This is a genomic window from Variovorax sp. CAN15 (assembly GCF_030462475.1).
Classification (GTDB): Bacteria; Pseudomonadota; Gammaproteobacteria; order Burkholderiales; family Burkholderiaceae_C; genus Variovorax.
Window position 1 is genome coordinate 1 of record NZ_JASMRZ010000036.1, and the last position, 56,867, is coordinate 56,867.

Here is a 56,867-nt window from a genome sequence, read left to right on the forward strand (position 1 = left end):
GGCGGCGCCGCGCAGCACCTGGCGCAGCGTGGATTCGATCTTGTCGAAGAACTGGTGCATGCGCTGCTGGAGGCGCTCGTTCTCGTAGACCAGCGCGTCGCCCACCATGACGCGGGTCATGCCGGGGTTGCGCTCGGCGAATTGCACCAGCAGCGTGAGGATGCGCGCGGCCTGCTGCGCGCCGGTGGCGCCCTCGCGCTCGAGGATCTGGTTGACCAGCGTGAAGACGCTCTGCTCGATGAAGTCGATCAGGCCCTCGAACATCTGGGCCTTGCTCGCGAAATGGCGATACAGCGCGGCTTCACTCACTTCGAGCCGCGCGGCCAGCGCGGCAGTGGTGACCCGCTCGGCACCCGGGGCTGCTCGAGCATGGCTCCCAGGGCCTGCAGGGCCGGCGAGCCGGAACGCAAGGTGCGCGCGGCGCGGCGCAAGGACGGGATATGAGTGGACGACGCGACGTGGGGGAGATCGTCGCGGCTGGAGCGAAGGTGGGTGTGCAGGTCGCTTGACCGGCCAAGCCCGTTGCCAAGGGCTTCTTCCGGCCTAGCAGCGGCCGATGACCTTGCGGACGCCCTCGATGAAGCGGTCCGCGTCGGCCCTGCCCGTGGGATTGGACTTGAGGTAGCTGATGCGCAGCTTCACGAAGTTGTTGCGCACGACCGTCATGTACGTGTACGACACCAGTTGGGCACCGTCGAGCTCCATGTCGTAGCCCTTCCAGATGAACTGCGGGCCGCAGCCTGCAAGATGCGTGACCTGACCGGGCGTCGACGGGACGGTGACTTTGCTCGCGAGGCCCGGCGCCTCCATCTGCTTCACTTCACCGATCACCTGCGCGAAGTGCTTGCGCACGATGGCCGAATCGGTGCCTTCGGGAATGCTGCTCAGGCCGCCGGTGTACACGTAGACGGTGCCCTGGACGGGGCCGGCGTGCAGATAGCCGGTCGCGGCGCCCAGCGCCTTCTGCGAGAAGGTCTCACGGCGCCGGAACTGGAATCCGCTCACCTCGTCGGGGAAGGTCACGCCGATCGCATCCTCATAGGCCGCCGCCGATGCGAAAGGAGAAAGGCACAGCAGTGCCAGGAACAGGATCAGCGCACGCATGACGACGACGCCTCAGACGATCAACGCGATCGTGGCCTCGAGGTGCTCAGACGGCGCGCGGCGAAAGCCCGAGCGCGCGAAGCGCTGCAGCTGCCCCACCACGAGGGCCGTGAGCGCCGCGGCGCGCACCTGGGCGTCGACGCTGGGCGTGGCCGATCCATCGGCCGCGGCGGCGCCGCGCAGCACCTGGCGCAGCGTGGATTCGATCTTGTCGAAGAACTGGTTCATGCGCTGCTGGAGGCGCTCGTTCTCGTAGACCAGCGCGTCGCCCACCATGACGCGGGTCATGCCGGGGTTGCGCTCGGCGAATTGCACCAGCAGCGTGAGGATGCGCGCGGCCTGCTGCGCGCCGGTGGCGCCCTCGCGCTCGAGGATCTGGTTGACCAGCGTGAAGACGCTCTGCTCGATGAAGTCGATCAGGCCCTCGAACATCTGGGCCTTGCTCGCGAAATGGCGATACAGCGCGGCTTCACTCACTTCGAGCCGTGCGGCCAGCGCGGCAGTGGTGACCCGCTCGGCGCCAGGCTGCTCCAGCATGGAGGCGAGCGCCTGCAGGATCTGCACGCGCCGCTCGCCCGGCTTCGGGCGTTTGCGCGCCGGGGGAGCGGTCGTTTCCGCAGGAGTCTCTACGCCGGAAGCACTGGTCGTCTCTTCGTTCTGCATGGGAGCGCGTGCAAAGATGTAATCAATTGATTCTCGCACAGCGCAGTGAGCACGCGCCCACGCCGGGCTCAACGGGCGCGGATCATCGTCCCGTAAGCCTGGTCCGTCAGGATCTCCAGCAGCATCGCGTGCGGCACACGGCCGTCGATGATGTGCACCGCGTTCACGCCGCTCTTGGCCGCATCGAGCGCGCCTTCGATCTTGGGCAGCATGCCGCCCGAGATGGTGCCGTCGGCGAACAGGTCGTCGATTTCGCGGGCGCTGAGGTTGGTGAGCAGCTTGCCGTCCTTGTCGAGCACGCCGGGCGTGTTGGTCAGCAGCATGAGCTTCTCTGCCTTGAGCACGGTGGCGAGCTTGCCGGCGACGACGTCGGCGTTGATGTTGTAGCTCTCGTTCTCCTCGCCGAAGCCGATGGGGCTGACCACCGGGATGAAGGCGTCGTCCTGCAGCGCCTTCACCACGCTGGGGTCGATGGAGACGATGTCGCCGACCTGGCCGACGTCGTGGTGCACGTTGGGGTCGTTGCGGTCGGCCATCTTGAGCTTCTGCGCGCGGATCAGACCGCCGTCGCGCCCCGTGAGACCCACGGCCTTGCCGCCGGCCTGGTTGATCAGGCCCACGATGTCCTGCTGCACCTCGCCGGCCAGCACCCATTCGACGACTTCCATGGTCTCGGCGTCGGTCACGCGCATGCCCTGGATGAAGCTGCCCTTCTTGCCCAGGCGGTTGAGCGCCGCCTCGATCTGCGGGCCGCCGCCGTGCACCACCACCGGGTTCATGCCCACCAGCTTGAGCAGCACCACGTCTTCGGCGAAGTCGGCCTGCAGCGCCGGGTCGGTCATGGCGTTGCCGCCGTACTTGATGACGATGGTCTTGCCGTGGAACTTGCGGATGTACGGCAGCGCCTGGGCCAGGATCTCGGCCTTGTCGCGCGGGGGGATGTTGAGGACGGGGTCGGTCATGGGCGGTCAGGCTCCGAAGCGGTGGACGATCAGGTGAAGCTCAAATTCTCGCGCAATCCCGGTGACAGCCGACTGACTGCGCGGGAACACCGTGGAACCGGCTTTGCCGGGCCACCGGTGTTGCCCCCTGCAAGGGGGTTGGCGCAGCGACACGAAGTGCGCGAAGCCTGGGGGGTGCCTGTTCACGGCCGCAGCCAGCGCGGGACCTTGAAGCGCACGATCATCAGGTACGCGCCCACGTAGGTGGTGACGAACAGCAGGCAGAAGAACATCAGCACGATGGTGTTGTTCCAGAACAGCACCGCCGGCACCACCGACAGGGCCGCGAACATCCACAGGTAGGGCGAGGTGCGGTTGTTGCGCGCCAGGAGCTGCCGGGCCTCGTCATCAGCGAAGGCCACGCGCACGATGCGGCGGAAGATCAGCTGGTGGAAGTGCAGCGCATCGGCCGTGCCGGGCGACTGGCCGCGCGCCAGCTTGCGGTAGATGGAGAACAGCGTCTCCCACACCGGGTAGATCAGCAGCAGCATCGGAAACCAGGGCGATACCACGCGGTGGCGCTGCACCAGCGTCACGCAGGCCACGGCGATCACCATGCCCCAGACGTAGGCCCCGCCGTCGCCGGCGAAGATCTTGCCGCGCGGGTAGTTCCACACCAGGAAGCCGAAGGTGGCACCGACCAGGCAGATCACCATGGCCGCCAGTTGCCGGTCGCCAACCTGCAGCGCCACGTGAGAGATCGCCAGGCAGACCAGCACGGCGACCGTGCCCGCGAGCCCGTTGTAGCCGTCGATGATGTTGAAGGCATGCGGCAAGCCGCCGATGGCCAGGGCCGCGAATATCACGGTGGCAAAGGGAACCATCGCAAGCCAGCCGTCCACCGTCTCGAAGCCGGTGCGCGCCACGCCCAGCCGCAGCAGCCAGCACAGCAGCAGCGCCGAGCCGATGGTCAGCCCCAGCCGGTAGCGCACCTTCACGCGCTGGGTGACGTCCTCGACGATGCCGCCCAGCACCGCCGGCAGGATGCACACCAGCGTGAGCATCGAAGTCGTGACCGGCCAGGAGACGTTGAACGGATCGGTGCCGGTGATGCCGGCGGCCAGCCAGGCCGCCCCCATGCCCATCAGGATGCCCGCACCGCCCAGGCGCGGCACGTGGCCCTTGTGGAAGCGCTGGGGCATGTCGGTGCCGTAGATGCGGGCATGACGCCGCGCACGCCGCATGAACACCTGGACCGAGAAGGCGGCGACGAAGAAACTGATGACGATCAGAGCAATCATGTGTGGGGGTTGGGGAACCCTAGAATTCCCGGGCGAAATTAGACCATGCCCACGCCCCCCTCCCCCCGCCTTCCCGTCACCATTTCAATCGTGAGCCACGGCCAGCTCGCGCTGGTGCTGCCGCTGCTCGAGCAGCTGGACACGCACAGCCGCGCCGTCATCGACAAGGTTCTGCTCACATTGAACATTCCCGAGGCCGATCTGCTCGCCGGCCGCAGCTGGGGCTTCGAGGTGGAGCGGATCGAGAACGCGAGCCCCAAGGGCTTCGGCGCCAATCACAACCAGGCGTTCGGGCGCTGCGGCACCGAGTGGTTCCTGGTGCTGAACCCCGACATCCGCCTCGACGACGACGTGCTGTCGCCGCTGCTCGCGCAGGCCGCGGCAGACGCCGGCCTGCTCACGCCGCGCATCCTGGAGCCCGGCAAAACCGAGCCGGAACCCCATCGGGCGCTGCTCACGCCGCTGGAAATCGTAGGAAGAAAGAAGCCCGGCTATGTTCGCCCGGCGGTGCCGGCATGGATTCCGGGGCTTTTCATGCTGTTTCGCAGCAAGGCCTACCGGCAGGTCGGCGGCTTCGACGAGAAGTTCTTCATGTACGGCGAGGATTTCGACATCTGCGCCCGCACCCGGCTCGCGGGCTGGAAGCTGCAGGTGGGCGAGAACCTGCTCGCCCGGCACGACGCGCAACGCGAGAGCCACCGCAGCAGGAAGTACCTGTACTGGCACGTGACCAGCCTGCTGAAGGTGTGGCTGTCGGCCTCGTTCTGGCGATACCTGCGACTGCAGGGCCGCTAGCCGGCCCTTCGGCCGGGACGGTCAGCCGCGCTCGAAAACGTCCTGCACGATGGCCTGCTTGCCACGGCCGAAGCGTTCATAGCGGCCGCGCGCGGCCTCCAGGAGGATCGGAAGCACGCGCAGCGGACGCGCCGCCGGCAATCCGGCCCTGAACCGCTGGTGTGCAACCTTGGCGCGCTGCGCATCCAGGCAGCCCGGCCGTACCCGGTCGCCGAGCTGCTGCAGCCGCTGCAACAGCGCCTCGGCACGGCGCAGCCGAGCCACATGCTTGTCGCCGCGTTCCACGAAAGCCTTCGCCACCTTCTCGGACAACGTCAGCCGACGCGCGCCGATCTGGTTGTTGCCGTGCTGGCGATAGTCGATGGTCGGCTCGGGCAGCACGTCCATGCGGCCGGTGGCCGCGGCCACCGCCGCGAGCCACTCGTCGTGCACCCACTCGGGCGAGAACGGCAGCGCCGCATCGAGCAGGCTCCTGCGGAACATCGTCGTCGCACCGGTCACCAGATTGCGCCTCAGCAGCACGCCGAAGGCCTCGCCGCCCGCAATGGCCTGCAACTCGGCCGGCTGCACCTCGAGCGCATGGAAGAGCGTTGAGCCCAGCGGCTTCAGATCGCCGTCGACCAGGCGTGCGTCGGTGTGCAGCAGCAGCAGATCGGGCCGAGCCTCGAACTGCGCGACCATGCGCGCCAGCCGCCCCGGGTGCCAGACGTCGTCCTGGTCGCATAGCGCGATGAGCTCGTGGCTGCAGGCGCGCACCGCCTGCTCGAAATTGCGCGTGACGCCCAGCGGCGGCGAGTTGCTGAACACGCGCAGCGCGATGCGGTCGGCCATGCCGCACTGCGCGAGGGTGTCGCGCACCACGGCCAGCGTGTCGTCGGTGGATGCGTCGTCGGACAGCACGATTTCACGCGGCGGGGGCTCCTGCGCGCAGATGCTGCGCACCTGTTCGGGGAGGTAGCGCGCGCCGTTGCGGGTGCAGAGGGCGACGGAGACTTCGAGCGTCATCCGATCTCGATCAGACCGGAGCCAGGCGTGGGGGCCAGGCGTAGCTGAAGTCCTCGCGGGCCAGCATGAGGTTGGGGCTGTAGGCGGGGTCGTTCTGGATCAGGTCGCCCCAGCGCTGGTGCATGTAGGCGGCCTCTTCCTGGAACTGGGTCTGTTTCTGAGACGAAACATCCTTGGCGCGGGTGGCGGACTCGTGGTGGAACAGCTCTGCATAGGGCGTCCACACGTTGCGCAGGCCCGCTTCGCGCAGACGCAGGCAGAAGTCGATGTCGTTGAAGGACTCCTTCAGATGCACTTCGTCGAGCCCGCCGACCTCCAGGTAGTGGCTCTTGCGGATCACGAGGCAGGCCGCGGTGACCGCCGAGAGCGTCTGGATCAGCGCCGCGCGACCTGCATAGCCTTCGCGGCCCATCGGCATGCGGCGGTGCGAATGGGCGGCGATGCCGCCCACGCCGAGGATCACGCCCGCATGCTGCAGCGTCCTGTTCGGGAACCACAGCCGCGCGCCCACCGCTCCCACGCCCGGCTGCATCGCGAGGCTCACCATCTCGCTGAGCCAGTCTGGCGTGATGACTTCGATGTCGTTGTTGACCAGCGCCACGAGTTCGCCGTTGGCCACCGCCACCGCGCCGTTGTTCAGCGCCGCGTAGTTGAAGTCGCGGTCGTCGCGCAGCACGCGGACCTTCGGCGTCTCCGCGGCGATGCGCCTGAACCAGGCCAGGGTGTCTGCGTCGTCGGAGCCGTTGTCGACGATGATGATTTCGTAGTTCGGATAACTGGTCTTCTCCAGGATCGACTGGACGCACTGCCGCGTGAGCTGCAAGGCATTGCGCGTCGGGATGATCACGGAAACCAACGGTAAGACATCGGGCAAGTCGTAATGCACGCGGTAGCCGAAATCGAGGTGCTCGGCGGTGGCCCGCACTCCCGTGCGCTCGAAATGCTCGTTCAGCGCCCGCTCGCCCGCGATGGCGGCGTACGGCTTGGCGTTCATCGACTTGGCCGTGCTTTCGACGTGCACGCGCCAGTGGTACAGCACGCGCGGAATGTGGCGGATCTGGCTGGGCTCGACCCGCTCCATGCAGCGCAACACCAGGTCCCAGTCCTGCGAGCCCTCCATGCCCACGCGGAAGCCGCCAACCGAGCGCATGAGCTCGGTCGAGAGCACGCCCAGATGGCTGAACATGTTCTGCGAACGGAAGAGATCGACGTTCCAGTCGGACTTGAAGTACGGCCCAAAACGGTGGCCGCCCTCGTCGGCCTTGTCCTCGTCCGAATAGATCAGCTTCACGTCAGGATGGGCCGCGATGCAATCGGCCACCCAGAAGAGCGCATGGGCCGGGAGCAGGTCGTCGTGGTCCATGAGCGCGACCCAGGGGCCGGAGACCAGTTCGAGTGCGCTGTTGGAAGCAGCCGAGATGTGGCCGTTCTTCGGCCGGAACACGACCTTGATGCGCGGGTCGCTTTCGCTGTACGACTTGAGGATCTCGCGCACTTCCGCCGAGGGCGAAGCGTCGTCCGCGATGCAGAGCTCCCAGTTCGGGTAGATCTGGCCGCGCACCGACTCGATGGCTTCGCGCAGCCAGACCGGGTTGGGGTTGTAGGTGGGCATCACGACCGAGATCAGCGGCCGATCCTTCATGGCTGCCACCCGTTGAACGATCTTCTCGCGCAACTCGGGCGTCAGGGTGTCGTAGCGCTGCACCCACTTCGTGTAGTCGTTGTAGCCCCCGAAACGCCGCCCCAGCTCCCAGCGGATGCCCGGCCAGCCCGACTTCCTGAACATTCGCCATGCCCGCTGCACGCGCCCCATCATTCCGGGGCCTTGCCAGAGTCCGGCCAGGCCGAGGAAGAATCGATAGACAGATTTCATAGAGAGATTGGGCGCCCGAGGGGCGGGTGGGGCGGAGCCTTGAGAAATAGCTGAATCGGCCGAAGCGATGCCGGAACGCGGTGTCGCAAGCCTTGCGGGAGGGGATTATCTTCGCAACCAGCCGCAACAAAGCCCCCGAAGGCCGGCGTTTCGTCCAGCACGCCGCGCCACCTGAGGGCTCCCGTAAAATTGATCGGTTAAAAAGCTAAAGGAAAACGATGAGGCTACTCTCTGTGGTGCTTTCGGGAGGCGCCGGTTCCAGGCTCTGGCCTGCTTCGCGTCAAGCCTTTCCCAAACCGTTCATGAAGCTCGGTGACTCCACCCTGCTTCAGCAGGCTGTCGAGCGTGGACAGGCTTGCGGCACCGGCGACCTGATGGTTGTGACCAACAAGGAACACCTTTTCCTCACGAAGGACGTGCTCGGGCAGATGAGCGACCCGCCGACCACGACCTTTCTCCTCGAGCCCAAGGGACGCAATACTGGCCCGGCCATCGCGTTGGCAGCGCTTCAGTGCATCCGCCAGTTCAGCGGCGACACGGTGATGCTCGTCCTGTCCGCAGACCACCTCGTTCCGGACGTGGAAGCCTTCGTCGCCAGCGCTACCGAGGCCTTCCGCCTGGCGCAGGAAGGTAACCTCGTCGTGTTCGGCGTGAGCCCGACCAGTCCCGACACCGGCTTCGGCTACATCGAGGTCGAGCACGTCTCGCGCGAAAGCCAGTCGGTAAAGCGCTTCGTAGAGAAGCCCGACCTCGAGACCGCTCAGAAGTACCTCGCCACGGGCCGCTACTACTGGAACAGCGGCATGTTCGCCTTCACGGCGGACACCATCATTGCGGCGCTCGAAAAGCACGCCCCCGAGGTGATCCGTGCTGCAAGGCACGCATTGGAAACATCGAAGACTTCCGGCAATTCAATCAACTTCGACCTGCACGCCTTCGGCCTGCAGCCGGACATCAGCATCGACTATGCCGTGCTGGAACACGCGTCCAACGTGCATGTCGTTCCCGCCAAGTTCAGCTGGAGCGACGTGGGCTCCTGGCCCTCTGTGTCCAACGCGCTGACGCCCGATGCAAGCGGCAATACCCTTCCCGACGATGTCGTGGCCCTCGACACGACAGGCACGCACGTGCAGGTAGAGAGCTATGGCCCGAAGGTCGTTGCCACCGTGGGCGTTCATGACCTAGTGATCGTCGACACGCCCGATGCACTGCTGGTGCTTCACAAGGACAGCGCACAGAAGGTGAAGAAGGTCGTCGACGTGCTCAAGGCTCGCAAACACGAGACGGTGCACCTGCCACCGGTGGTCCATCGCCCCTGGGGGACCTACGCCTCGCTCAAGGAAGAGGAAGGCTACAAGGTCAAGCGCATCACGGTGCGTCCCGGCGAGGCCCTGTCGCTGCAATACCATCACCAGCGCGCCGAGCACTGGGTGGTGGTGCAAGGCCGCGGCATCGTGCAGATCGGAGAAACCGAGTACGAAACCCTCCCCGGCCAATATCGCTACATTCCACTGAAGGAAAAACATCGCCTGACCAACATCGGCGACGAGGAACTGGTGCTCATCGAAGTCCAATGCGGCGGGTACCTGGGCGAAGACGACATTGTCCGCCTCGCAGACACCTACGGCCGTACATGAGTCAAGTCCACTCCAATCTTCATCGAAGCGCCCTGTCCGACTGGTGGCAGGGCACCCGCCGCACAGACATCTGGTGGACCCTCGCCTGGTTCGACATCGTCCTGCGCTACCGCCGCTCCATGCTCGGGCCGATGTGGCTCACACTGAGCATGGGCGTGATGATCGCCGGCATGGGGCCGTTGTACAGCTCGCTGTTCGGCACCGAGCTCTCCCGCTTCTTCCCGCACCTGGCGCTGGGCATCATCTTCTGGGGCTTCTTCTCCAGCATCGTCACGGACGCCTGCAATGCTTTCATCGGCTCGTCCAACTACCTCAAGCAGGGCTACTTTCCGATCAGCCTGTTCGTCTGGCGCAGTCTGGCGCGCAACCTGATCCAGTTCGCGCACCAGATCGTGCTCTACATCCCGGTGGCAATCTGGGCCGGCGTCTCGCTATCCTGGTCGGTGCTGCTGGTGCTGCCAGCCTTTGCCATCCTGATCATCAATGCTCATGCGCTCGGCCTGCTGCTGGGGCTGATCTGTACGCGCTACCGCGACGTAACCCAGATCATCACCAGCGTGATGCAGATGCTGATGTTCCTCACACCCGTTTTCTGGCTCCCCGAGAACCTGCCCGGCCGCGCCAAGTACGTGCTGTGGAACCCCTTCGCGCAGATGCTCGATCTTCTTCGCACGCCGCTGATGGGCGGCACCGCGCACATCCACAGCTGGATCGGCATCCTGTTCTGGACAGCGGTTTGTCTGACCCTGGCCATCCTGATTTTCTCGAAGTACCGCCGCCGCGTCGTCTACTGGCTCTGATTCATGGCATTCATTTCTCTCAAGAACGTCGCAGTCAACTTCCCGATCTACGGCGCCGGCGCGAACTCGCTCAAAAAGACTCTTGCAGCCTCGGTTACCGGCGGTCGCTTCGGCAAGGAAACCGGCGTGACCGTTGTGCAGGCGCTCAGCGGCATCAACCTCGAACTGAAGAGCGGAGACCGGCTAGGCTTGATCGGCCACAACGGCGCGGGCAAGTCGACCCTGCTGCGTACGCTTGCCGGGGTCTATGAGCCGTCGTCGGGTGAATTCACACGACAGGGCACGGTGGCCAGCCTGATCGATCCTTCGCTGGGCATCGAGATGGATGCCACGGGCGTCGAGAACATCATGCTGCGCGGGCTCGTCATGGGCATGAGCAAGAGAGATATCGACCGCCTGACGCCCGACATCTGCGAATTCAGCGGCTTGGGCGAATACGTCAACATGCCTGTGCGCACCTATTCGACCGGCATGATGATGCGGCTCGCGTTCTCGATCTCGACGAGCGTCGAAGCTGACATCCTGTTGATGGACGAATGGCTTTCCGTGGGCGACGCGGCCTTCACCGAAAAGGCTGAAAAGCGGATGAAGGATGTGGTGGCCAAGTCCGGCATCCTGGTGCTCGCCTCGCACTCGCCGGACCTGATCGCTAAGGAGTGCAATCGCGTGATCCACCTCGAGCACGGGCGGATCGTCGAACGATAACGACCGGCTGGTGATTGCCGCTATGCGCGCGGCGCACGCCGCAGCAGCGCCCTGATTTCCTCGATACGACCGGCCATGCGACGACCCGCCGAGTGAAGCGACAGATCGGCTTCGGCGCTCTGCCTGCCGCGCGCCCCCATCTGCCGCGCCCATTGCGGGTCCTCGTACAGGCGGCGCATCAGCCGGGCGGCATCCTCCACCGAAGGCTCGGCCCATTCCATGTCGGCGCCGTACGGCGGGATGAGACGGCCGACCTTGACCCGCTCGTAAGGCACCAAAAGGCTGTTCTCGTCGTTCATGAAGTCCATGTTGCCCGAGAAGGCCGTCGCGATCACGGGCTTTCCCATGAGCATAGCTTCGGCCATGGTCAAGCCTAGTCCCTCGCAACGATGGAGCGACACGTACGCGTCGCACGCATTCATCAACGAAAGCACCTCGTCTGAACTGAGTACCTCGTCGATGATCCTGATCGCCGGCGAATCGGCCGCCGCGTCGCGCAGTTCCTGAAACTGTACGGGGTGCCGGTCTCCGAACGATGTCTTCAACACCAACGTAACGGACTCGTCATCCCGAAACGCCGTCTTGAATGCGCGAATGAGCCCGAGTGGATTCTTGCGTTCCATCACACTCACCATGTGAAAGGTGAAGAGGAAGGTGAATCGGTTCTTGTCCAGATTGAAGTGCGCACGGTCGCGTGCCTGGAAGGGCGCCAGAGTAACACCCGGGAACAACGTTCGCACCGGAACGGACAAACGCTCGCGCAGCCCCTTGGCGATGAACTCTGTGGCCGTCCACACCTCGTCCACTTGGTTGGCGTAGGCGCACCAAGCCTGCGGTATCGAATCAAACTCCCAATACCAATAGGCGATGCGATAGGTCCTCGGCATGCGCTGCGCCAAGTCCGCCCTGGTGTAAGCCCTTTCGAAGAAGGGCTCGGGCTGCACGTGGATGATCGTGATATCGCTGGACTCGAGACCGTCGAAGCACACGTGGCGTGGATCGTCCCGCACGTCCGTACGGACGTCCCGCAACGAGGTCCGGATACCAGCCAGCCCCAGCGCCTTGGTCATGGCTTCCACGGAAACACGCAATCCCGAGGGGTAGCAGAAATGGCCGATGAGGTTGACACCATCGTCGAGCAATTCGGGCGCCAGCGCTTCGACGTCGAGCGCGGCACACCACGAGCGGGCCTCCGACGCCAACGGCACATGCTCGCCGGAGGCAAGCCACTCGAGCAATGCCCGTGCGGCCGAGACATTGGAGAGTGCATCAGGATGCGCAAGCCGCCAAGCCGTGTGCGCCAGATACCCGGTACGCACTTGCAGCGCAGGTCGTGCGAAATGGTCGATCGCAATCAACCCCGTCGGAATTCGATCGACGCCATAGGCAGTTGCGACCCAGTCCGAGAAGCGGGACCAGCCGAAGACCGTCAGTGCATCGGGAAAGTCCTGCTGCCATTGCGCTGTAAACAAGAAGGCACGCACCAACTCGCCTTGCGGGTTCTCCTGCGCCTGCAGGAACAGCCACCAGACTTCTTCGAGCGCCAAGTCGCCAGCCTCCAGTCCGTGCTGCATGAACCACCGGAAAAGACCGCGCCGTCCCGACGGCAGCAGACCATGGGGCATAACCGCGCGAACATCTTCGCTCGCCAAGAAGAACTGCCTCGCCCGCTCGGCAAAGTCGGCGGAAAGAAGCGCAACCAGTTGCTCTGCGCCTTCCGGCGTCAACGCCAGATCTTCCTGCCCTTGCCGGCTGTGCAGCCACTCTGCAAGGCTGTTGTCGGCCGGGGGGGAAAACGCGCGGGGAAAGCGGTCGCGCAGATCCTTGCGCCGGCGCAAAGTGTCCACCCAGAAGCGCGCCGCGCTCGACTGGTCCGAGACCGAACGGGCGTCCGTTGGCGGCCAGAAAACCCGATCCTGAGGCAAGCCCGCAGCCTCGAGGACGTCGTCAGGGTCGCAAAGATCAAGTGTGGCAACCGATGCCGCGCTGCCAGCCCGCCGCGCGGCCTCTTGGCGCAAACGCTCGTCGTCGAGCAACAACTTCAGCGACCGTGCGCTGGCTTCGCGGGCCGCGCGCTCACGCAGGAACCGCATCCGCTCCGGCATGCGCCATGGCGTCATCAACCAGTAGGCTACTTTAGGAACTCTCCGCGCCGCTCTGCGCAGTAAATCAAGCCTTAGCATGGGGGCAAGGCACTTTCGCTAACAAACGTAACTTCATCATCGGGTCTTGTTCGAATGTGGCCATCATGCCAAGGATCCAATGATTCCGCCTCGTAAAATAGCGGAGATGCGCAAAAGCGTTCATTTCACTGGGAGAACCGTCGGCTCGGCCGCAAGTCGTAAATGACTCAAAAGAACAGCCCCAAGGCTTTCACTTCATACGCGCAGAATTTCGAGGACGTCATGCTCTGGCGAGCGCTGAAGCATGTGCCTGCCGGTGTCTACGTAGACATCGGAGCCCAGCATCCAGTGGTGGATTCCGTCAGCAAGGCGTTCTACGAGCAAGGGTGGCGCGGGGTACACGTCGAGCCTGTTCCGTACTATGCAGAACTTCTCAGGCAGGACAGACCTGACGAGGTCGTCCTGCAGCTCGCGCTTTCCCACACAGCAGGAATTCTTGACCTTCACGTGATCAAAGATACGGGCCTCAGCACGGGCGTGAAAGCCTATGCCGACGTCCATCAGGCCGAGCATGGTTTTGCGTACATGACAGTACCAACGCCTATGCTGCCGATGAAGACCGCCTTGGCATCGCTGGCCGGTCGCACCGTTCATTGGCTGAAAATCGACGTGGAAGGCTTGGAGGAAGAGGTTCTTCGGGGGTGGGACAGCAACATACTTCGTCCTTGGATCATCGTCGTCGAGGCTACCGTACCCATGTCGACCGAGTTGCGCCATGAAGGCGCCGAACGCATTCTCGTCGAGGCGGGTTACCGGTTCGCCTACTTCGACGGCCTCAATCGCTTCTACGTGGCAGAGGAACATGCCAATCTGCTGCCCGCGCTCAATGTTCCGCCTAACGTGTTCGACTACGCCGAACTCAGCGGACTCTCAGGAACGTGGTGCAACGGTCTCATCGCGCGCCATAGGGAAGAACTGCGCGCGTCCGCGGCGCAACTCGAGGCAGAGCGCGCCGAACGAGCCCAATTCGAACTGAGAGCCCGCGCCGAACTCCGCGACGCACGCACGGCCCTCGAAGATGCAAGGAATCGGGCTCACGAAGCTGCAATGCGCACCGTTCAGGCAGAAGCGCAGGCCACCATCGCCGAAGCGCGCGCCAGCTTTGCCAACGAGCGGGCCCGCGACGCCGAAGCGCGGGCATTGCAGTCGGCAGCAACGCCGCTGCGGCGGCTGGCTTCAGCGGCGATGGAAGGCCGCATCACCAGCGGCGTCAAGCGCCGCATAAAGACGGCCCTTCGCGTCGTTGCGATCACAATCGGCCGCCACCCTCAGCTTAAGCGCGCGGCCACCCTCACCTTGAGATGCGTCCCGCCGCTGAGGCATCGCCTGCAGGCCATGCTGGCACCGCCGCCCAATTCCGCGCCGCAGAGCGCGCCGGAAAGACCACTGCCCATGTCGCCCGACACCGCCCTGGTGTACAGGCAGCTGCATCAAAGACAGCAGCGATCGAGGCACGCCTGATGCGCATCGTCATCGACCTTCAAGGTGCGCAATCCACCGGAAATAGAAACCGCGGTATCGGACGCTACTCCTTGTGCTTGGCGCAGTCGATGGCCCGACACGCGGGAAAGCACGAGATTCTGCTGGCGTTGAACGGACGCTTCCCGGAAGCAGCGAACGATATCAAGACAGCCTTCCACGACCTAATCGATCCGGCGAACATCAAGGTCTGGTACCCGGCCGCGCAGTCGGGCGCTGGCGCCAGAACGCCGGGCGAAGTGCTCGCCGACGAGAAGCTCCAAGAAGCATTCTTGGCCAGCCTGAAGCCGGATGCGGTGCATGTATCGAGCCTGTTCGAAGGCCTTGGTGACGCTACCGTCACGAGTGTAGGCCGCTTCACAGGCACGCCCACGGCAGTCACGCTCTATGACCTCATCCCGCTGATCAACTCACACCCTTACCTCGACAACCCCGTCATGCGCGACTGGTATATGGGCAAGGTGGAGGCCATGCGCAGGGCGAGCCTGTGGCTCGCCATTTCGGAGTCGTCGAGACAGGAAGGCCTGTCCCACCTTGGTCTGGATGCGGCACGCTGCATCAACGTGTCCACCGCCGCAGGCGACCACTTCCGTAAGCTCAACGTCACGCCCGAGCGTGTACAGGCATTGCGTGCTCGATACCGCCTTGACAAGCCGTTCGTGATGTACACCGGCGGCATCGATCATCGCAAAAACATTGATGGCCTGATCAGGGGCTTTGCGCTGCTCCCCGCGGAAATGCGCGCCCAGCACCAGCTCGCCGTGGTGTGCTCGGCACGTCCCGAGGACCGAAAGGCATTGATGGCACTGGCTCGCGAGCAAGGGTTAGCCGAAGGCGACGTTGCGTTCACGGGGTTTGTGCCGGAAGAAGACCTGGTCGACCTCTACAACCTGTGCGCGCTGTTCGTTTTCCCGTCATGGCACGAAGGGTTCGGCCTGCCGGCGCTGGAGGCGATGTTGTGCGGTGCGCCCGTAATCGGCGCCAACACCTCCAGTCTGCCCGAAGTCATCGGGCGGGACGATGCGATGTTCGACCCGCGAGACGACAAGGCCATCGCTGCCAAGATGTCACAGGTGCTGGGCAACGACGCGTTCCGGCGCGAATTGATTGAGCACGGCGCCCTGCAGAGCAAGAAGTTCTCGTGGGACGAATCGGCGCGACGCGCCTTGCAGGCTTTCGAACAGCTGCACGAATCGCACACCGCCAAGGCCGGCTCCATGCACACGCGAGCCGATGCAGCGCGCCCCCGTTTGGCGTACGTGTCGCCGCTGCCGCCCGAACGCAGCGGCATCGCGAATTACAGCGCAGAACTGTTGCCCGAACTCGCGAAGTTCTACAACATCGAATTGGTGACCAATCTCAAGGCCGTCGACAAGCGCGAACTTAACGAGTCGTTTCCGCTGCGCAGCGTCGAATGGTTCCGCAACAATGCCTATGCCTTCGACCGGGTGCTTTACCACTTCGGGAATTCCGAGTTTCACCAGCACATGTTCTCGCTGCTGGAAGAGATTCCCGGGACTGTCGTTCTACATGATTTTTATCTGAGCGGCATCCAAGCACACAGAGAGAACGTCGCAGGCGAAGCGTTTGCCTGGACCCGAGCACTTTACGACTCCCACGGCTACGGGGCCGTCGCGGAGCGTGTGAAGGCAGCGGACACGGGAGACGTGATCTTCAAGTACCCCTGCAACTTCGGTGTACTGCGGCTCGCCTCGGGAGTCATCGTTCATTCGCCCTACTCGCTGGAGCTCGGGAGGCAATGGTTCGGCGGTAAGAGCACAGACGGCTGGACGGTGATCCCCCTGCTGCGGGCGATGCCTGAATCGATCGACGAGGCGAGGCTTCGCGCACGCGAGGAACTGGGCCTGGACGACGATCAGTTCCTCGTTTGCGCATTCGGCCTGCTCGGGCCGACCAAGCTGAATCACCGCCTGCTGGACGCGTGGCTGCAGTCATCGCTGGCTACCGATCCGCGATGCCGTCTCGTGTTCGTCGGAGAGAACGATAAGGGGCCCTACGGCGTTCAACTCGAACAGGTCGTTGACAGTTGCGATCGGACCGCCCAGGTGAGTATCACTGGTTGGGTCGACTCCGAGACATTCCAGCGCTACCTGAGCGCTACGGATGTCGCAGTGCAGTTGCGGACATTGTCGCGCGGAGAAACCTCGGCCGCAGTGCTGGATGCATTGGGCCGGGGCGTTGCCACAGTGGTCAACGCCAACGGATCGATGGCATACCTCCCGTCCGATGCGGTCGTGATGTTGCCCGAGGATTTCAGCGATGACTCTCTCATACAGGCGTTGGAAGACCTCCGCCAATCGCCAGCCACCGCGCGTGCATTCGGCGAGAAGGGCAAGGAACTGATCCGTAAAACCCACGCACCGGCCGATTGCGCCCGGCAGTATGCCCAGGCGATCGAGTTGTCTGCATCGCTCGCGCAGTATGCGCGGTCTGGATTGATTCGATCGATAGCAGAGGACATTTCGTTGTCCGACGAAAGCCTAATTGAAGCCGCGAAGGGCATCGCACGCGCCTTACCAATACCGGCCGCGAAACGCCAGCTCTTGGTCGACGTGTCGGAAATCGTGCAACGCGACTGGCAAAGCGGTATTCAACGGCTGGTGCGGTCGCTGCTGCGTTCGTTATTCGACAGCCCGCCTGAAGGTTATCGGATCGAGCCGGTCTATGCCCTGAAGGGCGAAGCAGGATACAACTACGCAAGGAAGTTCTCGCTGCGTTTTCTCGGCTGCCAGACCCCGGGCCTCGACGATGCGCCAATCGATGCGCGGGACGGCGACGTTTTTGTAGGCCTCGACCTCCAACCGCACATCGTTCCGGAGCAGGCCGACTTCTACAAAGCGCTGAGGCAACAGGGTGTGCGGGTCGAATTCGTCGTGTACGACCTGTTACCCGTCTTGCTGAGCCACCGCTTCTTCCACGACGCCAAATCGGTGCACGAGCGCTGGCTGAAGGTCGTTGCTCAAAACGATGGTGTTCTTGCGATCTCCAATGCCGTCGCGGACGAGTTCACGGCATGGGCTCTCGAGCACGCGCCCGAACGCATCGCGGCAGGCCTCAAGGTCAGATCTTTCCATCTCGGCGCAGATATTGCCAACTCATTGCCGACAACCGGCCTGCCACTGGCAGCCAGGTCGACACTGGCCCAGATCGCGGCAGCGCCAGCCTTCCTGATGGTCGGCACGGTCGAGCCACGCAAAGGGCATGCGCAAACGCTCGACGCGTTTGAGCAACTCTGGCACAACGGCATTGACGTCAATCTCGTGATTGTGGGCAAGAAGGGGTGGATGGTCGAAGAGATCGTCGAACGGCTGCACCAGCATGCGCAAAAAGGCCGGCGGCTGTTCTGGCTCGAAGGCGTCAGTGACGAGTACCTGGAACGCCTCTACAACGATAGCGCTTGCCTGATTTTGGCTTCTGAGGGCGAAGGCTTCGGGTTGCCGCTGATTGAAGCCGCAATGCACAGGCTCCCGATTCTCGCGAGAGATCTACCTGTCTTCAGGGAAGTCGCGGCAAGCCATGCGTTCTACTTCGACGGCACCAAGGGAGAAGACATCGCGGCCGCCGTCATGCGCTGGCTTGATCTGTTCAAGCAAGGGCAACATCCGCGGTCGGAGACAATGCCGTTCCTGACCTGGCAACAGAGTACAGAGCAATTCAAGGCGGCCCTTTTTGGCCCCTCCTGCCCCGGGACCGCACCGTCACGGCCCGATTGATTTCAACCCGGGTGTGCCGCGCATGCGCCACCCGTCATTCAGTGAGAAAAGGAAGATTCCGATGAAAAAGCGCGCTGTTGTAACAGGCATTACAGGCCAAGACGGTGCTTACTTGGCGGAGCTGCTGCTGGCCAAGGGCTACGTGGTCTATGGAACCTATCGCCGGACGAGTTCAGTCAATTTCTGGCGCATTGAAGAGCTGGGCATCCAGAACAACCCCGATCTTCACCTCGTGGAATACGACCTGACGGATCTGGGCAGTTCAATCGAGCTGATCAAGGAAGCGGATCCCAGCGAGGTCTACAACCTCGCCGCGCAGAGTTTCGTCGGCGTGAGCTTCAATCAGCCGGCGGCGACCGCGCAGATCACCGGCGTAGGCGCACTGCACCTGCTGGAAGCTATTCGCCTAGTCAATCCCAAGATCCGCTTTTACCAAGCATCGACCTCCGAGATGTTCGGCAAGGTGCAGGCCATTCCACAGATCGAGAGCACGCCGTTTTATCCGCGCAGCCCCTACGGTGTGGCAAAGCTCTACGCGCACTGGATGACAATCAACTATCGCGAGAGCTACGATATCTTCGGCGCCAGCGGCATCCTATTCAATCACGAGAGCCCGCTGCGTGGCCGCGAGTTCGTTACACGCAAGATCACCGACAGCGTTGCCAAGATCAAGCTCGGCAAGCTCGACGTGCTCGAACTCGGCAACCTCGATGCCAAGCGCGACTGGGGCTTTGCCAAGGAATATGTAGAAGGCATGTGGCGCATGCTGCAGGCCGACGAGCCCGACACCTTTGTCCTGGCCACCAACCGTACTGAGACCGTGCGCGACTTCGTCACGCTCGCATTCAAGGGCGCGGGCATCAACGTCGAGTTCAAGGGCACCGCGGAATCCGAGATCGCGATCGACACTGCCTCCGGCGCAACCGTGATGCGGGTGAATCCCAAGTTCTACCGGCCCGCTGAAGTTGAACTGCTCATCGGCGACCCTGCCAAGGCCAAGGCCAAGCTGGGCTGGGCGCCGGCCACCACGCTGGAACAACTGTGCCAGATGATGGTCGAGGCAGATCTGCGACGCAACGCCCAAGGCTTCTCATTTTGAAGATCCTGCTGACTGGGGCGGAAGGGTTCACCGGTCGCCTGTTCGCCGAGCATGCGACCGCGGCGGGCCACACCGTCGTCGCACTGCAGGCCAACCTGACGAACGCGGACGCTCTGCGCGGCGAGGTGCTGAGCACCGCGCCGGATGCGGTCGTGCATCTCGCCGCAATCAGTTTCGTAGGCCATGCCCACGACGAAGCGTTCTATGCCGTCAATGTGATCGGCACGACCAACCTGCTCAACACGCTGGTGCAGTTGCCGGTTCGCCCGCGCCGCGTGCTGCTGGCCAGCAGCGCTAACATTTACGGTAATACGGCCGAGTCGCCCATCGACGAGACGCATGCACCGGCACCCGTCAATCACTATGGCATGAGCAAGCTCGCCATGGAGTACATGGCTCGAACGTATGCTGACCGCTTGAATCTCGTGATCACGCGCCCGTTCAACTACACGGGTCCCGGCCAGGACGACCATTTCCTGATTCCCAAGCTTGCGATGCACTTCGCGGCCCGCGAGCCTTCCATCGCGCTGGGCAACCTGGACGTGGAGCGCGAGTTCAACGATGTGCGAATGGTCTGCGACGCGTACCTGCTGCTGCTTTCGCACGGCGAGCCCGGCGAAACCTACAACATCTGCTCCGGCCAGCCCTACGCACTGCGTTTCGTCATCGACACCTTTGCGCGTCTGACGGGATATTCGCCGCGCATCGAGGTGAACCCCGCGTTCGTACGGGCCAATGAGGTGCACCGGCTTTGCGGCAGTGCGACGAAGCTGCAGGCACTTTTTGCAACGCACGGCGTCACGCTGCTCAGTCCGCCGCTGGAGGAAACGCTGCAGCGAATGCTGCAGGCGGCCGGATCCGGCAAGGCTACTTGAATGTCAGCATCCGGTGGCCGACGTAGCTCGTGACGACCGGCACGAGAACACCGATCAGGTGCGCCACAGCCTCGGCATGCTCGACGATGCCCAGCTTCGGAAACACCCAGCGGGCAAGAACGAGGCTGATAGCCAGCGTCTGCAGCACAGCGAGCACATTCACGCCGACGAACTTCATGATCTGCGGGCCGAGCGCGCTCTTCTTTGCGTCAAACACATGCTGGCGCATCAGCACGAAGGCGACCACCATCCCCACCAGGTAGGCTAGGACAATGGCCGTGCCGTAGCCCAGCCAAAGGCTGAACAGGAAGCGCGACCCGTAGTTTGCGGCGGCGGCAATGCCGCCGGCCATGAGAAACCGGAGGAACTGCGGCGTCAGCAACGCGCTATTCATCTGGTTTGCGCGGCCGCGGCCGACTTCGCCAGTTCGCGTCCGAATCCGATGCTCTCCGAGATGCCTCGGTCTTCCGGGTAGTAGTACGACGTATCCGCCACCCACAACCCCTGCACCGGCAAGGCGGCAGGCGGAAGGCGATCCAGATAGCCCGGGTCACAGATCGGCTGCGCGTAACGGTAGCGGCTGGCACGCATGTCGATGAAGTCGTCTTCCGTCAGCGCCGGATTGATCTTCATGCAGTACCGGCGAACCTTGGCCAGGAAGACTTCGTCCGCGTCCTGGAACTTCGGATGCTCCCCCGGCATGTAGAACGGAACGTACAGGACATGAGGGCCCAGCGGTCGCAAATTGCTGTACTCCACCAACCCCGGGATGTCCATCTCGGGGTCGTTAATGTTGAGCCAGAAATTCTCGGTCAGGGGCTTGCGCAGCTTGGCGATGACGCAGACCACGGCGATGTTCTTCAGTGCGGCAAACGCTTGCAACGTCTGCGCCGGCAGCTCCGGCATCAGGCGCGGCACATAGGGCAAGGGAACGGTGCTGACGATCTTGTCGAAGACCTCCATCCCCGCCGCCGTTTGCACCCCCTTCACGGCGCCATCTTCGATCACCACCTTGGAGGCCGGAGACGCGAGACGGACCTCGCCACCCTTGGCCTCGATCGCCGCCTTCAGCGCATCCAGCAACGTTTGCGATCCGCCGTCCAGGTAGCCGAGCTTTTCCTTGAACAGGCTGTAGCGGGAACGCCCGATGCGGCGAATGCGGCTCCAGATCCACGCGGCCGACAGGTTGGAGCTGTGCTCGTAGAACTTGTAGTCGAACAGACGCTTCCACAGCACCTCGTAGGCTTCGGTACCGACCCATCGCTTGATCCAGCCGGTGGCCTCGACGTGGTCGAGCGGCTTCCAGTCGTTTCGCTTGGTTGAAAGAAAAGCGTGCAGGCCGTAGCGGAACTTGGCGACCAGCCCCAAGCCCTTGAACGTCAGCAAGGCCATCGGATTTCCCCATGGCTGAAGACGGTTCTGGTACCAGTAGCCCATCTTCGTGGCCACCCAGTGCATCTTCGAGGAGAGGCCGAGTTCTTCGAGCACCTGGAAAAAGGCCGTGTCCGAGGTGCAATGGAAGTGGTAGTAGCGCTCAATCTGCAGCCCGCCGAAATCAAAGGCCGCCGTCATTCCGCCCACGCGGTCGTCGGCTTCGAACACGACGGGCCGATGCCCGTCGAGGGCCAGTTGGTAGGCGACAGCCAGACCCATGGGGCCGGCCCCCAGAACGGCGATGCGTTGCCCGCGCTGCGAGCCCGGAGCGACAAGGTTCGATTCCGCCACGTCAGAACTCCAGTGCGATCTTGCTGTAGACCGGATGATTGAAGGTCTCCTCGACAGCCTCATTGAACGGCGTACTGCGCACACCGAAGATTCCGGGCCAGTCGATCACCTCGAACTCGTCGCGCGCCACCAGAGCCTGGAGCTGCTGCGTGGTGAACGGCGGATTGCGATCGAACAACGACCAAGTCCACAGCAAGCCGTAGAACAAGCCATAGGGAATCTTGACGATCCGAGCCTTCGCCTTGGTGGCGCGCTTGATCTCGCGAATGATGTCAATGTAGTCGACCTGCTGATGCCCGGTGATGTTGAAGATTCCGGTGCGGACGGTGTTTTCGATGCAACTGATGATCACGTTGCAGAAGTCGCCGACGTACAGCGGCTGGCGCATGAACTTGCCGTTTCCCGGCACGGGAAACACGGGCACCTTCGCCATGAAACGCGACAGCCATCCGAGATGCTTTCGATCGAACCAGCCGAACATCAGGGTCGGTCGCAGGATCGGGCATTCGATGCCGCTGTCCAGGACCATACGCTCCTGGTCCTTCTTGCTGCGGGTATAAAAATCGTCGGCCACGGACTCCACCACCGACGAGCTGATATGGACCAACTGGGGCACCCTGTTCTTCTTGACGGCTTCGAGGATGAGTTCCGTGGAAGTCACGTTGTTGTCCACGAATTCCTGGTAATCGATGCCGCCGATCTGCGCTTGCAGCATGACCACCACGTCAGCACCTTCGAAATGCGCAAGCCAGTCGCCGCGCTTGGAAACATCCGCGTATTCCGCAACCACGTCGGGATGCGCTCGCGCCAGCACCTCGAGGTTGGGACGGTGCTTGTCCAGCACGACGATCTGCGTGAATTTTTCGCGATTCAGGCGGGCAACCAGGTTTTGCCCGACGAGACCGGCCCCTCCGGGAAGAACTATTTTCATACCGAAACCCTAACAAACAAAATGAGGCACATGCTATTGCGCGTAGCGAACGCCAACGCCGAGCAATCCGATGGAGAGGCGCCGGTCGTCGCCGGAAAGACCCAGCTCTTTGGGAGACTGCTTTCCATCGAGCTTCAGCACGACCGTCGTGATGGGAGATCTGTTCCACAGCGACGGGGCGACGCTCACATGCATGACGCCCTGACCTGAAACTTCCTCGCTGCCGATTTCCTCGCCATTGACAAGTACACCCACGTGCTGCGACTTGATCTTTCCGTTGCCCAGATAAGGAAAGACCTCAAAGCTCAGGTCGACCGGCTTCGACGCGCTCTTTGACTTGAATTGCAACGCGATCATGTTGGTAGACAACCATTCCCATTCGTCCGGCCTGCCGGGACGCGGGGACGGTGCAGCAACAATTTCGCACTTCGCTTTCAGCGGATTGAATTTTTCGATCTCGCCGCGGGTGTCCAGGGTCGGCGAATCGTCACGGATCCGGCAATAGTCGCTTTCGGTGAACTCGAGAGGAAGATGGTCCACCTTCGCGGTCCAGATTTCCATCGAGTTGTTCTTGTTTATCAAGCGCTCTTCGGTGTAGCCGGTTCCCCAGCCGAAGACATAGGTCCAGTCGTTCGGGACGAAGTAGGGAACGTTCGATCGGGTCAAGCGCACGGCCAGGCCGGTATTGATGCCCCAATCCTGTCCGTCGATCTGGTTGATGGCGATCCGGCTGCCGGGATTTTCAAGATGAACCGACTCGCTGCCGCCCAGCATCGTCGAGTGCTTGCTGAAAACCTCGAAGTTCGCGTTGTACCGCGGCACGATGAAAAAGGCGGCCACGATCCAGAGAAGCGAAAAAACCAGCAACATCAGGCGAGGCAGCCGCGCGATGAGGCAGTAGACGACCAGCAATCCCAGCAGGCCGACGATCGAGTACACGAAGAAGGAGTTGAATTCGTAGAGCGGCCCCGTGATCCGAAGCGCCCACAGCGTCGAGAACGCCAAGGCCAGAATGCAGAACAGGGCCAGGCGTTGCAGTTCGACCCTCGACGCCCTCAGGTTCAGCAGCCACTTCATCGGAAGCACGAGTGCGGCGGTCACCATGAGCAGTTCGAAAAGAACCTTGAGGCTGCCCAGCTTCACGTCTCGGGCAGTGTCCAGCCACTCCGGCTTTCTGTCGAAGATGAAATAAGAAGCGACGTAGTTCATCGCCTGGTTGAATTTGGGCGTCTGATCATGGTTCGACTTCATGTACGTCAGAACTCGCACCGCGTTGCAATCCGGGCAACGGGTCAGGTCGATGATGATGGGAATCAGGAAGATGCCCATGATCACGAACGAGGCAGCAAAAACCCCTGTGCGCTTGCGGCCGGAAGTCCACGCAGGATCGATCACCTGCCGCGCCTTCGCCGCCCATGCAAAGCTCAGGATTGCGGCAAGAAAAACCGGGAACGTGAGCACCGGCTGCGCGATGTGCCCGTGGCACAGGACGCAGACACAGAAGACGCACACGGGCAGGAAGCGGAACCAGCCCAGGCTCAGCGCCGCCGAAGAAATCAGGAGCAGCAGATACGGGCCGAACAGCACATGCGGCGCCCAGATGCTCGATACCGCGATGTAGCCAATGCCCGCGCCCAGGCACGCCACCAGAATCCATGCGAGAAGAATTCTCTTGTCGCGCACCAGAAACAATGAAATGGCGACCGAACTCGCAATGAATCCGCTCTGGAGAATGATGCCGAAGAACACATGCGCCTGATGCGGCGAGGGAACGAAATGCAAGAGGTCGACCAGAACCATCTCGCCGAAGGCATACACATAGAAGAAGAACGGGCCCGGATGGTTGAACTGCCATCTCGAGTAGTTCCCGTAGATCTCATGGAAACTCTTGGCGCGGATGATGTTCAGTGCATTGGCCGCAAAATCGCCCGCCTCCAACCTGTAGGGGCCGAAGACGAAGCCAGCCGCAGTTGCCAGGACGATCGCAAAAACGGCAAGAAATACGATCCACCAATATCGCCATTCGACACGGGCTGCAGCATTGCTTCGAACTGACTCACTCATCAGGTTATCCCTCACCCTTACAGCCCAAGTTTCTTGAAAATGAATGTCGGAATCATCTTGATGATCGTCATGATGATTTGCCAGAACCAGGGCACGTAGATGACGGCCTTCCTTGCGCTCACCGCATCGACGATCGTGCGGGCCACGCGCTCCGGCGTCGCAGTCAACTTCTTGGGCAGATCGAGCCCGGCCGTCATGGGCGTGGCAACGAAACCCGGCTTGATCAGCAACAGGTCGACGCCGCGCTTGAAAAGCCTTCCCCGCATGCCGGAAGCAAAAGCCTCCACGCTGCTCTTTGCGGCGCCATAAAGGAAGTTGCTCGGCCGGCCGCGATCTCCGGCCACGGAGCCGATCACCGCCAGCGTGCCCCTTCCTTGCGCTTCGAACCGAGGCGCCAGCGCGAGCATGCAGACGATCGCGCTTTCGCCGTTGGTACGGAACTGCTCGATGGCGTAGTCGAGGTCTACTGCCGCACGCGCCTGATCGGGCAGCGTGCCGTGGGCAATCAGCGCCACGTCGACCTCGCCGAGGTCGCGCCATGCGCGCTCGACGACATCGGGGAACTGCTTTGGCTCGGCCGCGTCCCACACATAGCTGAACATCCCCGTGGCGCCACGGGCGCTCAGGTCGCTTGCGACGACCTCGAGCTTGTCCTGTGCGCGCGCCACAAGCGCAAAGGTGCAGCCTTCGGCGGCATATTGCCGCGCCACGGCCTCGGCAATACCGGAGGTCGCACCGACGATGAGGATCTTCTTTCTTGTTGACATGGAATGGGTCTCAGGGAGTTACGCGGTTCCAGAACCGCGATTTCAGGTGCGGGTCGCGGAACGCTTCGACTTGGGGCCAGGCCGGGTAGGCTTGCTGAAAATGCACCGCGCTCATGTGCGCGTCCTTCGCCGGGTAGAGGCGTCCTCCGGCCTCGTGAATCAATGCATCGAGCTTGGCGAACAACCGTGCGTTGTCAATGTCGCGCTGCGCAAAGTCGAGCGCCAGCGAGACGCCCGGCAAGGGGAAGGACAGAAGTCCGGGCGACGGAACATCGCCGCACCGCTTGAGCACCGCGAGGAAAGAGCCGCTGCCGCTGCGCGCGATCTCTGCGAGCACCGCACGAATCGCGTCCCGCGAACTGGCGAATGGCACAACGCACTGGTATTGCTGAAACCCGGCTCGCCCGTACATCCGGTTCCAGTGCAGCAGCTTGTCGAGCGGATAGAAGAACGGGTCATAGCCGACCGTCGCGTGGACCTGCCTGGCTTGCTGCCGGTGGTAGTAGAGCGTGTTGAAGATCCGCAGGCTGGCCGCATTGACGAGCGACACAGGAGGATCGACCGGCATGCTCTTGGGCTTCGCGGAAGAGACCTGCAAGCCACCTTCCTGTGCATGGTTGCCCACGATGTAGTGCCCTCGCCCCGCCTGCCGGCCGGTGGTGAGGCAGTCGACCCAGGCCACGGCATATTCGTGCTGCGCATCGAGCTGCTCGGACAGGTCGAAAAACTCGTCCAGTCCACCGAACTTGATTGAGCGCTGCGCCATGTAGGCAGAAGGCACGCGACGCAGCTGGATTTCAACCGACAGCACAATGCCGGTCAAGCCCAACCCCCCGACGCTCGCACGGAACAGCTCGGCGTTGTCTTGCGGCGAGCAGTCGACCACCCCGTCCTGCGTCCTGAACAGCGCCAGCCGCCTGATGTGGCAACCGAAGGTGCCCATCACATGGTGATTCTTGCCGTGCACGTCGTTGGCCACGGCGCCGCCGAGGGTGACGAACTTGGTCCCCGGTGTGACCGGCAGGAACCAGCCCCGAGGCAGCGCGATGTCGATGAGCGCTCCCAGGGTGAGGCCGGCTTGTGCGACGAGCACGCCGGTTTCCCAGTCCGCTGCGATCACGCGGTCCATGCCTGCCGTCGCCACGACATGGTCGGACGCCGCCATACAGGAGTCGCCGTAGCTGCGCCCCATGCCGAACGCGAGCGTGCCACCGCTGCCTTGCGCCAGCGCGGATGCGGCAGCGCCTTCGACCTCGGACGGCCAATGAACGGCATGCGCCGTTTGCGGGTGGTGGGGATACCGCCCCCACGACAGGCGTGCGGACGAGTTCAAAATGCGGCAGCGACAAAAGTGGCGGCGAACGCAATGCCGATCCAACGGCTGACACGGTCACGCAGTGCGAAGACGATCGGATCGTCATTCATGCGCCCCCGGTGCGCGATCAACCAGACCCGGCTCAACCAGAACAACAGCAACGGGCAAGCCACCCACAGCAGCTTCGGGTGTCCATACAGGTGCAGCGAGGCCACATCGTTGATGTAGAGGGCGAGCACAAGCACCGACAGATACCCCGAGACGACCCGCCCAGGGACGCCAGAAGCTCGAAATCCTGGACCTCGTAGCCTCGCCCCGGTGCGGCGTCGCCCCGCCCTTGCTCCCTGGCTTCATAGAGTTCGGTGTACCGCTTGACGAAGGCCAGGCTCAGAAACATGAAGATGCAGAACGCCAGGATCCAGAACGTCAACGGCGCGACGATCGCGGCGGCGCCGGCGACGACGCGCACCGTGTACAGCATCGCCAGCGTAACCACGTCGAGCATGACCACGCGCTTGATCCAGAGCGAGTACGCCAGCGTCAGAAGGTAGTACACCCCGAGGACCACCGCGAATCTCGCTGGCAGCCACAGCAGCGACGCACCGAACGCAAACACCAGCAGCGCGGGCATCCAGACCATGGCGTGGAAGACCGGAAATGTCCCGGCCGCCAGCGGCCGATTGCACTTCGTGCGGTGCCTTCGGTCGTCCTTGAGGTCGAGCAGGTCGTTCAGCAGGTACACGCTGGAGGCGCAAGCACCGAAGCACAGGAACGCAAGCACACAATCGCCCAGCAGTTGCCAGTGGCTCAACTTGTGCGTTGCCAGCAATGGTACGAACACGAGAAGGTTCTTGGCCCATTGGTGCAGCCGCAGCGCCTTGCGCAACACACGCAGGTATCCCACGCGATCGTCGAACACCTCGCCCAAGCGTCCGAGACGGCGCGCGCGCGCCAACACATTGAACTCGGGGTTCACCACGTGGGCAACGTTCGCGGAACGCCAGACGTCCAGGTCGGCGGTCGAATTGCCGACGTATTCGAAGCGCTGCTCGCCGTAGCGGGAAACCAGGGCATCCCGCTTGTGTGCAGAAGCAAGGTTCTTCGCCTCGGTGCCGAGCACCTCGTCGAAGATACCCAGATGGTCGGCCACCTGGCGTGCAAGCCGCGCGTCGGAAGCCGTTGCGAGCACCAGATGCACGTCGCCCAGGGTTTTCTGGCTTTCGAGCCAGGCCACCAGAGGCTTGTTGTAGGGAAGCGTGGCGATGACCGGCGTTGCCACATCGGCGACGCGCCGCTTGAAATAGGCTTTTCCCTTCAACAGCCAGAACAGCGCCTTCAGGAACAGCAGGGGCTGGTAGCGCAGCATCAGGAAGACGCTCTCGACCAACAGGTCCGATCGAATCAGCGTTCCGTCGAGGTCGACCGCGATGACCCGGCGACCCGCGGTGGCACGGCCTGATCGTGCATCGCCCAGGCTCATCGTTTGCTCGAACGCGGTCATGGGAAAAGATCAGCCTTGTCCAGCAAAACGCCGGCGGCATCCTTGGCGGAGAGTTGAGGAGACGTGTCGGGCCAGGCAATATTCAAGGTCGGATCGTTCCAAGCGATACAGCGCTCGTGCGCTGGCGCGTAATAATCAGTGGTCTTGTATAGAAACTCGGCCGTGTCGCTCAACACCAGGAACGCATGGGCAAAGCCGACAGGCACCCAGAGCTGCTTGTGGTTATCGTCGGTTAACTCCACGCCCACCCAGCGCCCGAAGGTCGCAGACGACTCGCGGATGTCGACGGCGACATCGAACACCGCCCCTCGCACGACACGCACCAGCTTGCCCTGCGGGTGCTGGATCTGGTAATGGAGCCCTCGCAGCACGCCCTTCGCCGAGCGCGAATGGTTGTCCTGCACGAAATCGACATGCTGGCCGATCGCCTCGTCGAAGGCTTTCTGGTTGAAGCTCTCGAAGAAGAAGCCGCGGGCATCGCCGAACACCTTGGGCTCGATCACGAGCACTTCGGGAATCGCAGTCGGTGTCACCTTCACGAGCGGATCCTTTCGCCAAGCAGATGCTTCAGGTACTTGCCATATCCGCTTTTTGCTAACGGTGCCGCGAGCTTTTCGAGCTGTTCGCCCGTGATAAACCCATTGCGCCACGCAATCTCTTCCGGACAAGCAATCTTCAACCCCTGCCGATGCTCCAGCGTAGCGATGAATTGACCCGCTTCCAGCAGACTGTCGTGCGTCCCGGTATCGAGCCATGCATAGCCGCGCTGCATGATCTGCACATTGAGCTGATCGCGATCCAGGTAAGCCTGATTGATCGCCGTGATCTCCAACTCACCCCGCGCACTCGGCTTCACCGCCTTGGCGATATCCACCACCTGGTTGTCATAGAAGTAGAGGCCGGTCACCGCGTAGCTGCTCTTCGGCGTCAGCGGCTTCTCTTCGATGCTGCTCGCCTTGCCCTTGTCATCGAACGCCACGACGCCATAGCGCTCCGGGTCCTGCACGTGATACGCGAACACCGTGGCGCCGGAAGTCTTCGCATCCGCATCGGCCAGCAGGTGCACGAAATCGTGACCGTAGAAGATGTTGTCGCCCAGCACCAGCGCACTCGGCGAGTTGCCGACGAACTTGTCGCCGATGATGAAAGCCTGCGCGAGCCCATCGGGGCTGGGCTGCACTTCGTACTGCAGGTTGATGCCCCACTGGCTGCCGTCGCCCAGCAGCTGCTGGAATCGCGGCGTGTCCTGCGGGGTGCTGATGATCAGGATGTCGCGCATGCCGCCGAGCATGAGCGTGCTGAGCGGGTAGTAGATCATCGGCTTGTCGTACACCGGCAGCAGCTGCTTGCTGATCGCCAGGGTCGCGGGGTGCAGGCGTGTGCCCGAACCGCCGGCCAGGATGATGCCCTTGCGTTGCGTCGTCTTGGTCATGCTCTCTTTTCTCGTGGAATTCAAAGGATCTCGCGCAGCATGCGCGCGACGCCTTCCTGCCAAGGTGGCAGGCGCAGGCCGAAAGCGGTCTGCAGCTTGGTGGTATCGAGGCGCGAGTTGTGAGGCCGCTTCGCTGGGGTCGGGAAAGCACTGGTAGGCACGGCCTCGACGGCGTCCGGCCCGGCCTTGAGTTCGACGCCCGCCTGCTGTGCCATTTCGAGCACGAAGCGAGCATAGCCGTGCCACGTCGTTTCGCCGCCAGCGATCGCGTGGTACAGGCCCGCCTTCGAGGAGTCCTGCAATGTCGCGCGGATGGCGTGCGCCGTCACGTCCGCGAGCAGTTCCGCGCCGGTGGGCGCACCGAACTGGTCGTCGATGACAGTCAGCTTCTCGCGCTCCTTCGCCAGCCGGAGCATGGTCTTGGCGAAGTTGCCGCCACGGGCCGCATACACCCAGCTCGTGCGAAAGATCAGGTGCTTCGCGCAGTGCTGCGCCACCAGTTGCTCACCTTCGAGCTTGGTCTGCCCGTATACGCTGAGCGGGCCGGTCGCGTCGCCTTCCTTCCAGGGCCTGGTGCCGCTGCCGTCGAAGACATAGTCAGTCGAGTAGTGCACCATCAGCGCGCCGATCTTCTGCGCCGCTTCGGCCACGACGCCGGGCGAGGTGGCATTGAGCTTTCGCGCGAACTCGGGCTCGCTCTCGGCCTTGTCGACGGCGGTGTGCGCCGCGGCATTGACGATCACGTCGGGGCGCACCTTGAGCACCGTGTCGGCCAACTCTTCGGGCCGGCTGAAGTCCGCGTGGAAATCGGTACTGTCGAAGTCGAGCGCAACCAGTTCACCCAGCGGCGCCAGACTGCGCTGCAATTCCCAGCCGACCTGTCCGCCCTTGCCCAGCAGCAGCAGCTTCATGCCGCGGCCTTCGTGTTGTTGTCGTACTGCTTCTCGACCCATTCGCGGTACGCGCCGCTTTGCACGTTGCGCACCCACTCGCCGTTCGCGAGGTACCACTCCACGGTCTTGCGGATGCCGGTGTCGAAGGTCTCGGCGGGCTTCCAGCCGAGTTCGGCTTCGAGCTTGCGCGCGTCGATGGCGTAGCGGCGGTCGTGGCCGGGACGGTCGGTGACGTAGGTGATCTGTTCCTTGTACGGCTTGCCGTCGGCGCGGGGGCGCAGTTCGTCGAGCAGGGCGCACACGGTGTTGACGATCTCGATGTTGGGCTTCTCGTTCCAGCCGCCGACGTTGTAGGTCTCGCCGAGCTTGCCGGCTTCGAGCACGCGGCGGATGGCGCTGCAGTGGTCCTTCACGTAGAGCCAGTCGCGCACCTGCATGCCGTCGCCGTACACGGGCAGGTTCTTGCCGGCCAGCGCGTTGACGATCATCAGGGGGATCAGTTTCTCGGGGAAGTGGAAGGGGCCGTAGTTGTTCGAGCAGTTGGTGGTGAGCACCGGCAGGCCGTAGGTGTGGTGCCAGGCGCGCACGAGGTGGTCGCTGGCGGCCTTGCTGGCCGAGTAGGGGCTATTGGGCTCGTACTTGTTCTCTTCCGTGAAGGCCGGGTCGGTCTTCGAGAGCGAGCCGTACACCTCGTCGGTCGAGACGTGCAGGAAGCGGAAGGCCGACTTCTGATCGGCGGGCAGCGCGCTCCAGAAGCCGCGGACGGATTCGAGCAGGCGGAAGGTTCCGAGCACGTTGGTCTGCACGAAGTCTTCGGGGCCGTGGATCGAGCGATCCACGTGCGATTCGGCAGCGAAGTTCACCACGGCGCGGGGCTTGTGTTCGGCCAGCAGGCGATCGACCAGTGCGCTGTCGCCGATGTCGCCCTGCACGAAGATGTGCTTGGGGTTGTCCTTGAGCGATGCGAGCGTCTCGAGGTTGCCGGCGTAAGTCAGCTTGTCGAGATTGACGACGGGCTCATCGCTGTTCGCGATCCAGTCGAGTACGAAGTTGGCGCCAATGAAGCCGGCGCCGCCGGTAACCAGGATCATGAAGTCCCCTGCTGTTGTGTGGAACGATCGCCCTGCGGCAAATCAACAACAGATGATTATCCCATCGGGCCAGGGGAGAAAAATCAAAGGTTGGCGCCCGCACAGCCCCCGCCTACAATCGCCCCACTGCAGGAGAGCGGGCCACCCCGGTGGCCCTACCGAAGGCGCAAACTCCCATAAACGCTCAGGTCGGCCCTTACAAGGGCCTGTACTGCACCAACTGAAAACGCCGTCTGGAGAGCCGCCACGCCACGTGGCGCACCGAAGGAGCAAACCCTCTGCGGGCGCAGCGGGTGAATCTCTCAGGTATCGAGGACAGGGGGAGCGGCAACTTGGACTGCGGTCGTCCGGTTGCTTTGCTATTCATTCAATAGCACGCCACACCCGCCGTTCAAGCGCTGCAACCTCAAAGGTACTTGAAATGCGCGTGATCGTCCTCGGCGCCGGCCTGCTCGGCGTGACTTCGGCTTACTACCTCCAGCAACTCGGCCACGAAGTGACCGTGATCGACCGGCAGGCCACCCCGGCCGCCGAAACCAGCTTCGCCAACGGCGGGCAGATCTCCGTCAGCCACGCGGAACCCTGGGCCAACCCCAGCGCGCCGCTGAAGGTGCTGCAATGGCTGGGCAAGGAAGACGCCCCGCTGCTCTTTCGCATGCGCGCCGACATGCGCCAGTGGCTCTGGGGCCTGCAGTTCCTGCGCGAATGCACGCCGGCGCGCACCCGCCACAACATCGAACAGATCGTTCGTCTGGGCACATACAGCCGCTCGATGTTGCAACAGTTGCGCCGCGACACCGGCCTCAGCTACGACCAGCGCACGCAAGGCATCCTGCACTTCTATACGACGCAAAAAGAGTTCGATGGCGCCCTCGCCCCCGCCGAGCAGATGCGCGCCCTGGGCTGCGAGCGCCAGGTCATCTCGGCCGACGAGGCCGTGAAGATCGAGCCCGCCCTCGCCCACATCCGCCCGAAGCTGGCCGGTGCCACCTACACGGCCGAGGACGAATCCGGCGACGCCAACCGATTCGCGCGCGAACTCGTGGGCCTGGCCGCCGCCGCGGGCGTGAAGTTCCTGATGAGCCACACCGTCACCGCGCTGCGCGAGGCCGGCGGCAGCATCGACCACGTCGAGGCCACCGACAGCGAAGGCCGCTTCCAGCGCATCTGCGGCGACGCCTTCGTGCTGGCCATGGGTTCGCTGAGCCCGCTGTACGCCGCGCCGCTGGGTATCCGCCTGCCGATCTACCCGGCCAAGGGCTACTCGGTGACGCTGCCCGTCAAGGACGCCTCGAAGGCGCACCAGGTCTCGCTGACCGACGACGAGTTCAAGCTCGTGTTCTCTCGCTACACCTCGGCCTCGGGCGACCGCCTGCGCATCGCCGGCACGGCCGAACTCAACGGCTACGACCGTGACCTGAACCGCGTGCGCTGCGAGGCCATCGTGCGCCGCGTCGAGGAGCTCTTCCCGGGCGCCGGCGACACCACGCAAGCCCAGTTCTGGACTGGCCTGCGCCCGGCCACGCCGAGCAACGTGCCGCTGATCGGCAAGACGAAGCTGCCGAATCTGTTCCTCAACACCGGCCACGGCACCCTGGGCTGGACGCACGCCTGCGGCTCGGGCAAGTCGATCGCGCGGATCGTGAGCGGGCTGGAGCCGGAGGTGGATTTCGCGTTCACGGGCATTGCCCGCCCAAGCGGCTCGAACACGAGCCGCCTTCACTCCACGAGCGCGTCCTGAGGCTGAACACTCGCCGTTTCGCTGCCGTCACGACTGCTGTCGCCAGCCGGCAGCATGTCGACCCTGAGCAACTGAAGACCGAAGCCGATGCGGCGAGCGTCGGCACTTTCAGCGACGTCGCAAGGTCTATGGGCGCCGGTCACGAAAATTTCGGCGTCCAGCAGTGGTCTGACATGCAGCTTCCGGGTATCCAGATCACAGAAAAATCTCAGTGAATCGCCCGTCTTGAAGGCTTGGCAGGCACAGCCGTTGATCCGCAGATCGAGCTCGACCGGCGCACTTTCACTTGGCTGATAGGGGGCTCCCGTTACGGTGACTCGCACCATGCCGGCTGCAGGCAACTCCGCGGTGTCGAGCACAAGCAGAAAGGAGGCAGAGTTCTCGGCGCTCCATACACCCCAGGGTTCGGGCTCGTGCCAACCGGCTGCCAGTCCCGCCGCATGGGGACTCCCACTTCCGAAGCGGACATCGCCGCCCAACGCAACCTTCGGGCTGGAACGCAATCCCGCGGCTTCTAGCTGAAGCCCCCAGCGGAATCCGAATGCCCGGTCCACCATCTCCGCGTTCGTGGACGACATGACGGTGGAGTAGCGCTTCCTGGGCATCAGAAAGAACGGAACGCGAGCCCGGCCGACGACATCCTTCATCACGGGAAGGGAGGCGACTTCGCTGCCAACGGGAATCCATTCGGTACATCCATCCGGGAGATGCGCGGCGTTGTTCCTGTCCGGGGTCATGAGAGCTTCTTTCCGATGACCGAAATACTCGGCCTCAGTCAACGCCCCCGAAGAAATTGCACTGAAGAATTCGATATTGCCTGCACACAGCATCGCGTAGATATTGGACTCTGTCTTGACTGCATTGGGTATGCGTTCAAACAGGCCGTCGAGCAACGCCGTGTTTTCCTGATATGGATGCGGCTTGATTGCCAAGAGGTCCACAGTGGCAGCCAGTTGCGCCACCCTGTCCATGACATCTGCGGGACTGACCAACCGGCCATCGCAGACCAACGCCAGATCGACTTCCGTCTGGCCCAGAAAGACTCCCACTTTTGCATCGCGGCAAAGCAGTGCGCCATCGCCTCGTCGCGAGAACATCGCCTTCATTCCAATCGCAGCGCTTTGGAATGCCTCTTCCGGAATTCGGATCTTCGAAAGAATGCGGGCAATTCGCCGGTTGTTGGTTCGCACTCCCAGGTGCAGATGCCGGGAAAAGCGCAACGGATGCACTTCGACGTCGATGAATGATGCGCCAAGGGAGGCGATGTACTTCAACATGGATGGCTGCATCCCCCATCCGATGATCAGGCTGCGCTCGCCGAATCCATTGATTTCGCATCCCCTGAACGCAGGCTGCAGATCGGCAATCGCGGCGCTCGCCCAACCCTCCACGGTCCGGGGCAGACCCAGCGAATCGATCATGAGCCCGACGGGAATCCGCCCCCCGCTCGAGACGGGATATTCCTCGCGCATGGAAACGCCCAAGGCTTGACCAGCGAACTCGAATAGTCCTCGAAGAAAACGCCTGTTGGACGGATGGGATTGAAGCCCGATCTCTTCCGATCGGAAGAAATCATCCAGAAAGATGATTTCATCAAAAGACAGGTGGCTCATCGTGGGGACAATTCGGCTTCGGGCTCCAACAAAACGATCCTCTGAAATAACACCAAAGCACTCTTTTTTATATATTCAACGCTCGCGCAGCATTTCGCGAGCGGTCATCATGACAGCTTGATTACATCAGATAACATTTATCCCTTCGTTAGGCGCCAGATTTGCGCCCAATCGGACCGGTCGCCGTGTGGCGGACCAGACACAAGTCGATTTCAGGGAGGCCGCATCGAGAAATGCTCATTCGAGGCGGACAAGGAGGGCGACTGTGCGTGTCGCTCCCTCAATCGGGCGCCGTGAACGCCGTCAACACCCCGGTATACCCATACAGATGGTGCCGCGCGATCTCCCCCGCGGCGAAAAAACCCACCAGCGGCACATCGCCCAGCGCGTGCCGCACGATCTGCAGCTCCGCCCCCGGCGCGCCGAAATGCGGACCGCCGCGACCAGAGCAGCTCACGTACACAGCCCCCGCGATACGCCGAGCCGGGTGCGGCGCCGCCTCGGCCTCGCCGGCAGCCACCGCGCGCGCGGTGGCCAGCGTCTGCTCCTCGGGCTCCAGCTCTTCGCGGATTTCCGCGCAGATGCGCATCAGGTCGGCGCGCGCGGCCTGGGCGTTGCGGCGGCAGAAGGTCAGGCGCATGCCAGCTTCCGCTGTGTCGGCGATGGCGATGCCGCGGCGCGTGGGGTCGAGCCCGATGATGTGGCGCACGAGCACGTCGGCACCCAGGTCGCCGGTGCGGCGGATGCCGTCGCTGCCGGCATCGGCCAGGCCGACGAGGGTGTTGCGCACCGCGTCGATGGCTTCCTGCGGGCGTTCGAGCGACACCTGCAGGTCGGCCAGCAGCACGTCGAGCGCGGGCTCGCCGTCGAGTTTCAGCAGCAGGTTGCCGTCGGCCTCGGTGATCTCGCGCTCGCGGACCGCGCCCGAGCGCAGCGGCTGGCAGCCCTGGGTGACGCGCGACACCAGCCGCACGCCCTCGCCGAAGACCACGCCCGAGAGCCCGCCCGAGAACACGCCGCCCGCGGCGCCGTGCCCGCGGATGTTGCCGTTGCCGCCGATGGCGAACTGCAGCGCGCCGCCGCGCCCGGAAGACAGGCCGCCGAACAGGTAGCCGGTGTCGGTGCGCCCGGCCATCTCGCCGATCAGCTCGGCGAGGTCGGGCGTGGCCGGGTCTGCGTGCACCAGCGCCGTGTGCGCCTCGAAACCGCTCATTTCCGAATTGCCCAGCGGCGCGACGCCGGAGAACACGCGGTACTGGTCGCTCGGCAGGGCGCAGAGCATCAGCGTCATGCCGGGCTCGTCGAAGTACTCGGCGTTGTTGGCCGAGACGCCGATGCCGACCGTGCCCGACCAGTCGGTCACTTCGGGCAACTCGGCGCTCAGGTGGTCGAGGATGTCCTGTGCGTCGTTCGCGTAGTGGTCGGTGATGTAGAGCAGCCCCAGCGTCGGCGCGGAGGCGTAGTCGGGCAGTGCCATCTGCGCCCGCAGCTGGGCGAGCACGAGGCCCGCCGCCATTCGCCATTGCGGATGGGTGGCATGGCCGGAGGGAAACAACTTCATGATGCGTGCCAACCCGTTCTGTTCAGCAAATGGAATGTGTGTGTCGCACGACGTCAGCGTCGGCCGGAGGTTCGCTTCCGGGCGGCAGTGGACGTCTTATTCTTTGCGGCCGGGGCCGCCGCCGTCGTCTTCTTTGCAGCGGGGGGCTTCCGGGCCGCCGCCGGCTTGCCGATGACCGAGCCGACCGCGTCGGCCAGCGGCTGGGCCATGGCCGGCACCTTCAGTTGGGCCGCGTCCTGCAGCGCCGTGCTGGCGATCTGCTGGAACTGTTCGGTGAGCGAGCCCCACCACTGCATCGGGTCGACCACGCCCGCGCCGTCGACCGCCCCTGCCTTCGCCTTGGTCGCGGCCGGCTTGCGGCTCGGCTTCTTCGGCGGCGGAGCTTCTTCGGCTTCCTCTTCGTCCTCGATTTCCTCGGGCTCGGGCTCCGGCGCAGCCTGCACAGGCGCGGGCGCGGGGGCCGCGGCGGCGGTCGCCTGCCGGGTGAACGCGCTGGCGATGTCTTCCATGCGTACGTTCATGCCGCGCAGCGTCGACAGTGTCATCTTCTGCACTTCCAGCGCCTGGATGGTGGCCTTGAGCGCATGGCCGTTCTGTTCGAGCCAGTACTGCACCGTCTTGAGTTCCTGGATGCGCTTGTCGACCTCCTCCACGCTCAGCGTGGGCGCCACCCAGCTCGCGAGACTCGGGATGCCCGGCACCGAACCGGCGCCCGACGCCGCGCCGCCGGCGAGGTTCTTCAGGAAGTCGAATCCGGGAACGAACTGGCTGAAGTCGAAGGGCTTGCTGGCGTTGCTCATGCGGGAGGTCTCCTGGGTGCTGGGTATGGGTTTTCTTGTGTTGCCAGCTTACTCCAAGCCTCCGGGCTTTTAGCGTCCGTCAGAGCTCGCTTCTAACCTTGCTGAAGACTTTCCAGAAGGCCGCGTCCTGCGAGGTCGCGAAGTTGATCCGCATCATGGTGCTCGGCGGCCGGCGCGCGTGGAAGAGCGAGCCCGGCGCCAGCAGGTAGCCCTGGTCGAGCATGCGCTGGGTGAGCGCGTCGGTGTCCACGCCGGTGTCGACCCAGCCGAAGAGCCCCGCCGGCTCCGAGGCGAAGGTACAGCCGTGCGCCATGGCCAGCTTCACTGCCCGGCCCCGGGCGCCGTCGAGCCGGATGCGCACGCGCTCCGAGTGCCGGCGCAGTTGGCCCTGGTCGATGCACCACGACAAGGCCCGCTCGAACAGCGTGGGCGAGGTGAGCGTGGCCAGCAGCTTGGTTTCGAGCAGCCGCTCCTTCAGGTCGGGCGGCGCGGCCAGGAAGCCGATGCGCCAGTTGGGCGCCAGGATCTTCGCGAACCCGCTGACGTAGATGGTGCGCTGCAGTCCGTCGAGCGCGCTCAGCCGGGTGGCGTGCTCGGGCGCGAGGTGGCTGTAGGTGTCGTCCTCGACGATGTGGAAGCCATGCTCGTTGGCCAGCTTGAGCACGCGGTGCGCGCTGCCCGGCGTGAGGCTGTAGCCGGTGGGGTTGTGCAGCACGCTCACGCTGACGAAGAGCTTGGGGCTGTGCAGCTTGCAGTACTGCGCCATCACTTCCAGGTCGGGCCCGTCGGCACGGCGCGGCACCGGCAGGATGCGCATGCCCAGCGCCTCCAGCCGCGCGAACTCCAGCGCCCAGCCGGGCTCCTCGACCATCACCGGATCGCCCGCGCGAAGCAGCGTGCGGCTCACGATGTCCAGCGCGTGGGTGGCGCCGACGGTGGTCACGATCTGCTCCGGCGAGGCCGGCACGTTGATGCCCACCAGCTTCTGCGAGAGGCTGCGCCGCAGGCTCATGTCGCCGGCGGGCTCGCCGTACTGCAGCGACAGCTCCTGCAGCGCGGCTGTATTGGTCATGCGCCGCACGGCCGTGGGCATGAAGGTGGAGGCCATCCAGTCGGGCGGGAACACGCCCATGCCCGGCTGCGGCTTGTCGCTCGGGCGGTGGAACATGCTGCGGATCAGCGAGCTGGCATCGGCCGGCACGCGCGAGGCCATCATCTGCACCGCGATCGCCGCGGGCACGCCCATCGTGCCGCTGGCGTCCGCGCCGTTCGTCGAACGGCCGTCCTGTGCCGGGGCGGAGTCGCGAACGTAGAAGCCGCGCTGGCGCCGGGCCTCGACCAGCCCCTGTGCCAGCAGCTGGTCGTACGCGGCGACCACGGTGTAGGGGCTCACGCCCTGCTGCCGCGCGCATTCGCGCACCGAGGGCAGCCGCGCGCCGGGCGGCAGCAGCCGGGTGCGGATGCGCTCGGCCAGGCGGTCGGCGAGCTGCCCCGTCAGCGACTGTGTGGAGGTGCGTGTGAGCATGCGTCGTCCGGGCTGTGCCGGATTCCCTGGCTTCTGTGTCGAAGGGGTGACCAATACAGATTGCCTGATTGTTCGATCATCTGTACCGGAACTGTAATGGTCGCAAGTTTAGAGTGTGTGTCATGAACTGGCAAGAATTCACCGCGCTGCTGGTGCTGGCCACGGCGATGAGCTTCTCGCCCGGCCCCAACACCACGCTTTCCACCGCCCTGGCGGCCAACGGCGGCCTGCCGCGCGCCATGCGCTTCGTGGTCGCGGTGCCGGTGGGCTGGACCCTGCTGCTGGCGCTGTGCGCCGCAGGCATCGGCGCGCTGGTGGTGGCAATGCCCTCGCTGCGGCTGGCCATCAAGGCGCTGGGCATCGGCTACCTGCTGTGGCTGGCCTGGAAGCTCAGCGGCAGCGCCACGCTCGGCAAGGCCGACGGCAAGAGCCTCTCGGTGGGCTTCGGCCAGGGGGTGATGCTGCAGTTCGTCAACATCAAGGCCTGGCTGCTGGCGCTCACGCTGGTGGCCGGCTGGATCGCCGGGCAGCCCGACGCGCTGCACCGCTTCGCGATCGTGGCGCCAGTGATGCTGGCCTATGCCTTCGTCAGCAACTTCGCCTACGCGCTGGTCGGCGCCATGCTGCGCGATTGGCTGGCCAAGGGCTCGCGGCTGCTGTGGTTCAACCGCGCAATGGGGCTCGTGCTCGTGCTCACCGCCTGGTGGATGGTGGGCGTATGAGGAGCATCAAGGACGAAACGCTCGGCATGTGGCTGGGCGTGGTGGGCGTTGCGATGTTCGCCGTCACGCTGCCGATGACGCGCCTGGCCATCGGCCCGCAGGAGGCGCCGCAGCTGTCGCCGTGGTTCGTCACCCTCGGGCGCGCGGCGCTGGCGGGCGTGCTGTCGGCCGTCTTCCTGCTGGTGACGCGCTCGCCGCGCCCGGCGGCGCACCAGTGGAAGCCGCTGGGCATGGCGGTGCTTGGCAATGCCATCGGGTTTCCGCTGCTGCTGGCCTTCGCGCTGCGCGTGGTCACGGCCAGCCACGCGGCGGTGGTGACGGCGCTGCTGCCACTGGTCACGGCCGCCGTGGCGGCATGGGTGCTGCACCAGCGCGCGCGGCTGGGCTTCTGGCTCTGCGCCGTCGCGGGCAGCCTGCTGGTGGTGGTTTTCTCGGTGCTGCGCGCGAGCCAGGGCGGGCACGGCTTCGGCTTCGAATGGGCCGACCTGCTGCTGGTGGGCGCGGTCATCGCCGCCTCGCTGGGCTACATCTACGGCGCGCAGGTCACGCCCTCGCTGGGCGCCGAGCGCGTGATCTGCTGGGTCTGCGTGATGGCGTTGCCCATCACCCTGCCGGCCACGCTGGTGCTGTGGCCCACGCAGCCGGTCGCCACCGCCTCCTGGCTGGGCTTCGTCTACGTCGGCATGTTCTCGATGTGGATCGGCTTCTTCGCCTGGTATCGCGGCCTGGCCCTGGGCGGGGCGCTGCGGGTGAGCCAGACGCAGTTGCTGCAGCCCTTCCTGTCGATCCTCGCGTCGATCCCGATCCTGGGCGAGCCGCTGGACGTGGTCACGCTGGCCTTCGCGGTCGCGGTGGTGGCCACGGTGGTCATCGGCAAGCGGCTGTCGCAGCCGGCGGCCCCTGGCCCCTCTCCCGCCCATGGGCTGGACGACAGCCGGGCCCGTGTCGTATACCGTGGCGGCACCCAGCCGGACTGAGCCGCAGCCCGTCCGCCCCCGAACACCCGAATCACACCTCACCGCCTGAAAGAAGAAAGCCATGAACTGGAAACTCGCCGCCCGCGCCGCCAAGATGAATCCCTCGGTGCTGCGTGAAATCCTCAAGGTCACCGAGCGCCCCGGCATCATCAGCCTGGCCGGCGGCCTGCCCTCGCCCAAGACCTTCCCGATCCAGGCCTTCGCCGACGCCTGCGCCGAGGTGCTGCACAACGACGGCCAGGCCGCGCTGCAGTACGCGGCCAGCGAAGGCTACGCGCCGCTGCGCCAGGCGGTGGCCGACATGCTGCCGTGGGACGTCGACGCCTCGCAGGTGCTCATCACCACCGGCTCGCAGCAGGGCCTGGACCTCGTGGCGAAGGTGCTGATCGATCCGGGCAGCAAGGTGCTGGTGGAGACGCCCACCTACCTCGGCGCGCTGCAGGCCTTCGGCCCGATGGAGCCGCACCCGGTGGGCGTGGCCAGCGACGAAGAGGGCGTGATCGTCGACGACCTCGTGCAGAAGGCGAAAGACGCGCGCTTCATCTACCTGCTGCCCAACTTCCAGAACCCCACCGGCCGCACCATGACGGAAGAGCGCCGCGCCGCCGTGTCGGCCGCCGCTGCCGCCGCCGGCCTGCCCATCGTGGAAGACAACCCCTATGGCGAACTCTGGTTCGACGAAGCCCCGCCGCTGCCGCTGGCCGCGCGCAACCCCGAGGGGGTGATCTACCTGGGTTCTTTCTCGAAGGTGCTGGCCCCCGGCCTGCGCCTGGGCTTCCTGGTGGCGCCCAAGTCCATCTACCCGAAGCTGCTGCAGGCCAAGCAGGCGGTCGACCTGCACACGCCGATCTTCACGCAGCGCATGGTTTCGGCCGTGATGAAGGACGGCTTCCTGGACCGCCACGTGCCCACCATCCGCGCCCTCTACAAGCGCCAGCGCGACGCGATGATCGCCGCGCTCGAGCGCGAGATGGCCGGCCTGGACGTGAAGTTCAACGCGCCCAAGGGCGGCATGTTCCTGTGGGCGCGCCTGCCAGAGGGCGTGGACACAGTGAAGCTGCTGCCCAAGGCGGTCGAGCGCAACGTGGCCTTCGTGCCCGGCGCGCCCTTCTATGCCGGCGAAGGCGATCCGCGCACGCTGCGCCTGTCGTTCGTGACGGCCAGCGTCGAGGAGATCGACACCGCCATCGCCGCGCTGGCGCGGACGCTGCGCGAAGAGCTGGCGCTGCTGGGCGACAGGCAGCTCGCCGCCGCATAGGCCCGAAAGCCTGAGAGCAACGAACACCCAGGAGCCTTCCTTGATCGGCCTCGCAACGCTCTCGCTCTTCCTGCTCGCCGTGCTGGCGCTGTTCCTGTCGCCCGGGCCGAACATGGCCTTCGTGCTCTCGCACGGCGTGGCCCACGGCCCGCGCGGCGGCTTTGCCGCGGCGCTGGGCATCTCGGCGGCCGACCTGGTGCACACGCTGTTCGCGGCCACCGGCGTCACCGCGCTGGTAGCCGCCTGGCCGCCTTCGTTCGACGTGCTGCGCTATGCGGGCGCGCTGTACCTGGCGTGGCTCGCGGTGCAGGCGCTGCGCAGCGGCGGCGGCCTTCGCATCGGCGCGCAGGCCAGGCCCGCGGGCTTCGGCCGCATCGTGCGCATGGCGCTGCTGAACAACCTCGTCAACCCGAAGGCGCTGCTGTTCTTCATGGTGTTCCTGCCGCAGTTCGTCGACCCGGCGCGCGGCAGCGTGCCGCTGCAGCTCGTGCAGCTTGGCGCGGTGCTGTCGATGGCCGCGCTGGCCTTCAACACGCTGCTGGGCTCGTGCAGCGGCCAGGTGGGACGCTGGCTGCACAGCCGGCCCGGCGCGGCCAGGTTCCAGAGCGGCCTGCTGGCGACCGTGATGCTGGGGCTGGCGCTGCGCCTGGTCTTCCTCGATCGTCCGTCGCCCCGCTGAAGAGGCCCCACCCATGAATGTCCTGAAGATCGCAGCCTTCTCGGATGGCGAGACGGGCGGCAACCCCGCCGGCGTCGTCATCGCCGACACACTGCCGCCCGCGGCGCAGATGCAGCGCGTCGCGGCGGAAGTCGGTTTCTCGGAAACCGCGTTCGCCGCACCATCCGATGACGGGGGCTGGCGCGTGCGCTATTTCGCGCCGCAATCCGAAGTGCCCTTTTGCGGCCACGCGACGATCGCGCTGGGAGCCGCGCTGGCGATGCAGCACGGCGATGGCGTGTTCCCGCTGGTGCTCAACCAGGCGCGGATCACGGTGGAAGGCCGGCGCAACGGCAGCCTGGTCGAGGCCGCGCTGCAGTCGCCGCCCACGCGCAGCGCCGCGGCATCGCCCGGACTGCTGTCCGAGGCGCTGGCCCTGTTCGGCTATTCGCCGCGAGACCTGGATCCGCGCATCCCGCCGGCCATCGCCCATGCAGGTGCGGACCATCTGGTGCTGGCACTGGCAAGCCGCGCCGCGCTCTCGGCGATGCGCTACGAGCTGGAAGCCGGCCGCGCGCTGATGGCCGGCGCCGGGCTCACGACCATCGTGCTGGTCTTTGCCGAGACCGCGCAACGGCTGCACACGCGCAATCCTTTCGCGTCCGGCGGCGTGTATGAAGACCCCGCCACCGGTGCCGCCACGGCCGCGCTGGCCGGCTACCTGCGCGACATCGGCTGGCCGCACGGCAGTGCCATCGACGTGGTGCAAGGTGAAGACATGGGCGTGCTGTCGCGCCTGCATGCCGGCATCCCGCCCGCGCCGGGCAGCTCGATCCGCGTGTCGGGCACCGCACGCGTCATGCGCGGCTGAATCGCCCGGGAACCAACGAAAGAAAGAAAGAAAGAAAGAAACAGGCCATGCTCAACATCTGGGGCCGCATCAGCTCGATCAACGTCCGCAAGGTGGTGTGGTGCGCGCAGGAACTCGGGCTCGACTTCCAGCGCACCGAGGCCGGCGGCAGGTTCGGCGTGGTGCAGACGCCCGAATACCTCGCGCTCAATCCGAACGCGATGGTGCCCACCATCGACGACGGCGAGGGCGCCGAGCGCGTCACGCTGTGGGAATCGAACGTGATCGTGCGCTACCTCTGCGCGAAGCATTCGCACGGCAACCTCTATCCGGCCGAGCTGCCCGCGCGCTTCGACGCCGAGCGCTGGATGGACTGGCAGCAGACCACGCTCAACCGCGCGAGCCGCGACGCCTTCATCCAGTGGGTGCGCACGCCGCCGTCGGAGCGCCAGCCGGCGCTCAGTGAAGCCTCGGTGCGCGCCAGCGAAGCCCTCTTCGCGATGCTCGACGCGCACCTCGCGCGCCAGCCCTACATGGGCGGCCAGCGCTTCACCATGGCCGACATTCCGGTGGGCTGCGAAACGCACCGCTGGTTCGGCCTGCCCGGCGCCGAATACCGCCGGCCGAGCTGGCCGAACGTCGAGCGCTGGTATGCCGAATTGCTCTCCCGCCCGGGCACGCGCGGCGTGCTCGACCTCACTCTCGAATGAATCAGATGAAATCCCGCCCCTTCAAGCAAGTCGACGTCTTCACCGCCACCGCCTACTACGGCAATCCGCTCGCGGTGGTGATCGATGGCCAGGACCTCGACGACGCCGCCATGCAGCGCTTTGCGCAATGGACCAACCTGTCCGAGACGACCTTCCTGCTGCCGCCGACAGATCCGGCCGCCGACTACCGCGTGCGCATCTTCACGCCCGGCGGCGAGCTGCCCTTTGCCGGTCACCCGACCATCGGCAGCTGCCATGCGTGGCTGCAGGCCGGCGGCAAGCCCAAGGCGGCCGGCATGGTCGTGCAGCAGTGCGGCGCGGGCCTGGTGCCGCTGCGCCGTGACGGCAGCCGCCTGGCCTTCGCCGCGCCGCCGCTCAGGCGCAGCGCGCCCAGCCCCGCGCTGCTGGCCAAGGTGGCGGGCGCGCTGGGCCTGAAGGCGCAGCAGGTGATCGCGGCGCAGGTGCTGGACAACGGCCCGGTCTGGTTCGGCCTGCTGGTGAACGACGCCGATGCGGTGCTGGCGCTGCAGCCCGACCACCGCGCGCTGAAGGAGCTAGGCGTGAAGGCCGGCGTGGCGGGCGTGCCCGCGGCGCACGACACCTCGCTGCTCATCGGCCGCTCGAACCGCGAGGCGCGCGCCTTCGGCAACCGGCCCGCGGTTCCGAACGAGGACGGCACCCGCATCGACCTGGAAGTGCGCGCCTTCGCCGAGCCCATCGGCGTGCAGGAAGACCCGGTCACCGGCAGCCTCAACGCGAGCCTGGCCGAGTGGCTGATCGCCGACGGCCTCATGCCCGAGCGCTACCTTGCGGCGCAGGGCCAGTGCCTGGGCCGCGCGGGCCGCGTCCACATCGAGCGCGACGCCGAAGGCAGGATCTGGGTCGGCGGCGACGCCGTGACCTGCGTGGACGGCAGCGTCACGCTCTGACCGACCGAAGAAAAGGAAGCACCCCGCCATGCACGCGCAGCTCGACCACCTGGTGATCGCCGCGGCCTCGCTCGCCGAGGGCGTGGCGTGGTGCGAGGCCACGCTCGGCGTCACGCCGGCGCCGGGCGGCTCGCATCCGCTGATGGGCACGCACAACCGGCTGCTGAACGTTTCGGGGGACGCCTTTCCGGCGGCGTACGCGGAGATCATTGCGATCGAGCCGGGCAAGGCGCCGTCGCGGCCCAGGACGCGCCGCTGGTTCGACATGGACGCCGCCGCGCTGCAGGCCGGCCTCGCGCGGCATGGCCCGAGGCTGATCCACGTCGTCGCGCGTGTGCCCGACGCGCATGCGGCGATGCGCGCGCTGGCGCATGAAGAGCACGCGCACATCGACCGCGGCCAGCTTCTCGAAGCCTCGCGCGACACGCCCGCCGGCCGGCTCGAATGGCAGATCACGGTGCGCGACGACGGCCAGCGGCTCTTCTACGGCACGCTGCCCACGCTGATCCAGTGGGGCGCGGTGCATCCCACCGACGCCATGCCGGCATCGGGCCTCGTGCTGCGCTCGCTGCGCGCCGTGCATCCGCGCGCGCCGGCCTTGGCGGCCGCGCTGTCGGCCATCGGCATGACGGGCATGGACATCGATGCCGGCCCGCCCAACCTGATTGCCGTGCTCGACACGCCGCGCGGCACCGTCACCCTGGAATCCCAAGGACTCTGACATGCTGAGCCTCGCCGAAATCGCCCTCTTCGCCCTCGCCTCGCTGCTGCTGGCGCTCACGCCGGGGCCGAACATGATCTATTGCGTCTCGCGCACGCTGGTGCAGGGTCGGCGCGCGGGGCTGATCTCGCTGGGCGGCGTGCTGCTGGCCTTCCTTGTTCACCTGTTCGCGGCGGCGCTCGGCCTCACCGCGCTGCTGCTGGCGGTGCCGCTGGCTTTCGACGCGATCCGCATCGCGGGCGCGGCCTACCTGCTGTGGCTCGCATGGCAGGCGGTGAAGCCTGGCGGCAGCGCGCCCTTCGAGGCACGCGCGCTGCCGGCCGATCCGCCGGGCAAGCTGTTCCGCATGGGCTTTCTCACCAACCTGCTGAACCCGAAGGTGGCGATGTTCTATCTCTCGTTCTTTCCGCAGTTCATCCACCCCGAGCGCGGTTCGGTGCTGCTGCAGAGCATGCAGCTTGGCATTGCGCAGATGACGGCCAGCGCGGCGGTCAACACCGTGATGATCGTCTGCGCGGCTGGCATCACCGCCGTGCTGTCGCAAAGCGCCGGCTGGCTGCGCGCGCAGCGCTACATCATGGGCAGCGTGCTCGCCGCCCTGGCCGTGCGCGTGGCACTGACCGAGCGCAAATGAAGAGGAGCCAGGAGACCCGATGAGATTCACCCGCGAAGAGATCGAAGCCGCGCAGCGCACCGTGCGCGCGGCCATGCCGCCCACGCCGCAGTACGCCTGGCCGCTGCTCTCGCAGCGCCTGGGCGCCACCGTGTGGGCCAAGCACGAGAACCACACGCCGGCCGGCGCCTTCAAGATCCGCGGCGGACTGACCTACTTCGAGACCCTGGCGCGCGAGCAGCCGGGCGTGCGCCACGCCATCAGCGCCACGCGCGGCAACCACGGCCAGTCGGTCGGCTTCGCAGCAAGGCGCCACGGGCTGGGCGCGACCATCGTGGTGCCGCACGGCAACTCGACCGAGAAGAACGCCGCGATGCGTGCGCTGGGCGTGACGCTGGTGGAGCATGGCGACGATTTCCAGGCGGCTGCCGAACACGCGGCCGCACTCGCCGAGCGCGACGGCCTGCACCGCGTTCCCTCGTTCCATCGCGAGCTGGTGCGCGGCGTGTCGACGGCATACGTCGAATTCTTCGAGGCGCTCTCGGCCGCGCCGCCCGACGTGCTCTTCGTGCCCATCGGCCTGGGCTCTGGCTTCGCGGCGGCGGCGGCCGCACGCGCGCATTGCGGCGTGTCGACGAAGCTCATCGGCGTGGTGTCGGCGCATGCCACGGCGTACCGCGATTCCTTCCGCGCCGGCAAGCCGGTCGAGTCGCCCGTCACCACGCGGCTGGCCGACGGCATGGCGTGCCGCACGCCGGTGCCCGAATCGGTGGAAGTGATATTGCGCGAGGCCGACGACGTGATCACCGTGACGGACGACGAGGTCGCACAGGCCATGCGCATCCTCTTCAGCGACACGCACAACGTGGCCGAGGGTGCCGGCGCGGCCGCGCTGGCTGCGGCGCTTCAGCAGCAGGAACGCTGGCGCGGCAGGACGGTGGGCGTGTGCGTGAGCGGCGGGAATGTCGATTCGGGCATGTTCGCTGGAGTGCTGGCCGCCGCCTGACCGGCAATCAGGGCAGCGGCCCGGTGTTCGCCGTCCCCAGCGGCAACCTCGACACCTCTTCCAGCAGCAGCGCGAGTTGGCGCGCGGCCTCGTCGACCACCGCCTGCCCATGCGCCGCGGTGGCGGCGGCCGCGTTGCCGGCGGCGCCGTGGGGGTTGTAGTCCTCGATGGCCCAGCCGAGCTTGGCGCTCCTGCCATTGCCGAGGATCGCGTAGTCGGCCGCGCGCTGGCGCGAGGTGGAGTCGAAATCGCGCGCCTCGCCCATGCGCACCAGCTGGGGCGTCAGCGCCAGCATCATCGAAGTCTCGATCTCGCCCGCGTGCACGCCGAAGCGGTGCTCGTGCGCGCTGAACTGCGCGCCCGCGTCGCCCAGCGGCAGATTGAACCAGCTCACGCTGTAGACGATGAGGCCGTGCTCGGCGCGCAGCTCGCGCGCCACGATGTCCATCGCGCCCACGTGGCCGCCGTGCGCGTTGAAGAGGACCAGCTTCTTCACCCCTGCGCGCGCCACGCCCGCGCCGATTTCCTTCCACATGCGGATCAGCGTTTCGGCCGACAGCGTGAGCGTGCCAGCGAAGCGCGCGTGCTCGGGGCTCAGGCCGATCTGCTGGGTGGGCAGGAACAGCACCGGCAGCGCGGCCGGCAGCAGCGGCAGCGACGCAGCCACGATGCCGTCGGCCAGCACCGTGTCCACGCCCAGCGGCAGGTGCGGGCCGTGCTGCTCGGTCGCGCCCAGCGGCAGCACCGCGACGGTGGCCGCCGCGTCGAGCGCGGCGAAGTCGCGCGTGGTGAGCTGCGACCAGAAGCGGGGTAGCGCGGGCGATGCCGGCGATGCCGACGATGGCGTCGAAGGGGCCTGGGGTGCATTCATCACGCGATCTTAGGCCGGGCCGGAAACACACGGTCATCCGCGGGTCGGGTGGCCGTCCGACAAGATCGATCGACGCAGACGCCCAAAACGCGAACCTATTCACACCTAGAACGCAAAAGCTCATTCCATTGTTTGCGTTAGTTAACAATCATCACTAAAGTCACCGAAGAATTGATTCTCCGAGTCGGGGTTGCCAGCCTGTCACCCAGGCACCCCGGCGTTTGCGGCGTCGCGATGGGTCGCCCGAGGTCTCTTTTCGGTTTTCCAAGGGAGCAAGGTGTTCATCCAGAAAAAGACTGGAGGCACGGTCATGGCTGCGCGCGCCTCGGCGCCGGCCGGTCCGATGCTTCTTCGATTGGCGCGGACCGCGCAGAAACTTCCCTCTCTGCCCCTGGCATGCACCCTGGCGTTCGGCACGCCGGTGGCGCTCGCGCAGCCGTCGCCCGCGCAGCCCGCAGCCATCGACAGCGCCCGCCCGCTGAATGACGCAGCCTACGACGCGCGCCGGCACGACGCGCTGATCGTCGAGCGCCGCGAAGGCCGCGTCACCGGTGCCGACGCGTTGCGGCAGCTCAAGGCCTGGCTGGCCTCGCCGATGGCCGGCGATGCGCGCCGGCGCGTGGCCTCCGACGCCATCGCGATCGCTTCGGCGGACGGCCAGTACGCGCAGGCCGTCGCGCTCGCTCGCGAGTTCGCGCCCTCGACGCTGCAGACCTATGCCCTGGGCCCGCTCGCGGAGGCCGCCCGGCGCACCCGGGACACCGGCCTGCAGGGCGAGACGATCGCCGTCTGGCGCGCGCGGCAGCCCGATGCGCGCGAGCCTCGCGTGCACGAGGCCTGGTGGCGCATCGAAAGCGGCGACCTCGCCGGCGCACAGGCGCTGTACGACGCGCTCTCGCAACCCGCTCCCGTACGGATCGACGATCGCGTGGCGCTGCTCGAACTGCGCGGCGCGCTCGCGCGTGCCCGCAAGGACACACTGCAGGCCCTGGGCGCCTACGCCGAAGCCGGGGCTCTTCGACCCGGCCGTCTCGACCTGCGCCGCGAGGCCGACTTCCTCCTCGCGGCCAGCGGCGCCGCGTCGAGCGCCTTCGAGAGCGCGGAGGCGGCGCGGCGCGCCAACCCCGGCAGCTTCTCGCCGCTGGCGCTGTCCACGCTGCAGCAGGAGGCGCTCGCGCAGCGGCTGCGCTGGGCGATACGCGCGCGCGACCAGCGCCTGGGCACCGAACGCGTCGTTGCGCTCGACCGCGTGCTGGCCGAGCAGGAGGCCGCGCTGGCCCGGGTCGATGCCGAGGCTCCCCAGGCGGACCCCGCGGACGCCGACGCATGGCGCAACCTGCGCATGAAGCTGCAGACCGATCGGCTGCTGGCGCTGGTCGAACGCGGCCGCCCGGCCGAGGCCGTCGCGCTCTACGACGCGATGCGCGCCACCGATACGAACATTCCCGCCTACGCGCTGGTGGCCGCGGGCCGCGCGCTCGCGCAGCAGCGGCGCTCCATCGAGGCCGTGCCGGTCTACGAGGCGGCCATCGCCTGGCGCGGCGCCGAAGTGCCGATGCCCGACGAGGCATATCTCGGGCTGGTCTACGCCTACCTCGACGTGGGCCGCTTCGCGGACGCCGATGCGCTGCTGCAGCGCATCGAGGCCGCCACGCCCGCGCAGCTGCGGCTCGCGCCAGAGCCCGGCCGCCCGAACGGCGAGTACACCGACGTCAGCGGCCTGCGCGGCATGGTGCAGCTCTACACCGACCGCCCCGCGCTCGCGCAGCGCAGCTTTTCGGTGCTGACGCGGGAGGCTCCGCTGAACCCCGGCTTCGCGCACGGCGCGGCCCTCACCGAGCGGCTGCGCGAGCACCCCGAGGCCGCGCTGGCGCGCTACGAGGCGCTCGCGGCCGATTCGCCCTACGACACCGATGCGCGCGTCGGGCATGTCGAGGCGCTGCTCGACGCATCCGAGTTCGCCGAGGCCCGCCGCCGCGCCGAATCGCTCGCAGCCGACGTGCCCGACTCGGTGCAGGTGCGCGAGATGGAACGCAAGCGCCACGCGCTCGTGGGCCCGAGGCTCGACGTCGACGCCGAGGCCTCCTCGGGCGGCGCGGCCATCGCCAACCGCGAATGGCGCATCGACAGCCGGCTCAGCTCGGGCCTCATCGACGACCGCTGGCGCGTGTTCTACGAGCAGACGCTGGGACGCGGCAGCACCGACATCGGCAACGCGAACTGGGCGCGCGGCGGCCTCGGCCTGGGCTGGGAGCAGGGCCGCTGGCTGGCCGAAGGCATCGTGCAGCACGCGAACGGCGGGCCGTATCGCAACAGCGTGGCCGGCCGGCTCGACTACCGTGCGGGCGACGCATGGCGGCTGTCGGCCACCTACGACGGCGACAGCAGGGAGCTGCCGTGGAAGGCGCGCGCGGCGGGCATCGGCGCGCACGAGTTCGGCGCAGGCGTGGGCTACGTGGTCGACGAATCGCGCCGCTTCGACCTGAAGTGGCAGCAGCTCGACTTCAGCGACGGCAACCGGCGCGAGGGCATCGACATCGGCTGGCGCGAGCGCTGGATCAGCACGCCGGCCTTCCAGCTCGAGACCCGGCTCGGCGCCGACGCGGGCCGCGGCCGCGCGGTCGATGCGCCCTACTTCAACCCGTCGAGCGACTCCAGCGTGCAGTTCAGCGTGCGCGCGCAATGGCTCAACTGGAAGCGCGACGACCGGCAGTTCTTCCAGGTCGTCGAGCTCGGCGGCGGCAGCTACCGGCAGGCCGGCTTCGGCAGCGGCCCGATGTGGAGCCTGCGCTACGAGCACCGCTGGAACCTCGGGCCGAAGCTCACGCTGCGCTACGGCGTGGTCTTCTCCGGACACCCCTACGACGGCGTGCGCGAGCGACAGCGCGGCGTCTTCCTGAACCTCTCGACTCCGCTGCCGTGATGAGAAGAAAAACCAAGCCCCACCCCATCGACTTCTGGCGTTCGACCTTGCCGTGGCTGCTGCTGGCGCTGCTCGCGGCCTGCGCGCTGCCGGTGCCCGCGCAGCCGCTGCCGCCCGCCGACCCGGACGACGGCCAGGGCTTTCGCGTGATCGCGTTCCACGACGTGCGCGCCAACGTGCGCCAGAGCTTCGAGGCATCGCCCGACGAGACCGCGGTGGACGAGCGCACCTTCGCCGACACCCTGGCCTGGCTGCAGTACAGCGGCTACCACCCGGTGAGCCTGCAGCAGATCGTCGACGCGCGCGCGGACGGCAAGCCGCTGCCGCCCAAGGCCGTGCTGCTGACCTTCGACGACGGCTACCGCAGTGCCTACACCAAGGTGTTCCCGCTGCTCAAGCGCTACAACTATCCGGCGCTGATGGCGCTGGTCACGAGCTGGCTAGAGGTGCCGCAGGGCCGGCAGGTGCACTGGGGAGACAGGCCAGCGCCGCGCGAGAACTTCCTCTCGTGGAGCGAGGCGGCCGAGATGGCGCGCTCGGGCCTGGTCGAGTTCGCGAGCCACAGCGACGCGATGCACACCGGCATCCTCGCCAACCCGCAGGGCAACCTGCTGCCGGCCGCGGCCACGCACCGCTACGACCCGAAGACCGGCCGCTACGAGGACGACGACGCCTACGTCCAGCGCGTCGAGGCCGACCTGCGCCGCAGCCGCGAGATCATCGAGCGGCGCACCGGCGCAAAGGTGCGCTCGATGGTGTGGCCCTACGGTGCTTACAACACCGCGGCCGTCGAGGCCTCGAAGCGCGCGGGCATGCCCATCACCTTCACGCTCGACGACGGCCCCAACGCGCCCGGGGTGCCGCTGGCGCGCATCCGCCGCGCGCTGGCCGCCTACGACAACGAGGCGCCGGCCTTCGATCGCATGCTGCGCAGCCCCGTGGGCGGCGAGGTGCGGCCGGTCAACCGCGTGATGCACGTGGACCTCGACTACGTGTACGACCCCGACCCGGCCCAGCAGGAGCGTAACCTCTCGATGCTGATCGACCGCGTGGCCGCGGTGCATCCGCGCGCGGTGTTCCTGCAGGCCTACGCCGACCCCGACGGCGACGGCGTGGCCGACGCGCTGTACTTCCCAAACCGCCACCTGCCGGTGCGCGCCGACCTGTTCGGCCGCGCGGCCTGGCAGCTGCACAGCCGCGCCGGCGTGAAGGTCTACGCCTGGATGCCGGTCACGGCCTTCAGGCTGCCTGCATCGAACCCGCTGGCCACGCACACGGTGGCGGCGCAGGACGGCGCGGTGCACGCCGACCGCTACCACCGTCTCACGCCCTTCGACCCGGCGGTGCGGGCACTGGTCGGCGACATCTACGAAGACCTTGGCCGCCACTGCTTCTTCGAGGGCCTTCTGTTCCACGACGACGCGATGCTCTCCGACGACGAGGACGCGAGCCCCGCCGCGCTGGCCACCTATGCGCAATGGGGACTGCCGGGCGACGTGGCGGCGATCCGCGCGAACCCGGAGCTGACGGCGCGCTGGACCACGGCCAAGACGCGCTACCTGATCGGCTTCACGAAGGAGCTCGCCGCGCGCGCGGGCGCCTGGCGCCCGGCGCTGGAGACCGCGCGCAACCTCTACGCCCGGCCGGTGCTCGAACCCCAGGCCGAGCAGTGGTTCGCGCAGAACTACGAGGCCTCGCTCGCGGCTTACGACTACGTCGCGCTCATGGCCATGCCCCGCATGGAGCGCGAGGCCGATGCGGACGGCTGGCTCGCGCGCCTGGCCCGGCGCGCCGCCGACACGCCGCGCGGCCTCGACGGCACCGTGTTCGAACTGCAGGCGCGCGACTGGCGCACCGGCAAGCCAGTGCCCGACGCCGAACTCACGCGCCAGTGGACGCTGCTGCAGCGCGCCGGCGTGCGCCACCTGGGCTACTACCCCGACGACTTCCTCCACGACCAGCCCGGGCTGGACACCGTGCGCCGCGCGATCTCGGTGCGCACCCTGCTGCCGCGCGCGCTGCGCACGCCGGCCGAGACCGAAGCGCCACCGAGCCCGCTGCAAGGAGCGCGGCCGCGATGAGCCCCACCCTGCAATTCCTCGGGCAGACGCTGCCTTCGCTGCTGTTCGGCTTCGTTTTCTATTACCCGTTCTTCATGGCCTACGTCTGGATGGCGGGCGGCCTCTCGCATGCGATGGTGTTCGAGCGCAGGCGCGACGTCGACGTCAACCCGCTCGACCTGCTGCCCTCGCGCCCGCTGGTCACGGTGGTGGTGCCCTGCTTCAACGAGGCGCCGCACCTGCGCGAGGTGATCGAACAGCTGATGCGCACGCGCTACCCCTACTGCGAAGTCATCGCGGTGAACGACGGCAGCACCGACGGCACCGGCGAGCTGCTCGACGAGATGACCAAGGAGTACGGCCGCCTGCGCGTGATCCACAACGCCAGCAACCAGGGCAAGGCCGTGGGCCTCAACACCGCCTGCCAGCTCGCGCGCGGCGAGTACATCCTCGGCATCGACGGCGACGCGCTGATCGACGAAGACGCCATCGCCTGGATGCTGCTGCCGATGCTGGCCTCCGAGCGCATCGGCGCGGTCACCGGCAACCCGCGCATCCGCACCCGCACCACGCTGCTGGGGCGCATGCAGGTGGGCGAGTTCTCCTCGATCATCGGCCTCATCAAGCGATCGCAGCAGCTGGTGGGCACGCTCTTCACCGTGTCGGGCGTGCTCGCCATGTTCCGCCGCCGCGCGGTGATCGACGTGGGCTTCTGGAGCCCCGACGTGCTCACCGAGGACATCGACATGAGCTGGAAGCTGCAGATCGCCGGCTGGCAGCTGCGCTTCGAGCCGCGCGCGCTGTGCTGGATTCTGATGCCCGAGACCTTGCGCGGTCTCTGGAAGCAGCGCCTGCGCTGGGCCGTCGGCGGCATCCAGACCATGCTGCGCTGCACCCCGCACATCCTGCGGCCGCGCCACTGGCGCATGTGGCCCGTGTACTTCGAGTACATGACCAGCGTCTTCTGGGCCTATGCGATGGCGCTGGTGCTGCTCATCAGCCTGGTGCGGCCCTTCCTGCCGCACGACTCGTCCTGGCACTCGGCGCTGCTGCCGCACTGGCAGGGCACGCTGCTGGCCATGACCTGCATCCTGCAGATGCTGCTGAGCCTGTGGATCGACCGCCGCTACGACCGCGACCTGCTGCGCTACTTCGCCGGAACCATCTGGTATCCGATCGCCTTCTGGACCATCACGATGGCGGCCACCGTCATCGCGGTCCCCCAAGCCCTGATACGCCGCCGGGGGAAACGCGCGGTGTGGACAAGCCCCGATCGAGGAGTCTCCGATGCCCCATGAGTCCGTGTTCCCTTCCAGCTATCCGCCCGACATGCACGACGACGCGGCGCCCCCGAGCCGCCGCCGCTCGTGGGGGCAGCCGGCGGTGGAGGAGCCCATCATCGATGCCGCCCGCATCCCGCTGCGCTCGTTCGGCAGCGGCCGCTCGCCGCAGCGCGCGCTGGCCATGTACCTGTGGCTGCGCCTGCTGCGCCCGGCCGTCACGGTCGCGATCTGGTTCTGCGCGGTCTGGTATGCATGGCCCTACGTGCTCGGCGCGCGCTCCCAACCCGAGGTGCTGCATCTGCTGAGCCTGTACGGCCTGGTGATCTGCGCCATCCTGGCGTCGATGCTGGTGATGGCGCCATGGCGCCGGCGCCAGCACCGCCGCGAGGCGCCGCCCGTGAAGGAAAAGTCATCCCTCTCCGCGCTGGCCACCTACATCGAGGTGACTCCCGCGCGCCTGTCGACCTGGCAGCGTACGCGCCAGCTGCTGGTGCACCACGACAACAACGGACATCTGCGCGACGCCATCGATACCACGCCGGCCACCCTCGAGCCCGAGACCGCGAAAAAGCGCTGAGAGCCCGTGACCCGTCCGGCCGGGGCGCATGCAGGGGTTTCGCGACGGTGATTCAATCGCCGCACCCCATCCACCAAGGACCCGCTTCATGGACCTCCAGCTCCAGGACCAGCACGTACTCGTCACCGGCGGCAGCAAGGGCATCGGCCTCGCCTGCGCGCTCGGCTTCCTGCGCGAAGGCGCCCGCGTGAGCCTCGTCTCGCGCGACCTCGCCAACCTCGAGCAGGGCCGCAAGACCCTCGCCGAATCGTTCCCTCAGGCCGAAGGCCGCGTCTCCATCCACGCCGCCGACCTCAAGGACCCCGCCAGCGCCGTCGCCGCCCTCGACGCCGCCGAAAAGGCATTCGGCCCCGTCGACGTCCTCGTCAACTCCGCAGGCGCCGCCCGCCGCACTCCGCCCGACGACCTCACTCCCGCGTCGTGGCACGACGCCATGGACGCCAAGTACTTCACCTACATCCACATGATCGACCCGGTCGTCAAGCGAATGGGCCAGCGCGGCCGCGGCGCCATCGTCAACGTCATCGGCCAGGGCGGCAAGGTCGCGAGCCCCGTCCACATGGCCGGCGGTGCAGCCAACGCCGCCCTCATGCTGGTGAGCGCCGGAATGGCCGCCGCCTATGCAGGCAAGGGCGTGCGCGTGAACGCGGTGAACCCCGGCCTGACGCTCACGGAGCGCCTGCAGGAAGGAATGAAGGCCGACGCGAAGCTGCAGGGCATCGGCACCGATGAGGCGCTGGAGCGAGCGAAGGCCAGACTGCCGCTGGGCCGCATCGCGACGCCGGAGGAAGTGGCGAACACCGTGCTGTTCCTCGCGTCGCCGAAGGCGAGTTATGTGACCGGTGCGATCGTGGCGATGGATGGTGCGGTGACGCCGATGATCTGAGGAAACGAGAAAAGCACGGCGAATCGATCGCCGCAGCCCTCACCCCAACCCTCTCCCGCAAGCGGGAGAGGGAGCCAGGCCTCTACCGCGAGCGGGAGACGGACAGAGGGAGGGAGAGGGAGAGGGAGCCAATCCGAAGGCCGAGCGAAGCAAAGGCCCGAGCGGTTCCCCTCCCCTCTGGCTGCGCCGAGGAGCGCAGCGTTTCGCGGATCAGGGCTCGCCCTTGTCTGAGCGAAGCGAGTTTGGGCGAGACCCCGCGAAACGCGAGCACCGCAGGTTGCCCGCAGCGAAGCGGAGGGACGCAGACAGTGGGGTCGCCTTTCTTTTGCCTGGCGGTCTCAAATCCCAAGTGCAACGATAGGTTGGATATCGACATTCTGGTTGAAACAGTCTTCGAAGAGGACTTGTGCCGGAGTACGGAACCCCAAGGTCTTGCGTGGGCGGGTGTTCAGGCTCCAGGCGATGTGATCGAGATGGCGCTGAGAGTGAACGCTCAAGTCCGTTCCCTTGGGCAGGTACTGCCTGATCAAACCATTGGTGTTCTCGTTGATGCCGCGCTGCCAAGGGCTGTGAGGATCCGAAAGTAGATCTTCAAACCCGTGCTTTCGGCGAGCTTCTTGTGCAAGGCCATCTCCTTGCCTTGGTCGTAGGTCAAGGTTTTTCGAAGCGC

46 protein-coding genes, 3 pseudogenes and 2 riboswitches are annotated in these 56,867 nt (G+C 65.8%); of the genes and pseudogenes, 24 read left to right on the forward strand and 25 right to left on the reverse strand.

All coding sequences use genetic code 11. From position 1 onward, the window contains the following. From slmA (QMO14_RS20400) to QMO14_RS20420, 5 genes and pseudogenes are all read right to left on the reverse strand, one after another. Positions 1-389 (reverse strand): annotated as a pseudogene (slmA, locus tag QMO14_RS20400) (nucleoid occlusion factor SlmA); the annotation flags it as partial. Between the two features lie 154 nt (positions 390-543). Next, positions 544-1,104: a hypothetical protein gene (locus QMO14_RS20405; RefSeq protein WP_301509319.1), complete on the reverse strand. Its 561-nt coding sequence runs from the start codon at positions 1,102-1,104 to the stop codon at positions 544-546. Positions 1,105-1,116: 12 nt separating this feature from the next. After that, on the reverse strand, positions 1,117-1,767 hold the full coding sequence (gene slmA, locus QMO14_RS20410; RefSeq protein WP_301509320.1) for a nucleoid occlusion factor SlmA: 651 nt from the start codon (positions 1,765-1,767) through the stop codon (positions 1,117-1,119). Between the two features lie 68 nt (positions 1,768-1,835). Then, positions 1,836-2,729, reverse strand: coding sequence for an acetylglutamate kinase (gene argB / locus QMO14_RS20415; RefSeq protein ID WP_019656864.1), 894 nt, complete (start codon positions 2,727-2,729; stop codon positions 1,836-1,838). Between the two features lie 182 nt (positions 2,730-2,911). Continuing rightward, on the reverse strand, positions 2,912-4,009 hold the full coding sequence (locus tag QMO14_RS20420) for a glycosyltransferase family 4 protein (RefSeq protein WP_301509321.1): 1,098 nt from the start codon (positions 4,007-4,009) through the stop codon (positions 2,912-2,914). Positions 4,010-4,054: 45 nt separating this feature from the next. Here QMO14_RS20420 and QMO14_RS20425 point away from each other — a divergent pair, with 45 nt between their 5' ends. Next, the gene (locus tag QMO14_RS20425; protein ID WP_301509322.1) at positions 4,055-4,804 is read left to right on the forward strand and encodes a glycosyltransferase family 2 protein; all 750 of its coding nucleotides are present in this window, start codon (positions 4,055-4,057) and stop codon (positions 4,802-4,804) included. Between the two features lie 21 nt (positions 4,805-4,825). On the opposite strand, the gene QMO14_RS20430 is transcribed toward QMO14_RS20425, so the two are convergent. Beyond that, the gene (locus QMO14_RS20430) at positions 4,826-5,809 is read right to left on the reverse strand and encodes a glycosyltransferase family 2 protein (protein ID WP_301509323.1); all 984 of its coding nucleotides are present in this window, start codon (positions 5,807-5,809) and stop codon (positions 4,826-4,828) included. A 10-nt stretch (positions 5,810-5,819) separates the two neighbouring features. Continuing rightward, positions 5,820-7,682, reverse strand: a complete 1,863-nt coding sequence (locus QMO14_RS20435; RefSeq protein ID WP_301509324.1) for a glycosyltransferase family 2 protein — start codon at positions 7,680-7,682, stop codon at positions 5,820-5,822. Between the two features lie 218 nt (positions 7,683-7,900). Between QMO14_RS20435 and QMO14_RS20440 the strand changes: the two genes are divergently transcribed. The 3 genes from QMO14_RS20440 to QMO14_RS20450 are packed head-to-tail and all read left to right on the forward strand — an operon-like array spanning position 7,901 to position 10,824. Continuing rightward, complete coding sequence (locus tag QMO14_RS20440; RefSeq protein WP_301509325.1) at positions 7,901-9,319, forward strand: mannose-1-phosphate guanylyltransferase/mannose-6-phosphate isomerase; 1,419 nt, start codon at positions 7,901-7,903, stop codon at positions 9,317-9,319. After that, entirely contained in the window at positions 9,316-10,119 is an 804-nt protein-coding gene (locus QMO14_RS20445) for an ABC transporter permease (RefSeq protein WP_019656858.1), read from the forward strand. The genes QMO14_RS20440 and QMO14_RS20445 overlap by 4 nt, the downstream gene beginning before the upstream one ends. Before the next feature lie 3 nt (positions 10,120-10,122). Beyond that, entirely contained in the window at positions 10,123-10,824 is a 702-nt protein-coding gene (locus QMO14_RS20450; RefSeq protein ID WP_301509326.1) for an ABC transporter ATP-binding protein, read from the forward strand. A gap of 20 nt (positions 10,825-10,844) precedes the next feature. On the opposite strand, the gene QMO14_RS20455 is transcribed toward QMO14_RS20450, so the two are convergent. Continuing rightward, a complete protein-coding gene (locus QMO14_RS20455; RefSeq protein ID WP_301509328.1) occupies positions 10,845-12,944 on the reverse strand; it encodes a glycosyltransferase family 4 protein in 2,100 nt (699 codons plus the stop codon). Positions 12,945-13,169: 225 nt separating this feature from the next. Here QMO14_RS20455 and QMO14_RS20460 point away from each other — a divergent pair, with 225 nt between their 5' ends. The 4 genes from QMO14_RS20460 (at position 13,170) to QMO14_RS20475 (ending at position 20,194) form a co-directional block, all read left to right on the forward strand. Continuing rightward, positions 13,170-14,468, forward strand: a complete 1,299-nt coding sequence (locus QMO14_RS20460; protein WP_301509330.1) for an FkbM family methyltransferase — start codon at positions 13,170-13,172, stop codon at positions 14,466-14,468. Then, a complete protein-coding gene (locus QMO14_RS20465; protein WP_301509331.1) occupies positions 14,468-18,220 on the forward strand; it encodes a glycosyltransferase in 3,753 nt (1,250 codons plus the stop codon). Before QMO14_RS20460 ends, QMO14_RS20465 begins: the two co-directional genes overlap by 1 nt. Before the next feature lie 61 nt (positions 18,221-18,281). Beyond that, positions 18,282-19,319: a GDP-mannose 4,6-dehydratase gene (gene gmd, locus QMO14_RS20470; protein WP_301509332.1), complete on the forward strand. Its 1,038-nt coding sequence runs from the start codon at positions 18,282-18,284 to the stop codon at positions 19,317-19,319. After that, positions 19,316-20,194, forward strand: coding sequence for an NAD-dependent epimerase/dehydratase family protein (locus QMO14_RS20475; protein ID WP_301509333.1), 879 nt, complete (start codon positions 19,316-19,318; stop codon positions 20,192-20,194). Before gmd ends, QMO14_RS20475 begins: the two co-directional genes overlap by 4 nt. Here QMO14_RS20475 and QMO14_RS20480 read toward each other — a convergent pair. The 11 genes and pseudogenes from QMO14_RS20480 to rfbB form a co-directional block, all read right to left on the reverse strand. Then, the gene (locus QMO14_RS20480) at positions 20,187-20,576 is read right to left on the reverse strand and encodes a GtrA family protein (protein ID WP_301509334.1); all 390 of its coding nucleotides are present in this window, start codon (positions 20,574-20,576) and stop codon (positions 20,187-20,189) included. The two genes, QMO14_RS20475 and QMO14_RS20480, sit on opposite strands and share 8 nt — an antisense overlap. Before the next feature lie 8 nt (positions 20,577-20,584). Next, positions 20,585-21,919, reverse strand: coding sequence for an NAD(P)/FAD-dependent oxidoreductase (locus QMO14_RS20485; RefSeq protein ID WP_301509336.1), 1,335 nt, complete (start codon positions 21,917-21,919; stop codon positions 20,585-20,587). A gap of 1 nt (position 21,920) precedes the next feature. Further along, the gene (locus tag QMO14_RS20490) at positions 21,921-22,850 is read right to left on the reverse strand and encodes an NAD(P)-dependent oxidoreductase (protein WP_301509338.1); all 930 of its coding nucleotides are present in this window, start codon (positions 22,848-22,850) and stop codon (positions 21,921-21,923) included. Positions 22,851-22,883: 33 nt separating this feature from the next. Beyond that, positions 22,884-24,914, reverse strand: coding sequence for a hypothetical protein (locus QMO14_RS20495; protein ID WP_301509340.1), 2,031 nt, complete (start codon positions 24,912-24,914; stop codon positions 22,884-22,886). Between the two features lie 17 nt (positions 24,915-24,931). Next, positions 24,932-25,681, reverse strand: coding sequence for an SDR family oxidoreductase (locus QMO14_RS20500; RefSeq protein ID WP_301509341.1), 750 nt, complete (start codon positions 25,679-25,681; stop codon positions 24,932-24,934). A 10-nt stretch (positions 25,682-25,691) separates the two neighbouring features. Next, positions 25,692-27,014 carry an FAD-binding oxidoreductase gene (locus QMO14_RS20505; RefSeq protein ID WP_301509342.1) on the reverse strand — a complete coding sequence of 441 codons (1,323 nt, stop codon included), beginning with the start codon at positions 27,012-27,014 and terminating at the stop codon, positions 25,692-25,694. Beyond that, positions 27,011-28,476, reverse strand: a pseudogene (locus tag QMO14_RS20510) (UbiA family prenyltransferase). The gene QMO14_RS20505 and the pseudogene QMO14_RS20510 overlap by 4 nt, the downstream one beginning before the upstream one ends. A 17-nt stretch (positions 28,477-28,493) precedes the next feature. Next, a complete protein-coding gene (gene rfbC / locus QMO14_RS20515; protein ID WP_301509343.1) occupies positions 28,494-29,036 on the reverse strand; it encodes a dTDP-4-dehydrorhamnose 3,5-epimerase in 543 nt (180 codons plus the stop codon). Beyond that, complete coding sequence (gene rfbA / locus QMO14_RS20520) at positions 29,033-29,929, reverse strand: glucose-1-phosphate thymidylyltransferase RfbA (protein ID WP_301509344.1); 897 nt, start codon at positions 29,927-29,929, stop codon at positions 29,033-29,035. The genes rfbC and rfbA overlap by 4 nt, the downstream gene beginning before the upstream one ends. Before the next feature lie 20 nt (positions 29,930-29,949). Next, positions 29,950-30,840: a dTDP-4-dehydrorhamnose reductase gene (gene rfbD / locus QMO14_RS20525; protein ID WP_301509346.1), complete on the reverse strand. Its 891-nt coding sequence runs from the start codon at positions 30,838-30,840 to the stop codon at positions 29,950-29,952. After that, positions 30,837-31,913, reverse strand: a complete 1,077-nt coding sequence (gene rfbB, locus QMO14_RS20530) for a dTDP-glucose 4,6-dehydratase (protein ID WP_301509348.1) — start codon at positions 31,911-31,913, stop codon at positions 30,837-30,839. Before rfbB ends, rfbD begins: the two co-directional genes overlap by 4 nt. Before the next feature lie 119 nt (positions 31,914-32,032). Further along, a riboswitch (glycine riboswitch) is annotated at positions 32,033-32,132 on the forward strand. 4 nt (positions 32,133-32,136) lie between these two features. Next, positions 32,137-32,242: riboswitch (glycine riboswitch) on the forward strand. 92 nt (positions 32,243-32,334) lie between these two features. Here rfbB and QMO14_RS20535 point away from each other — a divergent pair. After that, positions 32,335-33,654 carry a D-amino acid dehydrogenase gene (locus tag QMO14_RS20535; protein ID WP_301509350.1) on the forward strand — a complete coding sequence of 440 codons (1,320 nt, stop codon included), beginning with the start codon at positions 32,335-32,337 and terminating at the stop codon, positions 33,652-33,654. On the opposite strand, the gene QMO14_RS20540 is transcribed toward QMO14_RS20535, so the two are convergent. The 4 genes from QMO14_RS20540 to QMO14_RS20555 form a co-directional block, all read right to left on the reverse strand. Then, the gene (locus QMO14_RS20540) at positions 33,633-35,267 is read right to left on the reverse strand and encodes a hypothetical protein (protein ID WP_301509351.1); all 1,635 of its coding nucleotides are present in this window, start codon (positions 35,265-35,267) and stop codon (positions 33,633-33,635) included. The two genes, QMO14_RS20535 and QMO14_RS20540, sit on opposite strands and share 22 nt — an antisense overlap. A 280-nt stretch (positions 35,268-35,547) precedes the next feature. Beyond that, entirely contained in the window at positions 35,548-36,828 is a 1,281-nt protein-coding gene (locus QMO14_RS20545) for an FIST C-terminal domain-containing protein (RefSeq protein WP_301509352.1), read from the reverse strand. Positions 36,829-36,881: 53 nt separating this feature from the next. Continuing rightward, the gene (locus tag QMO14_RS20550; protein ID WP_301509353.1) at positions 36,882-37,628 is read right to left on the reverse strand and encodes a PhaM family polyhydroxyalkanoate granule multifunctional regulatory protein; all 747 of its coding nucleotides are present in this window, start codon (positions 37,626-37,628) and stop codon (positions 36,882-36,884) included. A 79-nt stretch (positions 37,629-37,707) separates the two neighbouring features. After that, on the reverse strand, positions 37,708-39,153 hold the full coding sequence (locus QMO14_RS20555; protein ID WP_301509355.1) for a PLP-dependent aminotransferase family protein: 1,446 nt from the start codon (positions 39,151-39,153) through the stop codon (positions 37,708-37,710). A gap of 122 nt (positions 39,154-39,275) precedes the next feature. On the opposite strand from QMO14_RS20555, the gene QMO14_RS20560 reads away from it, so the two are divergent. The 10 genes from QMO14_RS20560 (at position 39,276) to QMO14_RS20605 (ending at position 47,597) form a co-directional block, all read left to right on the forward strand. Beyond that, positions 39,276-39,875 (forward strand): LysE family translocator, encoded by a 600-nt coding sequence (locus QMO14_RS20560; protein WP_184634439.1) that lies wholly within the window; start codon positions 39,276-39,278, stop codon positions 39,873-39,875. After that, positions 39,872-40,852, forward strand: a complete 981-nt coding sequence (locus tag QMO14_RS20565) for a DMT family transporter (RefSeq protein ID WP_301509357.1) — start codon at positions 39,872-39,874, stop codon at positions 40,850-40,852. The genes QMO14_RS20560 and QMO14_RS20565 overlap by 4 nt, the downstream gene beginning before the upstream one ends. A gap of 61 nt (positions 40,853-40,913) precedes the next feature. Beyond that, positions 40,914-42,110, forward strand: coding sequence for a PLP-dependent aminotransferase family protein (locus QMO14_RS20570; RefSeq protein WP_301509358.1), 1,197 nt, complete (start codon positions 40,914-40,916; stop codon positions 42,108-42,110). A 40-nt stretch (positions 42,111-42,150) separates the two neighbouring features. Next, positions 42,151-42,789, forward strand: a complete 639-nt coding sequence (locus QMO14_RS20575) for a LysE family translocator (RefSeq protein WP_301509360.1) — start codon at positions 42,151-42,153, stop codon at positions 42,787-42,789. Positions 42,790-42,802: 13 nt separating this feature from the next. Beyond that, a complete protein-coding gene (locus tag QMO14_RS20580) occupies positions 42,803-43,639 on the forward strand; it encodes a PhzF family phenazine biosynthesis protein (RefSeq protein WP_301509361.1) in 837 nt (278 codons plus the stop codon). A 47-nt stretch (positions 43,640-43,686) separates the two neighbouring features. Further along, positions 43,687-44,328, forward strand: coding sequence for a glutathione S-transferase family protein (locus tag QMO14_RS20585; protein ID WP_301509363.1), 642 nt, complete (start codon positions 43,687-43,689; stop codon positions 44,326-44,328). A 5-nt stretch (positions 44,329-44,333) separates the two neighbouring features. Then, complete coding sequence (locus tag QMO14_RS20590; RefSeq protein WP_301509365.1) at positions 44,334-45,257, forward strand: PhzF family phenazine biosynthesis protein; 924 nt, start codon at positions 44,334-44,336, stop codon at positions 45,255-45,257. A gap of 28 nt (positions 45,258-45,285) precedes the next feature. Further along, positions 45,286-45,978: a VOC family protein gene (locus QMO14_RS20595; RefSeq protein WP_301509367.1), complete on the forward strand. Its 693-nt coding sequence runs from the start codon at positions 45,286-45,288 to the stop codon at positions 45,976-45,978. Between the two features lies 1 nt (position 45,979). Further along, positions 45,980-46,612, forward strand: a complete 633-nt coding sequence (locus QMO14_RS20600; RefSeq protein ID WP_301509368.1) for a LysE family translocator — start codon at positions 45,980-45,982, stop codon at positions 46,610-46,612. 19 nt (positions 46,613-46,631) lie between these two features. Continuing rightward, entirely contained in the window at positions 46,632-47,597 is a 966-nt protein-coding gene (locus QMO14_RS20605; protein ID WP_301509369.1) for a threonine dehydratase, read from the forward strand. Between the two features lie 7 nt (positions 47,598-47,604). Here the strand turns inward: QMO14_RS20605 and QMO14_RS20610 are convergent, their stop codons facing one another. Continuing rightward, complete coding sequence (locus QMO14_RS20610) at positions 47,605-48,468, reverse strand: creatininase family protein (RefSeq protein ID WP_301509371.1); 864 nt, start codon at positions 48,466-48,468, stop codon at positions 47,605-47,607. 310 nt (positions 48,469-48,778) lie between these two features. Between QMO14_RS20610 and pgaA the strand changes: the two genes are divergently transcribed. From pgaA to QMO14_RS20635, 5 genes are all read left to right on the forward strand, one after another. After that, positions 48,779-51,391 (forward strand): poly-beta-1,6 N-acetyl-D-glucosamine export porin PgaA, encoded by a 2,613-nt coding sequence (gene pgaA, locus QMO14_RS20615; RefSeq protein ID WP_301509373.1) that lies wholly within the window; start codon positions 48,779-48,781, stop codon positions 51,389-51,391. Beyond that, on the forward strand, positions 51,391-53,472 hold the full coding sequence (pgaB, locus tag QMO14_RS20620) for a poly-beta-1,6-N-acetyl-D-glucosamine N-deacetylase PgaB (protein ID WP_301509375.1): 2,082 nt from the start codon (positions 51,391-51,393) through the stop codon (positions 53,470-53,472). Before pgaA ends, pgaB begins: the two co-directional genes overlap by 1 nt. Continuing rightward, a complete protein-coding gene (gene pgaC, locus QMO14_RS20625) occupies positions 53,469-54,749 on the forward strand; it encodes a poly-beta-1,6-N-acetyl-D-glucosamine synthase (RefSeq protein WP_301509376.1) in 1,281 nt (426 codons plus the stop codon). Before pgaB ends, pgaC begins: the two co-directional genes overlap by 4 nt. Beyond that, positions 54,739-55,311, forward strand: a complete 573-nt coding sequence (gene pgaD, locus QMO14_RS20630; protein WP_301509377.1) for a poly-beta-1,6-N-acetyl-D-glucosamine biosynthesis protein PgaD — start codon at positions 54,739-54,741, stop codon at positions 55,309-55,311. The genes pgaC and pgaD overlap by 11 nt, the downstream gene beginning before the upstream one ends. Positions 55,312-55,399: 88 nt before the next feature. Continuing rightward, positions 55,400-56,197, forward strand: coding sequence for an SDR family oxidoreductase (locus QMO14_RS20635; protein WP_301509378.1), 798 nt, complete (start codon positions 55,400-55,402; stop codon positions 56,195-56,197). A 338-nt stretch (positions 56,198-56,535) separates the two neighbouring features. Here QMO14_RS20635 and QMO14_RS20640 read toward each other — a convergent pair. Further along, positions 56,536-56,867 (reverse strand): annotated as a pseudogene (locus tag QMO14_RS20640) (IS30 family transposase); the annotation flags it as partial.

Excerpts from the sequence above, each read along its gene's own strand:
- QMO14_RS20405 (WP_301509319.1), bottom strand. The coding sequence starts at position 1,104 with ATGCGTGCGCTGATCCTGTTCCTGGCACTGCTGTGCCTTTCTCCTTTC.
- slmA (WP_301509320.1), bottom strand. The coding sequence starts at position 1,767 with ATGCAGAACGAAGAGACGACCAGTGCTTCCGGCGTAGAGACTCCTGCG.
- argB (WP_019656864.1), bottom strand. The coding sequence starts at position 2,729 with ATGACCGACCCCGTCCTCAACATCCCCCCGCGCGACAAGGCCGAGATC.
- QMO14_RS20420 (WP_301509321.1), bottom strand. The coding sequence starts at position 4,009 with ATGATTGCTCTGATCGTCATCAGTTTCTTCGTCGCCGCCTTCTCGGTC.
- QMO14_RS20425 (WP_301509322.1), top strand. The coding sequence starts at position 4,055 with ATGCCCACGCCCCCCTCCCCCCGCCTTCCCGTCACCATTTCAATCGTG.
- QMO14_RS20430 (WP_301509323.1), bottom strand. The coding sequence starts at position 5,809 with ATGACGCTCGAAGTCTCCGTCGCCCTCTGCACCCGCAACGGCGCGCGC.
- QMO14_RS20435 (WP_301509324.1), bottom strand. The coding sequence starts at position 7,682 with ATGAAATCTGTCTATCGATTCTTCCTCGGCCTGGCCGGACTCTGGCAA.
- QMO14_RS20440 (WP_301509325.1), top strand. The coding sequence starts at position 7,901 with ATGAGGCTACTCTCTGTGGTGCTTTCGGGAGGCGCCGGTTCCAGGCTC.
- QMO14_RS20445 (WP_019656858.1), top strand. The coding sequence starts at position 9,316 with ATGAGTCAAGTCCACTCCAATCTTCATCGAAGCGCCCTGTCCGACTGG.
- QMO14_RS20450 (WP_301509326.1), top strand. The coding sequence starts at position 10,123 with ATGGCATTCATTTCTCTCAAGAACGTCGCAGTCAACTTCCCGATCTAC.
- QMO14_RS20455 (WP_301509328.1), bottom strand. The coding sequence starts at position 12,944 with ATGACGCCATGGCGCATGCCGGAGCGGATGCGGTTCCTGCGTGAGCGC.
- QMO14_RS20460 (WP_301509330.1), top strand. The coding sequence starts at position 13,170 with ATGACTCAAAAGAACAGCCCCAAGGCTTTCACTTCATACGCGCAGAAT.
- QMO14_RS20465 (WP_301509331.1), top strand. The coding sequence starts at position 14,468 with ATGCGCATCGTCATCGACCTTCAAGGTGCGCAATCCACCGGAAATAGA.
- gmd (WP_301509332.1), top strand. The coding sequence starts at position 18,282 with ATGAAAAAGCGCGCTGTTGTAACAGGCATTACAGGCCAAGACGGTGCT.
- QMO14_RS20490 (WP_301509338.1), bottom strand. The coding sequence starts at position 22,850 with ATGAAAATAGTTCTTCCCGGAGGGGCCGGTCTCGTCGGGCAAAACCTG.
- QMO14_RS20495 (WP_301509340.1), bottom strand. The coding sequence starts at position 24,914 with ATGAGTGAGTCAGTTCGAAGCAATGCTGCAGCCCGTGTCGAATGGCGA.
- QMO14_RS20500 (WP_301509341.1), bottom strand. The coding sequence starts at position 25,681 with ATGTCAACAAGAAAGAAGATCCTCATCGTCGGTGCGACCTCCGGTATT.
- rfbA (WP_301509344.1), bottom strand. The coding sequence starts at position 29,929 with ATGACCAAGACGACGCAACGCAAGGGCATCATCCTGGCCGGCGGTTCG.
- rfbD (WP_301509346.1), bottom strand. The coding sequence starts at position 30,840 with ATGAAGCTGCTGCTGCTGGGCAAGGGCGGACAGGTCGGCTGGGAATTG.
- rfbB (WP_301509348.1), bottom strand. The coding sequence starts at position 31,913 with ATGATCCTGGTTACCGGCGGCGCCGGCTTCATTGGCGCCAACTTCGTA.
- QMO14_RS20535 (WP_301509350.1), top strand. The coding sequence starts at position 32,335 with ATGCGCGTGATCGTCCTCGGCGCCGGCCTGCTCGGCGTGACTTCGGCT.
- QMO14_RS20540 (WP_301509351.1), bottom strand. The coding sequence starts at position 35,267 with ATGAGCCACCTGTCTTTTGATGAAATCATCTTTCTGGATGATTTCTTC.
- QMO14_RS20545 (WP_301509352.1), bottom strand. The coding sequence starts at position 36,828 with ATGAAGTTGTTTCCCTCCGGCCATGCCACCCATCCGCAATGGCGAATG.
- QMO14_RS20550 (WP_301509353.1), bottom strand. The coding sequence starts at position 37,628 with ATGAGCAACGCCAGCAAGCCCTTCGACTTCAGCCAGTTCGTTCCCGGA.
- QMO14_RS20555 (WP_301509355.1), bottom strand. The coding sequence starts at position 39,153 with ATGCTCACACGCACCTCCACACAGTCGCTGACGGGGCAGCTCGCCGAC.
- QMO14_RS20560 (WP_184634439.1), top strand. The coding sequence starts at position 39,276 with ATGAACTGGCAAGAATTCACCGCGCTGCTGGTGCTGGCCACGGCGATG.
- QMO14_RS20565 (WP_301509357.1), top strand. The coding sequence starts at position 39,872 with ATGAGGAGCATCAAGGACGAAACGCTCGGCATGTGGCTGGGCGTGGTG.
- QMO14_RS20570 (WP_301509358.1), top strand. The coding sequence starts at position 40,914 with ATGAACTGGAAACTCGCCGCCCGCGCCGCCAAGATGAATCCCTCGGTG.
- QMO14_RS20580 (WP_301509361.1), top strand. The coding sequence starts at position 42,803 with ATGAATGTCCTGAAGATCGCAGCCTTCTCGGATGGCGAGACGGGCGGC.
- QMO14_RS20585 (WP_301509363.1), top strand. The coding sequence starts at position 43,687 with ATGCTCAACATCTGGGGCCGCATCAGCTCGATCAACGTCCGCAAGGTG.
- QMO14_RS20590 (WP_301509365.1), top strand. The coding sequence starts at position 44,334 with ATGAAATCCCGCCCCTTCAAGCAAGTCGACGTCTTCACCGCCACCGCC.
- QMO14_RS20595 (WP_301509367.1), top strand. The coding sequence starts at position 45,286 with ATGCACGCGCAGCTCGACCACCTGGTGATCGCCGCGGCCTCGCTCGCC.
- QMO14_RS20600 (WP_301509368.1), top strand. The coding sequence starts at position 45,980 with ATGCTGAGCCTCGCCGAAATCGCCCTCTTCGCCCTCGCCTCGCTGCTG.
- QMO14_RS20605 (WP_301509369.1), top strand. The coding sequence starts at position 46,632 with ATGAGATTCACCCGCGAAGAGATCGAAGCCGCGCAGCGCACCGTGCGC.
- QMO14_RS20610 (WP_301509371.1), bottom strand. The coding sequence starts at position 48,468 with ATGAATGCACCCCAGGCCCCTTCGACGCCATCGTCGGCATCGCCGGCA.
- pgaA (WP_301509373.1), top strand. The coding sequence starts at position 48,779 with ATGGCTGCGCGCGCCTCGGCGCCGGCCGGTCCGATGCTTCTTCGATTG.
- pgaB (WP_301509375.1), top strand. The coding sequence starts at position 51,391 with ATGAGAAGAAAAACCAAGCCCCACCCCATCGACTTCTGGCGTTCGACC.
- pgaC (WP_301509376.1), top strand. The coding sequence starts at position 53,469 with ATGAGCCCCACCCTGCAATTCCTCGGGCAGACGCTGCCTTCGCTGCTG.
- pgaD (WP_301509377.1), top strand. The coding sequence starts at position 54,739 with ATGCCCCATGAGTCCGTGTTCCCTTCCAGCTATCCGCCCGACATGCAC.
- QMO14_RS20635 (WP_301509378.1), top strand. The coding sequence starts at position 55,400 with ATGGACCTCCAGCTCCAGGACCAGCACGTACTCGTCACCGGCGGCAGC.